This window comes from Micromonospora sp. PTRAS2, assembly GCF_054052245.1.
The window spans coordinates 282331-337932 of record NZ_JBSWBU010000001.1 but is presented as its reverse complement, the minus strand read 5'-3'; the positions used below and the strand labels follow the sequence as shown (position 1 = coordinate 337932).

56 protein-coding genes (1 of these 56 only partly in view) are annotated in these 55602 nt (G+C 73.9%); 35 read left to right on the top strand and 21 right to left on the bottom strand.

What is annotated here, in order from left to right; genetic code table 11:
• Together ACVMYR_RS01620 and ACVMYR_RS01615 are read left to right on the top strand one after the other, a co-directional pair.
• Positions 1-1454, top strand: the 3' portion of a protein-coding gene (locus ACVMYR_RS01620) for an Eco57I restriction-modification methylase domain-containing protein (RefSeq protein ID WP_457120936.1). It extends 277 nt beyond the left edge of the window; the window shows 1454 of its 1731 coding nt (coding positions 278-1731); its start codon lies beyond the left edge, outside the window; its stop codon occupies positions 1452-1454.
• Positions 1420-2139: a PaeR7I family type II restriction endonuclease gene (locus ACVMYR_RS01615; RefSeq protein ID WP_457120935.1), complete on the top strand. Its 720-nt coding sequence runs from the start codon at positions 1420-1422 to the stop codon at positions 2137-2139. Before ACVMYR_RS01620 ends, ACVMYR_RS01615 begins: the two co-directional genes overlap by 35 nt.
• Positions 2140-2229: 90 nt before the next feature.
• Here ACVMYR_RS01615 and ACVMYR_RS01610 read toward each other — a convergent pair whose 3' ends face one another.
• Positions 2230-3909: a DNA repair helicase XPB gene (locus tag ACVMYR_RS01610; RefSeq protein WP_077935768.1), complete on the bottom strand. Its 1680-nt coding sequence runs from the start codon at positions 3907-3909 to the stop codon at positions 2230-2232.
• 175 nt (positions 3910-4084) lie between these two features.
• Here ACVMYR_RS01610 and ACVMYR_RS01605 point away from each other — a divergent pair, with 175 nt between their 5' ends.
• Together ACVMYR_RS01605 and ACVMYR_RS01600 are read left to right on the top strand one after the other, a co-directional pair.
• A complete protein-coding gene (locus ACVMYR_RS01605; protein WP_457120934.1) occupies positions 4085-4960 on the top strand; it encodes a L,D-transpeptidase family protein in 876 nt (291 codons plus the stop codon).
• The gene (locus ACVMYR_RS01600) at positions 4957-5175 is read left to right on the top strand and encodes a hypothetical protein (RefSeq protein WP_077935770.1); all 219 of its coding nucleotides are present in this window, start codon (positions 4957-4959) and stop codon (positions 5173-5175) included. The genes ACVMYR_RS01605 and ACVMYR_RS01600 overlap by 4 nt, the downstream gene beginning before the upstream one ends.
• A 42-nt stretch (positions 5176-5217) precedes the next feature.
• Here the strand turns inward: ACVMYR_RS01600 and ACVMYR_RS01595 are convergent, their stop codons facing one another.
• On the bottom strand, positions 5218-7674 hold the full coding sequence (locus tag ACVMYR_RS01595) for a helicase-associated domain-containing protein (protein WP_457120933.1): 2457 nt from the start codon (positions 7672-7674) through the stop codon (positions 5218-5220).
• Between the two features lie 82 nt (positions 7675-7756).
• Between ACVMYR_RS01595 and ACVMYR_RS01590 the strand changes: the two genes are divergently transcribed.
• Together ACVMYR_RS01590 and ACVMYR_RS01585 are read left to right on the top strand one after the other, a co-directional pair.
• Positions 7757-8380: an HAD family hydrolase gene (locus ACVMYR_RS01590; protein WP_387106228.1), complete on the top strand. Its 624-nt coding sequence runs from the start codon at positions 7757-7759 to the stop codon at positions 8378-8380.
• A 28-nt stretch (positions 8381-8408) separates the two neighbouring features.
• Positions 8409-8795 (top strand): cold-shock protein, encoded by a 387-nt coding sequence (locus tag ACVMYR_RS01585; RefSeq protein WP_007074225.1) that lies wholly within the window; start codon positions 8409-8411, stop codon positions 8793-8795.
• Here ACVMYR_RS01585 and ACVMYR_RS01580 read toward each other — a convergent pair.
• A complete protein-coding gene (locus ACVMYR_RS01580; RefSeq protein WP_457120932.1) occupies positions 8756-9670 on the bottom strand; it encodes a 1,4-dihydroxy-6-naphthoate synthase in 915 nt (304 codons plus the stop codon). The genes ACVMYR_RS01585 and ACVMYR_RS01580 overlap by 40 nt on opposite strands.
• Before the next feature lie 665 nt (positions 9671-10335).
• On the opposite strand from ACVMYR_RS01580, the gene ACVMYR_RS01575 reads away from it, so the two are divergent.
• Positions 10336-11265 (top strand): GNAT family N-acetyltransferase, encoded by a 930-nt coding sequence (locus ACVMYR_RS01575; protein WP_457120931.1) that lies wholly within the window; start codon positions 10336-10338, stop codon positions 11263-11265.
• On the opposite strand, the gene ACVMYR_RS01570 is transcribed toward ACVMYR_RS01575, so the two are convergent.
• Together ACVMYR_RS01570 and ACVMYR_RS01565 are read right to left on the bottom strand one after the other, a co-directional pair.
• A complete protein-coding gene (locus ACVMYR_RS01570; protein WP_457120930.1) occupies positions 11262-12014 on the bottom strand; it encodes a futalosine hydrolase in 753 nt (250 codons plus the stop codon). The two genes, ACVMYR_RS01575 and ACVMYR_RS01570, sit on opposite strands and share 4 nt — an antisense overlap.
• Positions 12015-12028: 14 nt before the next feature.
• Positions 12029-13717, bottom strand: coding sequence for an MFS transporter (locus tag ACVMYR_RS01565; RefSeq protein WP_457120929.1), 1689 nt, complete (start codon positions 13715-13717; stop codon positions 12029-12031).
• A gap of 89 nt (positions 13718-13806) precedes the next feature.
• On the opposite strand from ACVMYR_RS01565, the gene ACVMYR_RS01560 reads away from it, so the two are divergent.
• Positions 13807-14646, top strand: coding sequence for a DUF3027 domain-containing protein (locus ACVMYR_RS01560; protein WP_077935779.1), 840 nt, complete (start codon positions 13807-13809; stop codon positions 14644-14646).
• 10 nt (positions 14647-14656) lie between these two features.
• On the opposite strand, the gene ACVMYR_RS01555 is transcribed toward ACVMYR_RS01560, so the two are convergent.
• Positions 14657-14935, bottom strand: coding sequence for a DUF2530 domain-containing protein (locus tag ACVMYR_RS01555; protein WP_077935780.1), 279 nt, complete (start codon positions 14933-14935; stop codon positions 14657-14659).
• Between the two features lie 89 nt (positions 14936-15024).
• On the opposite strand from ACVMYR_RS01555, the gene ACVMYR_RS01550 reads away from it, so the two are divergent.
• From ACVMYR_RS01550 to ACVMYR_RS01530, 5 genes are all read left to right on the top strand, one after another.
• Complete coding sequence (locus ACVMYR_RS01550; RefSeq protein WP_077935796.1) at positions 15025-16503, top strand: NCS2 family permease; 1479 nt, start codon at positions 15025-15027, stop codon at positions 16501-16503.
• 122 nt (positions 16504-16625) lie between these two features.
• Positions 16626-17075 (top strand): MarR family winged helix-turn-helix transcriptional regulator, encoded by a 450-nt coding sequence (locus ACVMYR_RS01545; RefSeq protein WP_176734295.1) that lies wholly within the window; start codon positions 16626-16628, stop codon positions 17073-17075.
• Between the two features lie 85 nt (positions 17076-17160).
• Positions 17161-18474 (top strand): MFS transporter, encoded by a 1314-nt coding sequence (locus ACVMYR_RS01540; RefSeq protein ID WP_353899764.1) that lies wholly within the window; start codon positions 17161-17163, stop codon positions 18472-18474.
• 59 nt (positions 18475-18533) lie between these two features.
• Complete coding sequence (locus tag ACVMYR_RS01535; RefSeq protein WP_043961557.1) at positions 18534-19043, top strand: hypothetical protein; 510 nt, start codon at positions 18534-18536, stop codon at positions 19041-19043.
• A gap of 47 nt (positions 19044-19090) precedes the next feature.
• Complete coding sequence (locus ACVMYR_RS01530) at positions 19091-19702, top strand: 2'-5' RNA ligase family protein (protein ID WP_457121282.1); 612 nt, start codon at positions 19091-19093, stop codon at positions 19700-19702.
• A 274-nt stretch (positions 19703-19976) separates the two neighbouring features.
• Here ACVMYR_RS01530 and ACVMYR_RS01525 read toward each other — a convergent pair whose 3' ends face one another.
• The 4 genes from ACVMYR_RS01525 to ACVMYR_RS01510 all read right to left on the bottom strand — a co-directional run bounded on the left by ACVMYR_RS01525 (position 19977) and on the right by ACVMYR_RS01510 (position 24968).
• Entirely contained in the window at positions 19977-20963 is a 987-nt protein-coding gene (locus ACVMYR_RS01525; RefSeq protein ID WP_043961558.1) for an aldo/keto reductase, read from the bottom strand.
• A gap of 90 nt (positions 20964-21053) precedes the next feature.
• On the bottom strand, positions 21054-22142 hold the full coding sequence (sepH, locus tag ACVMYR_RS01520) for a septation protein SepH (RefSeq protein ID WP_077935783.1): 1089 nt from the start codon (positions 22140-22142) through the stop codon (positions 21054-21056).
• Positions 22143-22328: 186 nt separating this feature from the next.
• Positions 22329-23456, bottom strand: a complete 1128-nt coding sequence (gene serC / locus ACVMYR_RS01515) for a phosphoserine transaminase (RefSeq protein WP_043961560.1) — start codon at positions 23454-23456, stop codon at positions 22329-22331.
• Between the two features lie 405 nt (positions 23457-23861).
• A complete protein-coding gene (locus ACVMYR_RS01510; RefSeq protein WP_077935784.1) occupies positions 23862-24968 on the bottom strand; it encodes a citrate synthase 2 in 1107 nt (368 codons plus the stop codon).
• 279 nt (positions 24969-25247) lie between these two features.
• Between ACVMYR_RS01510 and pdxH the strand changes: the two genes are divergently transcribed.
• From pdxH to ACVMYR_RS01470, 8 genes are all read left to right on the top strand, one after another.
• On the top strand, positions 25248-25898 hold the full coding sequence (gene pdxH, locus ACVMYR_RS01505) for a pyridoxamine 5'-phosphate oxidase (protein WP_198956426.1): 651 nt from the start codon (positions 25248-25250) through the stop codon (positions 25896-25898).
• Positions 25895-27202 carry an MFS transporter gene (locus tag ACVMYR_RS01500; protein ID WP_431891777.1) on the top strand — a complete coding sequence of 436 codons (1308 nt, stop codon included), beginning with the start codon at positions 25895-25897 and terminating at the stop codon, positions 27200-27202. Before pdxH ends, ACVMYR_RS01500 begins: the two co-directional genes overlap by 4 nt.
• 104 nt (positions 27203-27306) lie before the next feature.
• On the top strand, positions 27307-28239 hold the full coding sequence (locus tag ACVMYR_RS01495) for an aldose 1-epimerase family protein (RefSeq protein ID WP_077935787.1): 933 nt from the start codon (positions 27307-27309) through the stop codon (positions 28237-28239).
• 17 nt (positions 28240-28256) lie between these two features.
• On the top strand, positions 28257-28859 hold the full coding sequence (locus ACVMYR_RS01490) for a nitroreductase family protein (protein WP_043961564.1): 603 nt from the start codon (positions 28257-28259) through the stop codon (positions 28857-28859).
• 238 nt (positions 28860-29097) lie between these two features.
• The gene (locus tag ACVMYR_RS01485) at positions 29098-29403 is read left to right on the top strand and encodes a type II toxin-antitoxin system VapB family antitoxin (protein WP_043961565.1); all 306 of its coding nucleotides are present in this window, start codon (positions 29098-29100) and stop codon (positions 29401-29403) included.
• Between the two features lie 31 nt (positions 29404-29434).
• Positions 29435-30595, top strand: a complete 1161-nt coding sequence (locus tag ACVMYR_RS01480) for an acyl-CoA dehydrogenase family protein (protein WP_457120928.1) — start codon at positions 29435-29437, stop codon at positions 30593-30595.
• An 86-nt stretch (positions 30596-30681) separates the two neighbouring features.
• On the top strand, positions 30682-31428 hold the full coding sequence (locus tag ACVMYR_RS01475) for a Scr1 family TA system antitoxin-like transcriptional regulator (protein WP_457121281.1): 747 nt from the start codon (positions 30682-30684) through the stop codon (positions 31426-31428).
• Positions 31416-31610 (top strand): DUF397 domain-containing protein, encoded by a 195-nt coding sequence (locus tag ACVMYR_RS01470; RefSeq protein ID WP_457120927.1) that lies wholly within the window; start codon positions 31416-31418, stop codon positions 31608-31610. Before ACVMYR_RS01475 ends, ACVMYR_RS01470 begins: the two co-directional genes overlap by 13 nt.
• A gap of 76 nt (positions 31611-31686) precedes the next feature.
• Here the strand turns inward: ACVMYR_RS01470 and ACVMYR_RS01465 are convergent, their stop codons facing one another.
• Positions 31687-32073, bottom strand: a complete 387-nt coding sequence (locus tag ACVMYR_RS01465; RefSeq protein ID WP_457120926.1) for a winged helix-turn-helix transcriptional regulator — start codon at positions 32071-32073, stop codon at positions 31687-31689.
• A gap of 79 nt (positions 32074-32152) precedes the next feature.
• On the opposite strand from ACVMYR_RS01465, the gene ACVMYR_RS01460 reads away from it, so the two are divergent.
• A complete protein-coding gene (locus ACVMYR_RS01460; RefSeq protein ID WP_396788852.1) occupies positions 32153-32563 on the top strand; it encodes a RidA family protein in 411 nt (136 codons plus the stop codon).
• 149 nt (positions 32564-32712) lie between these two features.
• Here ACVMYR_RS01460 and ACVMYR_RS01455 read toward each other — a convergent pair whose 3' ends face one another.
• The 3 genes from ACVMYR_RS01455 to ACVMYR_RS01445 form a co-directional block, all read right to left on the bottom strand.
• Positions 32713-32925: a helix-turn-helix transcriptional regulator gene (locus ACVMYR_RS01455; protein ID WP_077935793.1), complete on the bottom strand. Its 213-nt coding sequence runs from the start codon at positions 32923-32925 to the stop codon at positions 32713-32715.
• Between the two features lie 4 nt (positions 32926-32929).
• A complete protein-coding gene (locus tag ACVMYR_RS01450; protein WP_077935794.1) occupies positions 32930-33313 on the bottom strand; it encodes a hypothetical protein in 384 nt (127 codons plus the stop codon).
• 127 nt (positions 33314-33440) lie between these two features.
• The gene (locus tag ACVMYR_RS01445) at positions 33441-33983 is read right to left on the bottom strand and encodes a DapH/DapD/GlmU-related protein (protein ID WP_457120925.1); all 543 of its coding nucleotides are present in this window, start codon (positions 33981-33983) and stop codon (positions 33441-33443) included.
• Between the two features lie 96 nt (positions 33984-34079).
• On the opposite strand from ACVMYR_RS01445, the gene ACVMYR_RS01440 reads away from it, so the two are divergent.
• Complete coding sequence (locus ACVMYR_RS01440; RefSeq protein WP_077935800.1) at positions 34080-34766, top strand: DUF4230 domain-containing protein; 687 nt, start codon at positions 34080-34082, stop codon at positions 34764-34766.
• Positions 34767-34860: 94 nt separating this feature from the next.
• On the opposite strand, the gene ACVMYR_RS01435 is transcribed toward ACVMYR_RS01440, so the two are convergent.
• Positions 34861-35067 carry a PspC domain-containing protein gene (locus ACVMYR_RS01435; protein ID WP_074475233.1) on the bottom strand — a complete coding sequence of 69 codons (207 nt, stop codon included), beginning with the start codon at positions 35065-35067 and terminating at the stop codon, positions 34861-34863.
• A gap of 216 nt (positions 35068-35283) precedes the next feature.
• Between ACVMYR_RS01435 and ACVMYR_RS01430 the strand changes: the two genes are divergently transcribed.
• The 7 genes from ACVMYR_RS01430 to ACVMYR_RS01400 all read left to right on the top strand — a co-directional run bounded on the left by ACVMYR_RS01430 (position 35284) and on the right by ACVMYR_RS01400 (position 45247).
• A complete protein-coding gene (locus ACVMYR_RS01430; protein ID WP_457120924.1) occupies positions 35284-36654 on the top strand; it encodes an L-serine ammonia-lyase in 1371 nt (456 codons plus the stop codon).
• 19 nt (positions 36655-36673) lie between these two features.
• Entirely contained in the window at positions 36674-37528 is an 855-nt protein-coding gene (locus ACVMYR_RS01425; RefSeq protein WP_396788856.1) for an ABC transporter permease, read from the top strand.
• Positions 37528-38292 carry an ABC transporter ATP-binding protein gene (locus ACVMYR_RS01420; RefSeq protein WP_396788857.1) on the top strand — a complete coding sequence of 255 codons (765 nt, stop codon included), beginning with the start codon at positions 37528-37530 and terminating at the stop codon, positions 38290-38292. The genes ACVMYR_RS01425 and ACVMYR_RS01420 overlap by 1 nt, the downstream gene beginning before the upstream one ends.
• On the top strand, positions 38289-40370 hold the full coding sequence (locus tag ACVMYR_RS01415) for a DUF5941 domain-containing protein (protein WP_457120923.1): 2082 nt from the start codon (positions 38289-38291) through the stop codon (positions 40368-40370). The genes ACVMYR_RS01420 and ACVMYR_RS01415 overlap by 4 nt, the downstream gene beginning before the upstream one ends.
• 16 nt (positions 40371-40386) lie before the next feature.
• Positions 40387-42582: a bifunctional glycosyltransferase/CDP-glycerol:glycerophosphate glycerophosphotransferase gene (locus ACVMYR_RS01410; RefSeq protein WP_457120922.1), complete on the top strand. Its 2196-nt coding sequence runs from the start codon at positions 40387-40389 to the stop codon at positions 42580-42582.
• A 120-nt stretch (positions 42583-42702) separates the two neighbouring features.
• The gene (locus ACVMYR_RS01405; protein ID WP_457120921.1) at positions 42703-44019 is read left to right on the top strand and encodes an ABC transporter ATP-binding protein; all 1317 of its coding nucleotides are present in this window, start codon (positions 42703-42705) and stop codon (positions 44017-44019) included.
• A 112-nt stretch (positions 44020-44131) separates the two neighbouring features.
• Entirely contained in the window at positions 44132-45247 is a 1116-nt protein-coding gene (locus ACVMYR_RS01400; RefSeq protein ID WP_457120920.1) for a hypothetical protein, read from the top strand.
• A gap of 28 nt (positions 45248-45275) precedes the next feature.
• Here ACVMYR_RS01400 and ACVMYR_RS01395 read toward each other — a convergent pair whose 3' ends face one another.
• Positions 45276-45617 carry a hypothetical protein gene (locus ACVMYR_RS01395; RefSeq protein WP_043961577.1) on the bottom strand — a complete coding sequence of 114 codons (342 nt, stop codon included), beginning with the start codon at positions 45615-45617 and terminating at the stop codon, positions 45276-45278.
• Positions 45618-45827: 210 nt separating this feature from the next.
• On the opposite strand from ACVMYR_RS01395, the gene ACVMYR_RS01390 reads away from it, so the two are divergent.
• Positions 45828-46631: a helix-turn-helix domain-containing protein gene (locus ACVMYR_RS01390; protein WP_457120919.1), complete on the top strand. Its 804-nt coding sequence runs from the start codon at positions 45828-45830 to the stop codon at positions 46629-46631.
• Positions 46622-46810 (top strand): DUF397 domain-containing protein, encoded by a 189-nt coding sequence (locus tag ACVMYR_RS01385; protein ID WP_077935810.1) that lies wholly within the window; start codon positions 46622-46624, stop codon positions 46808-46810. Before ACVMYR_RS01390 ends, ACVMYR_RS01385 begins: the two co-directional genes overlap by 10 nt.
• 46 nt (positions 46811-46856) lie before the next feature.
• Here ACVMYR_RS01385 and ACVMYR_RS01380 read toward each other — a convergent pair whose 3' ends face one another.
• Both ACVMYR_RS01380 and ACVMYR_RS01375 read right to left on the bottom strand, forming a co-directional pair.
• A complete protein-coding gene (locus tag ACVMYR_RS01380; RefSeq protein ID WP_457120918.1) occupies positions 46857-49973 on the bottom strand; it encodes a M48 family metalloprotease in 3117 nt (1038 codons plus the stop codon).
• Complete coding sequence (locus tag ACVMYR_RS01375) at positions 49970-50617, bottom strand: hypothetical protein (protein WP_457120917.1); 648 nt, start codon at positions 50615-50617, stop codon at positions 49970-49972. Before ACVMYR_RS01375 ends, ACVMYR_RS01380 begins: the two co-directional genes overlap by 4 nt.
• Before the next feature lie 124 nt (positions 50618-50741).
• Here ACVMYR_RS01375 and ACVMYR_RS01370 point away from each other — a divergent pair, with 124 nt between their 5' ends.
• The 3 genes from ACVMYR_RS01370 to ACVMYR_RS01360 all read left to right on the top strand — a co-directional run bounded on the left by ACVMYR_RS01370 (position 50742) and on the right by ACVMYR_RS01360 (position 54489).
• Positions 50742-51209: a DUF4442 domain-containing protein gene (locus ACVMYR_RS01370; RefSeq protein WP_431891811.1), complete on the top strand. Its 468-nt coding sequence runs from the start codon at positions 50742-50744 to the stop codon at positions 51207-51209.
• Positions 51210-51367: 158 nt separating this feature from the next.
• On the top strand, positions 51368-52120 hold the full coding sequence (locus tag ACVMYR_RS01365; RefSeq protein ID WP_457120916.1) for a beta-phosphoglucomutase family hydrolase: 753 nt from the start codon (positions 51368-51370) through the stop codon (positions 52118-52120).
• Positions 52117-54489, top strand: coding sequence for a glycoside hydrolase family 65 protein (locus ACVMYR_RS01360; RefSeq protein WP_077935815.1), 2373 nt, complete (start codon positions 52117-52119; stop codon positions 54487-54489). The genes ACVMYR_RS01365 and ACVMYR_RS01360 overlap by 4 nt, the downstream gene beginning before the upstream one ends.
• 62 nt (positions 54490-54551) lie before the next feature.
• Here the strand turns inward: ACVMYR_RS01360 and ACVMYR_RS01355 are convergent, their stop codons facing one another.
• From ACVMYR_RS01355 to ACVMYR_RS01345, 3 genes are all read right to left on the bottom strand, one after another.
• Positions 54552-54734, bottom strand: a complete 183-nt coding sequence (locus ACVMYR_RS01355; protein ID WP_043961585.1) for a hypothetical protein — start codon at positions 54732-54734, stop codon at positions 54552-54554.
• 130 nt (positions 54735-54864) lie between these two features.
• The gene (trxA, locus tag ACVMYR_RS01350) at positions 54865-55221 is read right to left on the bottom strand and encodes a thioredoxin (protein ID WP_457120915.1); all 357 of its coding nucleotides are present in this window, start codon (positions 55219-55221) and stop codon (positions 54865-54867) included.
• A complete protein-coding gene (locus tag ACVMYR_RS01345; protein WP_043961587.1) occupies positions 55191-55583 on the bottom strand; it encodes a MerR family transcriptional regulator in 393 nt (130 codons plus the stop codon). The genes trxA and ACVMYR_RS01345 overlap by 31 nt, the downstream gene beginning before the upstream one ends.
• Between the last annotated feature and the right edge of the window lie 19 nt (positions 55584-55602).

Here is a 55602-nt window from a genome sequence, read left to right as displayed (position 1 = left end):
AGCGGGCGGTACGGGCCTTCGACCTGTTGGCCGTGAACGTGGCGGCCAGCAGGCGGCTGGTGCGGGACGTGCTGGTCGATGGGGGGTGGTCGCTTCCCGACGCACGCGAGGTGGCAACGGCGTGGGTGCGGCAGGCGGACTACCTGCTGGACCCACACGTCCCGGAAGCCGTGGACTTCGTCGTGGGTAATCCGCCTTACGTCCGGCTGGAGGACGTGCCGGCGGATCGGATGCTCGCCTATCGCGCCGCCTGTCCGACCATGACGGGCCGGTCCGATCTTTACGTCGGCTTCTACGAGCGTGGGCTGCGCTGCCTCGCGCCGGGTGGTGTCCTCGCCTTCATCTGCGCCGATCGCTGGATGCGCAACCAGTATGGCCGGCAACTGCGGGAGCTCATCGCTGCCGGCTACAGCGTCGACGCCACCGTGACCATGCACGACGTCGACGCGTTCGAGGAGCAGGTGTCAGCCTATCCGGCCGTCACGGTGCTACGTCGCGCTGAACAGGGTGCCGCCGTGGTCGTGGACACTCGGCGGGGATTCGGGTCGCAGGACGCGCCGGAGCTGGTGGAGGCGATCTGTTCTGCCGAGCCCAGGGGGGGCGTCAATGGTCATTTCGAGGTCGCTCGACTCCCTCACTGGTTTGCCGGTGGTGACTCCTGGCCAGCGGGGTCGCCGGCCCGGCTAGCCATGATCGAGGCGCTGAACGATCGTTTCCCTCCACTGGAGGACCCGGGCACCGGCACCCGGGTCGGTATCGGCGTGGCGACGGGCGCCGACAGCGTCTTCATCACCACGGACGCCGACGTCGAGCCGCGTCGGCTGTTGCCGCTGTCGATGGTCAAGGACACGACATCGGGAAAGCACTGTTGGTCCGGCCACTATCTCGTCAACCCGTGGGACGCCGACGGCCAGCTCGTGAACCTGGAAGCTCTGCCGCGCCTGCGCGCGTACTACCAGCGCCACGCGGCGGCGCTCAAGCGCCGGCACGTCGCTGGAAAGCGCCCCGCGCACTGGTACCGAACCATTGACAAGGTTGACCATTCCCTGGTCGACCGCCCGAAGCTGCTCTTTCCGGACATGAAGACCGCGATTCATCCCGTCTTGGACGAGGGTGGCTTCTATCCGCATCACAATCTGTACTACATCGTTTCGGACGCCTGGGACCTGCGAGTCCTTGGCGGACTGCTGCTCTCCGGTGTCGCGCAGGCCTTTGTGGAGGCTTATGCCGTTAGGATGCGGGGCGGCACCCTTCGATTCCAAGCCCAGTACCTGCGTCGGATCCGTGTCCCGAGGCCCGAGACGATCTCGGCCACCGACCGTGCTGCGCTCGCCGCCGCCTTCGACGCGCGTGACCTGCGTGCGGCGACGGAGGTTGCCCTGCGGGTGTATGGGATCGAGGATTCTGGAGACGTGATCGGTGGATCAGCGCGCGTTCGAGGAAGCAGTTCGTAGCTCCTGGGCAGTTCGCGAGGCCCAGGCCGCTAAGAAATTGCTGTCTGGCAGGGCCGACACCGGAGGGCGGGGTGCGGTCACTGGCGGAGCGCATCTCGACGCGCTGACGGAGTACCTCGCGACGGTGTTCCGCGACGCGGGATTTCCGCCCGCCGCCGTGCGATGCAGGTCCGGGCTCGAACTGCCTGGCTATTTCCGGCCGGCCAAGAAATGGGACCTCGTCGTGCTACACGAGGGTGAGTTGGTCGCAGCGATCGAGCTCAAGTCGCAGGTTGCCCCGTCGTTCACGAACAACTTCAACAACCGGAGCGAGGAGGCGATCGGCAGCGCCTTCGATCTGCGACAGGCATACGACCACGGCCTCCTCGGTCGGCTGAGGCCGTGGCTCGGCTACCTCGTGCTTGTGGAAGAGACGTCCCGCTCCACCAACAAGGGCAGCCCTCGGAGCGGCAGTTTTCCGGTCGATCCCGTGTTCGCCGGCACGTCCATCCTCGATCGTTACGTACTCCTCTGCAAGCGCCTGCGGAGCGCCGGCCTGTACGACGCCACCTGCCTGGTCACTTCGTCCCGGGAGCCAGACGCCCCCATCCGGCAGCCAGACCCGGAGATCGGCTATGCCGCCTTCGTCAGCGCAATCATGGCTCGGATCGAGGAAGTCGGCGTCCTGCAGCCGAAGCGCAACTGAGCGGCCCAGCACGCCTGGTGTCGGCGAGGTGGCGGTATCCGGCCGCCGGGATACCGCCACCTCGCCGACATGGAGTCGATCAGGCGGGCGTCAGTCGACGCTGGGCAGCGGCGGGCCCAGGACGTCGTCGGCGTCCACGATCGTGTACGCGTAGCCCTGCTCCGCCAGGAAGCGCTGCCGGTGCGCCGCGTACTCGGTGTCGATCGTGTCCCGGGAGACGACCGTGTAGAAGTGCGCCTGCCGCCCGTCGGCCTTCGGCCGCAGCACCCGACCCAGCCGCTGCGCCTCCTCCTGCCGCGACCCGAACGTGCCCGACACCTGGATCGCCACCGCCGCCTCCGGCAGGTCGATCGAGAAGTTGCCGACCTTCGAGATCACCAGCGTGCGCACCTCGCCCGACCGGAACGCGTCGAACAGCCGCTCCCGCTCCTTGTTCGTGGTGGACCCCTGCACGATCGGCGCGTCCAGGTATTCGCCGAGCTGGTGCAGCTGGTCGATGTACCCGCCGATGACGAGCACCTGCTCGTCCGGGTGCCGGTCGACCAGCGCCCGCACCACCGGCAGCTTCGTGCGGGCGGTCGCCGCCATCCGGTAGCGCTCCTCCGCCTCCGCCGTCGCGTACGACATCCGCTCGGCGTCGGTGAGGGTCACCCGCACCTCGGTGCACTGCGCCGGGGCGATCCAGCCCTGCTGCTCGATGTCCTTCCACGGCGCGTCGTACCGCTTGGGGCCGATCAGGCTGAACACGTCGCCCTCCCGGCCGTCCTCGCGGACCAGGGTCGCGGTGAGGCCCAGGCGGCGGCGGGCCTGGAGGTCCGCCGTGAACCGGAAGATCGGCGCGGGCAGCAGGTGCACCTCGTCGTAGACGACCAGGCCCCAGTCGCGCGCTCCGAACAGGTCCAGGTGGGTGAACGCGCCGCCGCGCCGCGAGGTGAGCACCTGGTACGTGGCGATGGTGACCGGCCGGATCTCCTTGCGCTCACCCGAATATTCGCCGATCTCCTCCTCCGTCAGCGAGGTGCGGGCGATCAGCTCCCGCTTCCACTGCCGGCCGGCGACCGTGTTGGTGACCAGGATCAGGGTGGTGGCCTTCGCCTCGGCCATGGCCGCCGCCCCGACGAGGGTCTTGCCGGCGCCGCAGGGCAGCACCACCACGCCGGACCCGCCGGCCCAGAACGCCTCCACGGCCTCCCGCTGGTACGAGCGCAGCGTGAACGGCTTACCGCCGTCCTTGCCGCCCTCGGCCAGCTCGATGGGGTGCGCCTCGCCGTCGACGTACCCGGCGAGGTCCTCCGCCGGCCAACCCAGCTTCAGCAGCGCCTGCTTGAGCCGACCCCGCTCCGACGGGTGCACCGCGATCGTGTCGTCGTCGAGCTTCGCGCCGAGCATCCCGGCCAGCTTCTTGCTCTTGGCGACCTCGATCAGCACCAACCGGTCCAGGGCGCGCAGCACCAGGCCGTGCGCCGGGTCGTTGGCGAGCTGGAGCCGACCGTACCGGTCCATCGTCTCGGCCACGTCGACCAGCAGCGCGTGTGGCACCGGGTAGCGGCTGTACTTCAGCAGCGCGTCCACCACGGCCTCGGCGTCGTGCCCGGCGGCGCGGGCGTTCCACAGGCCCAGCGGGGTCAGCCGGTACGTGTGCACGTGCTCCGGCGAGCGTTCCAGCTCGGCGAACGGGGCGATCGCCATCCGGCAGGACTGGGCGTCGGGGTGGTCGATCTCCAGCAGCAGCGTCTTGTCCGACTGCACGATCAGTGGTCCACCGCTCACGCCGGCGTCCTCTCTTTGGCCTGGTCAACGGGCCCCCGCCGGGCGGCTACCCACCCCGGGCCGACCAACCAGTGTTGCACGAAGCCCGAATGGGGCCGAAAATTCGGACACCAGGTGCAACCATTCCGGTACGTCCGGCGTCTAGGCAGTGGGACGACCGACCCGGGGAGGCCTCATGAGACAGGTTCGCTTCAGCGCCCGGGTCGTCGCCCTGGCCGTGGTCACGCTGGTCGGCGTCGGTGCGTGCACGCCCGAACGCCAGGCCGACCCGGGTGGCCGTGGAGGAGGGCTCGCCCAGGCCGGCTCGGCGGAACGGGAAACGGGGGCGGGCGGTTCGTCCGGCTCCGACCAGCGGACCCGGCCGGAACCGAAACCCACCCGCACGAAGGCCAAGCCGAAGCCGAAGCCCACCCCGACGAAGGCGAAGCCCAAGCCCGCGCCGGAGCCGACGCCGGCCGGATGCCCGCTGGGCGAGCACCAGCGCGAGGTGGAGACCTACCTCGCCCGGCTGGGCGGCTTCGGGCGGATGACCGTCGACGGCCGCCAGTCCGCCGCCGACTGCGCCGTCATCAAGAAGTTCCAGCAGCGGTACGACATCCGCCCCGCCGCCGGCCGCGCCGGCCCCACCACGTACGACGTGGCGAAGCGCCTCGCCACCACCGACACGAAGCGCTGCAAGGCCGCCTCCTCCGGCACCACGTTCTGCATCGACCTGACCCGCCAGACCACGTGGGCGCTGCGCGGCGGCAAGGTGGTGTGGGGCCCGACGGTGACCCGCACCGGCATGAAGGGCTACGCCACCCCCGCCGGCACGTTCACCATCAACTACCGCAACATCAAGGAGTGGTCCGACCCGTACGAGGTGTGGCTGCCCTACTGGCAGCACTTCACCCAGGGCATGGGCTACCACCAGACCACCACCTACCTGCACGACAAGTCGATCGGCTCGCACGGCTGCGTCAACCTCCTCCCCGCCGACGCCCTCCGCGCCTGGGAGCTGGGCAAGGTCGGCAGCCGGGTCGTCCTCTTCGGCCGCCGGCCCGGCACGTGACCGCCGACGACGAACCCGCGCCGGCCGGCGAGGTCTCGGCGGCGACGCTGCTCGCGTACGCGACCGCCGCCGTGCTCCTCGTCGGCTGGTTCCTCTATGGCTGGCTCGTCCAGCGGCAGGGCTTCGTCGCCTCCGTCGGCGAGTCCGCCGGGGCCGGGTTCGCCCTGCTGCTGGCCGTCTCCGTGGTCGGCACCGTGCGCCGCAGCCGCCGCTGACGCCCCCGTCGACGGCGACGCCCGACCCGGCGGCCGGGCGGCTCAGGAGCCCTCCAGCACCGCCGCGGTGATCCGGTGCAGCGCGAACGTGTGCAGCATCTCCGTGCGCTCGTCCTCGGCGCGCAGGTAGCCCGCCCCGATCGACACCGGCCGGACCAGCCGCGACGCGGTCGCCCCGTGCGCGTCGACGTAACCCACCCAGACCAGCGCCTTGTCCCGCACCGCCTGCTGCAGCACCGCCAGGGCGTCGGAGTGACCGTGCACCGGGGCCGGGCCGGTGCGCGCCGCCGTGCCGCGTACCACCGCCGGGGCCCGCCGGGCCGCCCGCGCCGCCGCCTCGCCCCGCCGGATCTGCTCCACCACCCCGAGCAGCCGGGGCAGGGCCAGTTTCGGCGACGCCAACGGGTCCACCGTCCGGCCCACCGGGGCCCGCCCCGGGGCCCGCCGGGTCCTCGGCCGCGACAGCACCGCCGCCCCCGACGCGTCCTCGGGCACCGGGGCGTACCCGGCGTCGCGCAACGCCAACAGCATCCGGTTCACCTGGTACGGGGTGACCAGCACCGTCGGGGCCAGCCGCCGGAACGCCAGCGCCTCCAGCCGCCGGTCGGCGAGCACCTCCGCCAGCAGCGCCTCGTCGTCGCTGCGCACGTACCCCCCGGCGGAGCCGACCCGCAGCCCGCCGTGCTTGCGCGCGACGTCGTCCACCAGGTACGTCAGCCCCTGCGGCACCGGCGTGCGGGACCGGCGGCGGAACAGGTCGTGCAGGTCGTCGGCCGAGTAACCGGCGTCCAGGGCCCGGCGCACGCTGGCCGTGGTGACCCGGTGCACGCTCGCCCCGCCCGCCGACTCGTGCTCGGCCACCACCTCCAGCTCGCCGGCGAGCGCCGGGTCGGGCGGGCCGGGCACCACCACCGTCAGGTCGGCCTGCACCAGGAAGTGGTCGACCGGCGCGGGCAGCAGCCCGTCCAGCGCCCGCACGGCGGTGGACGCGTCCTCGGCGTCGGCGCGCAACCCCAGCGGGTCGTCCCCGCCCCGCTCGTCGGCCTCGGCCACGTCGGCCAGCAGCAGCCGCCCGTACGAGGTGAGCGCCCCCAGCCCCGTCACGCCCAGCCGCGCCGCCTCGACCAGGGCCTCCCGGTGCGCGGCCTCCCGGCCCCGACTACGCCGGGGCGCCCGCCAGTCGAGCAGCTCCAGCACCTCCTCCGGGGTGGGCGCGATGGCCGGCTCCAGGTCGGCCAGCACCGCCAGCACGGCCCGGCGGGCGGCGGGCGCCCCGGCCCGTTCCGCCTCGGGCGAGAGCGCGCCGATCGGGCGGTCCCTGTCGTCGCGCTGCCCGACGAGGCCCACCTGGCGGGTCATCAGCAGCCACGCCCGGGCCAGCTGCTCCCAGCGCCGGGCCAGCGACATGGCCCGCCACACCTCGTACCCGCCGCTGGGCAGGACCTGCTGGTCGGCGCCGTACCGGGTGGTCGTCGCCCCGGACAGCTCCAGCTCGCCGGCCAGCCCCGCCGCGTACGCCACCTCCAGCAGCAGGGCGGTCGTCGCCTCGTCCAGGGCGAGGGCCTTCGCCAGCCGGCGCAGGTCACGCACCCCGATCCCGCCGGAGCGCAGCACGGGAGCCGGCTCGGCGGAGAGCAGCTCCAGCAGCGCCTCGGTGTGGCGTACCACCTCCATGGTCTGCCCGGCCCCGGCCGAGTCGACGGCCTTCGCCTCGCGCGCGACGGCGGCCACCGGCGGTGGGCTGGTGCGCAGCGGCCCGAGGGGGCCGCTGTCGCGGCGCAGCAGTAGGCCGACCTCGCGGGGCAGCTCCACCGTGCCGGCGGACACCGCCACCAGCAGCCGGCTGTCGACCAGCCAGCGCACCGGCGAACCGGTGGGCGCGCCGCCGTTGGTCGGGTCCGGCGGGACGGTGTCCTCCGCCCCGAGCGGCGGGGCCTGGAGCGCGCCCGGGGGCACGCTGCCCACCGGCGGGCCGGCGGCGAGCCGGTCCAGGATCGCCCGCGCCGACGGGGGCGCGGCCAGCAGCGTGCGGCGCAGCTTCGCCGGGTCCGCGCAGAGGGCCGCCGTGCGCGCGTCCAGCTCCGTCGCGGGTCGGCCCAGCCCCGCCGGGTACGGGGCGACCTCGTCGACGCCGTCGACCACGCGCAGGGCGTGCTCGGGCCCGTACAGCAGGAACAGCGCCCGCAGCTTGTGCACCGCGCCCCGGATGGTGGCCGGGGCGGGCGGGCGCGGGCCGGCGGTGGCCATGGCGAGGACGGCCTCGGTGGAGGTGGTGCCGTCGTCCGGGTCCCGGGTGAGCCGGGCGGCGTCGAGGATCTGGAGGGTGAACTGGTCCAGCCCGTCCAGTGCCCGGGCCACCGACACCCGGGACTGGGCCCGGACGGCGAGGGCGGACACGTCGGCGGGCACGGGCACGACGAGGTCCGGCCGCAGCTGGAGCAGGGCGGCCAGGGACTCGTCGGGCAGCGTCCGCAGGTGGTCGGCGAGTGAGGTCGTCATCGTCGTTCCACGCTAGCCCGGGACGGGGCCCGCGCGCCCCTCGGACGTCCGGCTGGACCCGCCGGCCGGGTAGGTTCTCGGCATGCCCCCGCTCACCGTCGGTTTCGACCTCGACATGACCCTCGTCGACTCGCGTCCCGGCATCGCCGCGGCGTACCGGGCGCTGACGGCGCGCACCGGCGTGCCCGTGGACGCCGACGCGGCGGTGTCCCGGCTCGGTCCGCCGCTGCGGGTGGAGATCGCCCGCTGGTTCCCGCCCGAGCAGGTCGAGTCGGCCGTCGAGGCGTACCGCGAGCTGTATCCGGCGTACGCGATCACCCCGACCCTGCCGATGCCCGGCGCGGTCGAGGCCATCGAGGCCGTGCACGCCCACGGCGGCCGGGTCGTGGTCGTCACCTCGAAGCTGGGCCGGCTGGCCCGGCTGCACCTGGACCACCTCGGGCTGGCCGTCGACGAGCTGGCCGGCGACCTGTTCGCCGAGGAGAAGGCGACGGCGCTGCGCGCGCACGGCGCGACCCTGTACGTCGGCGACCACACCGCCGACATGGTCGCCGCCGGGGCGGCGGGTGTGCCGGGCGTGGCGGTCGCCACGGGCCCCTGCTCGGCCGACGAGCTGCGCTCGGCCGGGGCCAGCCTGGTCCTGGCCGACCTCACCGGATTCCCGGCGGCGCTCGCCACCATGATCCGGCTAGCCTTGGAGCAGTAGACGTCTCAAGTGAAGCAGGGGTTCTCAGGTGCCGACGGGTCGAGTGAAGTGGTATGACGCGGCCAAGGGATACGGGTTCGTCACCAGCGACGAGGGTGGCGACGTGTTCCTGCCGAAGGGCGCGCTGCCGGCGGGTGTCACCGACCTCAAGGGTGGTCAGCGGGTCGACTTCAGCGTGGTGGACAGCCGCCGGGGCGCCCAGGCGATGGGGGTCAAGCTGCTGGAGGCCCCGCCGTCGGTGGCGGAGCTGCGCCGCCGGCCGGCGGAGGAGCTGCACGGCCTCGTGGAAGACATGATCAAGGTGCTGGAGGCGAAGGTCCAGCCGGACCTGCGGCGGGGGCGGTTCCCCGACAAGAAGACGGCGCAGAAGATCGCTCAGCTGGTCCACGCGGTGGCGCGCGAGCTGGAGGTCTGAGGGCCGGCGGCCCGGGGCACGAGCCCGGCGTCGGCGGCCCGGCCCAGCAGCGCCTCCACGGCGGCGAACCCCGCGTCCCCCAGGTCCGCGGTGAACTCGTTGACGTAGAGGGCGATGTGCCGGTCCACCACGTCGGGCTCCATCTCCTGCGCGTGGGAGAGCACGTACGGCCGGCTGGCCTCCGGGTCGGCCCACGCCTGGCGTACGGACTCGCGGATCCAGCCGGCCGCCTCGACCGGGTCGACCGCACCCCGGCGGGCCAGGATCGCGCCGAGCGGGATCGGCAGCCCCGTGTCGCCCTCCCACCACTCACCGAGGTCGACCAGGGCGGTCAGCCCGTGCCGCTGGTAGGTGAAGCGGGCCTCGTGGATCACCAGCCCGGCGTCGTACCGGCCGGCCGCCACCGCCGGCATGATCTCGTGGAACGGGACCACCTCGATCCGCGCCGGCGGGCGCTCGGCCGACCAGAGCCGGAACAGCAGGTACGCCGTGGTGCGGTCCCCGGGCACCGCCACCGTCGCCCCGCTCAGGTCGGCGCTGTCGGGCTGCGCGTTGCCGACCCGTGCAGTGCCGGTCTGCCCGTCGCCGGCCTGCCCGCTGATGGCCCGGTCGGGGCGGGTCAGCACCAGCGGCCCGCAGCCCCGGCCGAGCGCGCCCCCGCAGGGCAGCAGGTGGTAGTCGTCCAGCAGCCACGGCAGCGCCGCGTAGCTCACCTTCACCAGGTCGAACGCGCCCCGCTCGGCGGCGGTGTTCGTGACGTCCACGTCCGCGTAGGTCACCTCGACCGGCGGCGCGCCGGGCACCCGGCCGTGCACCAGGGCGTCGAAGACGAACGTGTCATTGGGGCAGGGCGAGATCGCCAGGGTGAGCGCCACGCCCCCACCGTATCCCCGCCCCCCTTCTGGCCCGCCACCCGCTCGGCGCGGGCGCCTGCCGTGCGGCGGCGGTCCTGCCGTGCGGCGACGGTGCCGGCGGACCCCGGGTACTTCTTCCGCCGGCTAGAGAGCTGATGTCGTGGATGACTCAGCGAACAGGCCGGCCCCGAACAGGCTGGTCCCCGGGCGGGCTGTTGCCGGGCAGGCTGGTCTCGGGCAGGTTGGTCCGGGCAGGCTGGCCCAGGCAGGCTGGTCCCGGGCAGCCGGTCCGGGAAGGGCGGTTCCCGACATGCCGGGAATCGTCCTGCCGGCCTCCTTCGCTGCGCGCCGCCTTCCGGCCTTCCGGCCGCGTCGCCTCGCCTCGCGCTGTCTTGCGACCCCGCCGTGCCGCCTCGCCTCGCGCTGTCTTGCGACCCCGCCACGCCGCCTCGCCTCGTGCTGTCTCCTGGGCCCGCCGTGCCGCCTCGCCTCGCGCCGCTCCCTGGCCTGTGCCTGGCAGGTGGCTCCGGTGTCGTGCTCCAGTCCCTGATGTCGTAGGTGACTCAGCTCCCTAGTGAGCGGCACGCAGGTATCGGTCCTCAACAGCGAGTGGAGTTATCCACAGGTTGTCCACAGCCTGGCGGGGGTTGTTGATGACCGGCGGGGGTGGGCAACAGCATTGAGGCATGGCAGAGACAGCGGACCGGGTCGATCTGGGCGGATCGCTTCGGGCATTGCGTCGCCGCGCGGACCTGAGCCAGCGTGAGCTGGCGGACCTCGCCGGGGTGCCACAGGCGACGTTGGCGCGGATCGAGTCGGGCCGCTCCGGGGACGTCCGGTTCCGGACGGTCGAGCGGCTGGTGCGGGCGGCCGGCGGGCGGGTGGCGATCGGGATACCCGGCGATCAGCCCGGTGACCAGCCCGGCGACCACACCTGCGACCAGCCCGGCGACGACCGGGTGCCGGAGGTGGTGCCGGTGCCCGGGGTGCCGCACGACGGGCTGCGGGACGAGGCGGGGCGGCGGTACCCGGCGCACCTGGACGCCTGGGAGGTGCATGGCCCGAAGGACTGGCCGGGTGCCTGGTGGGCGGGGTGGTGGAACCTTCCGCCGCAGCACTGGCCGCGGCGGTTGCCCGCGGCGACGTACGAGCTGAGCCGCGAGCGTCGGGACCGCCGTCGGTGGGGCGAGCGGATCCGCCGCGAGGTGACCGTGCGCCGGGTCACCGACGACGGGCTGCCCGGGACGTGCTGGCGGTTCGTGGCGGAGTTGCCCGACGGCCGCCTGGTCGGTGAGCTGCGCGCCCACGAGCGCGACCCCCGGTTGCTGTACGGCGACCTGATCGACGCCGGTGAGCGGGAGATCGTGCTGGACGGCGTGCTGGTGGCCGGGCCGTGCCGGCTGCTGGGGATCGGGCGGCGGCTGGTGGCGGCGTTGACTGCGGAGATGGAGCGGGCCGGGGTCCGGGTCGCCCACGCCGTCGCGGACTTCGGCGGTGTCGACCTGCTGCTCGCCTGTGGATACCGGATCGAGGGGCGGGGGCACTACGCGATGCGCCTCGACCGTGCGTGGCTCGGTGCTGCGCTGCTCCCTGGCCCAGCGCCGCTCCAGCCCTAGCCCAGCGCCGCCGCGGCCGCCGTGAGGGCGGCGAACGCCTCGCGCATCCGCCACGCGCTGCGGTCCCGGGGGCCGATCGGGTTGGAGACGGTGCGCAGCTCGGCGAAGGGCACGCCGGCCTGGGCGGCGGCGACCGCCACGCCGTACCCCTCCATGGCCTCGGCCACCGCGTCGGGGTGCCGGTCGGCGAGCGCGGCGGTGCCGGCGGCGGTGCCGGTGACCGTGCTGACGGTGAGCACCGCGCCGACCGTCGCCGCCGGCAGGGCCGCGCGCAGGGCGGCCAGCAGGCCCGGGTCGGCGGGCACGGCGGTGCCGGCGCCGAGCAGCTCGGGGGGCATGCCGAGCTGGTCCACCGGGATGAAGCCCGTCGGCGACTCGGCACCGAGGTCGGCGGCGACGCTGCGGCTCGCCAGCACCGTCGCGCCCACGGCCGCCCGGCCGACGAAGCCACCGGCGATGCCCGCGCTGACCACGGCCCGGTACGGGCGGCCGGCGGCCTCCGCGAGCGCCAGCAGCCGGGCGGTGGCCGCCCCGGCGACGGCCGGACCCACCCCCACGGGCACCACGGTCACCCCGGCGGCGGCCGGCGAGGTCCCGGCCGGCGCAGCCGCGGGCGGGGTGGTCCCGGGCGAAGCGGCGGAAAGGCCGGCGCGGATCGCCTCGGCCTCGGCCGGCACCGCCGTCACCACGAGCAGGCCGGCCTCGCCGAGCCGGCCGGTCCCGCCGATCCGGACGGTCGGGCCGGTCACGCCCGTCCCGCCGGTCACGCGAGGGGCCCCCGGGGCTCCCGGCGGGCCTCGTCGTCGGCCGCGCCCGCTCCGCCGGCGCCGGCGACCGCGGAGGACGGCCGGTAGACGTGGTAGCCGGGCGGGGCGGAGGAGGCGGGTGCGGGCGAGGTGGGGGCGATGTCCGTCACCGGGTCGTGGTCGGTCACCGGGTCGTGCATCACCGGTTCGGGTGTCACCGGTCCGTGCGCCGTCGGGTCGTCGGCTGCAGGGCGGTCCCCAGGAGCCGGCTTCCCGGCGGGATCCCCGACCGGCTCGTCGGCCAGCTCGTCGTCGCCGAGCGGACGGCCGAGCAGCCGCTGGTCGCGGAGCTTGCCGGCGACGTACGCGCCCCGGGCGGCGGCGAGCACGCCCACGCCGGCGGCCACGGCGATGCCCAGCCGGCCGTCGAACGGGACCAGGCCGAGCGCGCCGCCGGCCACGAAGGCGAGCATCAGCGCCGTCTCCGAGTGGGCGAACGAGCTGGCCCGCAGCCGCTCCGGGATGCGTTCCTGGATGGAGGCGTCGACCGCGAGCTTCGCCACGCCGCTGGCCAGCGTGGCGACCAGGCAGAGCAGGGCCACCATCGGCAGCGAGAACTGGATCGTGGCGAGAACGGCCGTGCCGGCCACGATGATCGTGCTGCTGGACTGGATCGCGGTGGGGCGGTGGATGCGCAGCCGGGTGCCGACCGCGGTGGCCAGGAAGCTGCCGACCGCCAGCGCACCGCCGACGAGGCCGAGCGCCATCTCCGCGCTCAGCTCGCGCCCGAAGAAGTCGGTGGTCAGGTCGCCCTTCTTCAGCGCGAAGGCGAGGAAGAGCAGCAGGAAGCCGTAGACGACGCGGAGCAGCGCCGCGCCGATCAGGCTGGCGATGACGAGGCGGCCGGACGGGCGGCCACGCCCCAGCGGGCGGTCCCCGGCGGCCCGCCGGCCCAGGGAGCGCAGCGGGCGGGGCACCCGCTCGGGCGGCTCGGAGTCGGCCCGGGGCGGCAGCCGCAACGCGATCACCATGCCGACCAGGAAGAGCACCGAGGCGACCCGCAGCGGCCACTGCGGCCCGAACCAGAACGCGGCCAGCCCGAGCGGGACGACGAGGGCGCCGGCCACCGTGCCGTAGACGCTGGCCCGCGCGCCGACCTGGGACAGGCCGAGCCCCTCGGGCAGCAGCCGGGGCACGGCCGCCGAGCGGGCCACGCCGTACGCCCGGGAGAGCGCGAGCACCCCGAAGGCCGCCGGGTAGAGGCCGAAGCCGTGCATGTAGTCGGAGATCAGCCAGGCCAGGAAGGCCCGGCCGAGCATGGTGGCGGCGAGCGCGTACCGCCGGCCGTGCCGGAAGTGGTCCAACAGCGGGCCGACCACCGGCGCGAGCATCGCGAACGGCACCATCGTGACCAGCAGGTAGAGCGCGACCTTGCTGCGCGCCTCGCCGAGGGGGACGTTGAAGAAGATCGTCCCGGCGAGGCCGATCGCGATCAGCGTGTCTCCCGCGCAGGAGAGGGCGTGCAGGTCGAACAGGCGCACCATGCCGACCTCGCCGCCCGCGCCCCGGGCCCGGGCCGAGCCGGCCTGGCGGGTCATCCAGCGCCCGCCGCGGGCGGAGCCGCGCAGCACGAGGCGGACGGCCCGGATGCCGGTGCCGACGGTCCGCCCCAGCATGGACCGATCGGAGCGGGAGAACAACGGCATGTGCACCATCCTCGCCCATGCCCCCCACCTCCGCGCCAGCACCGCCGGAGAACGACCTTGCGGGGAGTGCCTGTCGGTCTTCGGCACCCATGGGGAACAATGGTCGGGTGACCAGGCCCGCCTCCGCACGTGCCGCCCGCCTCGACCAGGTCTGCGCCGCCGCCGTCGAGGTGGCCCGCGACGCCATCACCGAGGTGGAGCCCTCCGACGTCGGCGACCACCTCCAGGCCGTCGCCGAGGGGGACCGGGTCGTCACCCACTACTTCGAGTGCCGGCTGTCCGGCTACCGGGGCTGGCGGTGGGCGGTCACCGTGACCCGGGTGCCGCGCAGCCGCAAGGTCACCGTCTGCGAGACGGTCCTGCTGCCGGGCTCGGACGCGCTGCTCGCGCCGGGCTGGCTGCCCTGGCAGGAGCGGCTCAAGCCGGGCGACCTGGGCCCGGGTGACCTCCTGCCGACCCCGCCCGACGACGAGCGGCTCGCCCCGGGGTACGTCCTGTCCGACGACCCGGCGGTGGAGGAGACCGCCTGGGAGCTGGGCCTCGGTCGGCCGCGGGTGCTGTCCCGGGAGGGGCGCAGCGAGGCCGCGCAGCGCTGGTACGACGGCGACCACGGCCCGTCGGCGCCGATCTCCACCGCCGCCCCGGCCGCCGCCCGCTGCGGCACGTGCGGCTTCTACCTGCCGCTGGCCGGCGCGCTGCGGCAGGCGTTCGGGGCGTGCGGCAACTTCTACGCCCCCGACGACGGTCGGGTGGTGAGCGCCGACCACGGCTGCGGCGCGCACTCGGAGACGCTGGTCGAGACGCCCGAGAGCCCGGTCGACGAGCTGCCCACGGTCTACGACGACAGCGCCGTCGAGGCGATGTCGGTGAGCCGGGCCCCGGGCTCGGTGGAGGCGGCGGAGCCGGGCGAGCCGTACGGCCACCCGTGACCCGGCGGGCTCAGCTTCGGGTGTCGGCGGGCTGACCGGCCCGCGCGGCGGCGCGGCGGCGACGCCGGTTGGCGTCGTGACGCATCATCACGGCGAGACCGGGGAAGCCCCAGAGGAAACCGGCCAGGCAGATCCAGAGCCAGTCCTGGTGGCCGTGCTCGGTCAGCCAGCCACGGAAGAAGAGCAGCAGCACCAGGCCGGCGACCGCCCAGGCGACCAGCCCGGCGACCGCGAACGGCACCATCGGCGGGTCGAGCGGCTCGGGCCGCGGCGGTTGCTCCTGTCGCACGGGGGCAAGCGTACGCGATCAACTTTCCCAGTTGGCGTGTGATCTGCGACGATGCGCGCGACAGACGGATGATCACCTGCGAGGACCAGATGGCCATTGCGCCGCCGGACAACGGCACTCCACCCGATCCCGCTCACCCCCGCAACGCCTTCGACCGCTTCTTCGAGATCACCGCGCGCGGCTCGACACCGGGCCGGGAGGTGCGGGGCGGCCTGGCGACGTTCTTCACGATGGCGTACATCGTGGTGCTCAACCCGCTGATCATCGGCAGCGCCGTCGACGGCGACGGCAAGAAGCTGGCGATCCCGGCGCTGGCCGCCGCGACGGCGCTCGTCGCGGGCCTGATGACGATCCTGATGGGGGTGGTCGGCCGGTTCCCGATGGCGCTGGCCGCCGGCCTGGGCGTGAACGCGCTGGTGGCGTACGAGATCGCCCCGCAGATGACCTGGGCCGACGCGATGGGCCTGGTGGTGATCGAGGGTGTGCTCATCGCGATCCTGGTGCTCACCGGCCTGCGTACGGCGGTGTTCCGCTCGGTGCCCACACAGCTCAAGACCGCGATCGGCGTCGGCATCGGCCTCTTCCTGACGATCATCGGCCTGGTCGACGCCGGCTTCGTCCGGCGGGTGCCGGACGCGGCGAACACGACGGTCCCGGTGGGGCTGGGCATCGGCGGCAAGATCGTGAGCTGGCCGATGCTGGTCTTCGTGGTGGGCCTGCTGGTCACGATCGTGCTGGTGGTGCGCCGGGTGCGCGGCGCGATCCTGATCGGCATCCTCGCCTCGACCGTGCTGGCGATCGTGGTGGAGGCCGTGGCGAACGTGGGCCCGTCCTTCGTCAACGGCAAGCCCAACCCCAAGGGCTGGTCGCTGAACGTGCCGGAGCTGCCGAAGACGGTCGTGGACGTGCCCGACCTGTCGCTGCTGGGCAACTTCAACGTGCTGGACTCGTGGACCCGGGTCGGTTGGCTGGTGCCGCTGATGTTCGTCTTCACGCTGCTGATCACGGACTTCTTCGACACGATGGGCACGATGGTCGCGATCGGCCAGGAGGGGGACATGCTCGACGAGCGGGGCACCCCGCCGCGGGCCAAGGAGATCCTGCTGGTCGACTCGATCGCCGCGGCTGCGGGTGGCGCGGCGAGCGTCTCCAGCAACACGTCGTACATCGAGAGCGCCGCCGGTGTCGCGGAGGGCGCCCGCACGGGCGTGGCCAACCTGGTCACGGGCGCGTTGTTCCTGCTGGCGATGTTCCTCGCGCCGCTGGCGGTGGTGGTGCCGTTCGAGGCGGCGTCGACGGCGCTGGTGGTGGTCGGCTTCCTGATGATGACGGCGGTGCGGACGATCGACTGGACCGACTACGAGATCGCGATCCCGGCGTTCCTCACGATCACCCTGATGCCGTTCACGTACTCGATCTCCAACGGCATCGGCGCGGGCGTCATCTCGTACGTGATCGTGAAGCTGGCGAAGGGGAAGGCCCGCGAGGTCCACCCCCTGCTGTATGCGGTGGCGGCGCTGTTCGTCCTGTACTTCCTGCGCGGGCCGATCGAGTCGGTCGTACTCTGACGCCCCATGTTCCCGGGGGTCGGGGTGCCGGACCGGTACCCCGGCTTCCGGGGCGCACACCCCCTGGTGAGCATGGTCATAACGGCTGTCGTTAGCCAGGCTCATTAGTTAGGCTAACTATCGTGACGGAGCGGACGGTGACGGCGAGACGCGTGCCACCGGCGCAGCTGGCTCCCCAGTTGCGTGATGCGATCACCCGGCTCAACCGGCGGGTCCGACAGGCCCGACCGGTCGGCGACCTGACGGTCACCCAGCTCTCCGCGCTCACCAGCCTCGTGCTGGCGGGCGCGCTGACGCCCCGGGAACTGGCCGACGTCGAACGGGTGCAACCGCCGACGATGACCAAGATCGTCGCGAAGCTGGAGGAACGCGGCCTCGTGGGCCGCACCCCCCACCCGACCGACGGCCGGCAGGTCATCCTCTCGGCGACCGAGGGCGGCCGGGCCGTGCTCGACCAGTTCGAGCGGGCCCGCAACGAGTGGCTGGCCAGCCGGCTGGCCGAGCTGCCCGAGACCGACCGGGAGACCCTGCAACGGGCTGCCGAGATCCTGCAGCAGCTCGCCCGCGCCTGACGCGCCGCGCCCACCGGGGCGCGCCGCCGCCTGGTCCGCGCCGTCCGCCGTCGATGAGGCGTACGAGCGAGGAGGCGCATCCAGGGTGCAGGCGAAGCTGAGCACGATGTTCCAGTCACTGCAGGTCCGCAACTACCGGCTCTTCGCGTCCGGGCAGCTGATCAAACTGATCGGCGTCTGGATGATGTTCATCGCCCAGGACTGGCTCGTCCTCGAACTCTCCGACGACTCCGCCACCGCCCTCGGCGTGGTCACCGCCCTCCAGTTCACCCCCGTGCTGCTGCTCACCCTGCTCTCCGGGCGGCTCGCCGACCGGTACGACAAGCGCCTGCTGCTCTTCGTCGCGAACGCGTTCTGGACGGTGCTGTCGTTCGGGATGAGCCTGCTGGTGCTCACCGGGCTTGTCCAGCTCTGGCACGTCTTCGTCTTCGCCGCCCTGCTCGGCGTCGCCAACGCGGTGGAGACGCCCGTGCGGCAGGCGTTCGTCTCCGAACTCGTCGGCACGTCGCTGCTGCCCAACGCGCTGTCGCTCAACGCGGCCGTGTTCAACTCGGCCCGCATCGTCGGCCCCGCCGTCGCCGGCCTGGCCATCGCCGCCGTCGACGTCGGCCCGGTCTTCCTGTTCACCGCGCTCAGCTCGCTCGGCCCGCTGGCCACCGTGGTCCGGATGCGCCCCGCCGAGCTGCACCGCAAGGACCTCCTCCCCGTCGCCGAGCGGGACTCCGCCCGGGTCGTCGACGGCCTGCGCTACGTCGCCCGCCGCCCCGACCTGCTGCTGCCGATGGCCGTGATGTCGGTGATCGGGATGAGCCTGTTCAACTTCCAGCTCACCCTCGCCGCCCTGGCCAAGACCGTGTTCAAGACGGGTGCCGCCTCGTTCGGCCTGTTCAGCACGGCGCTGGCCGTCGGCGCGCTCGTCGGGGCGCTGGCCGGCACCGGGCGGCGCAGCCGCCCCTCGGTGTGGCTGGTGCTCGGCGCGGCGGTCGGGTGCGCCGTCTTCGGCACCCTGGTCGGGCTCGCCCCGGCGTACTGGATGGTGGTGGCGTTGCTGCTGCCCGCCGGGTTCTTCATGGTCTTCTTCGCCCAGTCGGCCAACCAGCGGGTGCAGCTCGGCACCGACGCCGCGTTCCGGGGCCGGGTCATGGCGCTGTGGGTGCTGGTGTTCCTCGGCACCAACCCGGTCGGCGCGCCGATCATCGGCTGGGTGGCCGAGCGGTTCGGCGCCGGGGCGAGCATCTGGATCGGCGGGCTGATCTCGCTGGCCACCGCCCTGCTGGCGCTCGCCTGGCAGTTGCGCCGCTCGGGGGCCCGGCTGCGCCTGCGGGTGCTCCCGTCCCCCCGCTTCTACGTGGTGGAGCGGGGAGCGGGGAGAGGCCCCCTGCTGACGCCAAGCAATTGAGTTTGGTGAATGTCAATAAACCGGTGGCGGTGAGGCTCGCGGGAGCATAGCGTCGATACGTGGAGGTAGGCCGAGCGATGCTCCTTGCCCTGGCGTTCGTCGCTGTCGCGAGTCTTCCGGTCGCCTTTGCGCTGGTGTTCTGCGCCGACGAGATCATCGACCGGGTCGCCTGCGGCTACGCCGAGTGGCGCGAACGACGCCGGGAACGCCGCACCATCGCCCGGCTGGACCGGGCCGTCGACGCCGAGGGGCTGACCCGAGGCATCGACCTCACCGAGTTCGACCGGGAGGACCGCCGGTCCCTCCAGCAGATCGCCGCCGACCTGCACCGGTTCGCCGGGCACCGGGTCAACCCGGGCGGCCGGGCGGTGATCTGGCACGCCGCCGTCGTCGACGCGTACGACGAGCACCTCAGGGCCGCCTGCCGCTGCCTGGGGCTCCCCGAGCACCTGGGCGAGCTGGAGGGCGTCGACCGGCAGATCGAGCGGGTCCGGGTCGAGGGGATGCTGCACGCGGCCGGTCTCACCCTGCCCGCCGCGCGGCCCCGACACCGCCAGCGGCACCGCTGACCCCCGCCGAGCCCCCGTTGACCGGCACCGTCGTGCCCGCCGCCGGGATGCGGCTCTTCGTCGCGGTCTTCCCGCCACCCGAGGCCGTCGCCGACCTGAGCGCCGAGGTGGCCCGGCTCCGGGTCGGCCGTGCGGCGGCGGCCGGCACCAACGTACGGCTCGCCGATCCGGCGCGGGCGCACCTCACCGTCGCCTTCCTCGGCCAGGTCGACGCGGGCCGCCTCGTCGACGTCGAGAGCGCCCTCGGCATCGCCGCCGAGGCGTTCCGCACCCGCGATCTGCCGGCGGCCGAACGACCGGCGGGCGGCCGGACCGGGCCGTCCGTGCTGCGGCTCGGCGGCGGGGGCAGCTTCGGCCGGGGCCGGTTCACGGTCCTCTGGGTGGACGTGTGCGGCGACGTCGAGGCGTTGCGGGCCCTGGCCCGGCTGGTCCGGTCGGGGCTGCGCCGGGGCCGGCTGCCGTACGACGAGAAGCCGTTCACCCCGCACCTCACCATCGCCCGCCCCGGCGACCGGATCGACCGCGCCGAGGTGGCCGCCGACCGGGAGGCCCTGCACGACTACCTGGGTCCGCCGTGGCCGGCCGCCGAGCTGGTGCTGGTCCGCAGCCACCAGGGCCCGCAGCCGACGTACGACCGGGTGGCCGCCTGGCCGATCTGACCGGGACCGGCGGCCGGGTCGGGCCGGGTCGGGCCCAGGTCGGGTCGGGCCGGTCGGGCCGGGTGGTGGCCCGGTCGGGCCCGTGGGGCCGGGGCCGGGCCGGTGGGGCCCGCCATGTCGGCGACATGGCGGTATCCCCAAGGCGGGAAGCCGCCATGTCGCCGACATGGCGCCGCGCCGCCCGGCGGGGCGTCGCCCAGCGTCGGCGCGTGCCCAGCGCCGAGCGCGCCCGGCGGGGCGCCCAGCGCCGAGCGCGCCCGGCGACCGGGCGCGCCTACCAGGCCCACGCCTCCGGGCCCGGGCCGCCCTTGCCCACCGGCGGGAACAGCTCGTCGAGCCGGGCCAGCGCCGCCTCGTCGAGGCGGACGTCCAGCGCGCCCAGCGACCGGTCGAGCTGGTCGATGGTGCGCGGGCCGATGATCGGGGCCGTCACCCCGGGCCGGGAGAGCAGCCAGCCGAGCGCCACGTCCGCCGGGTCGTGGCCGAGGTCGGCGCAGAACTTCTCGTACGCCTCGATGGTCGGCCGGTGCTCGGCCAGGCCCTCGGCGGCGCGGCCTGCGGCGCTGCGGGCGGCCCCGCCCTCGGCCATCTTGCGCAGCGCCCCCGACAGCAGCCCGCCGTGCAGCGGTGACCAGGGGATGATGCCGAGGCCGTAGTGCTGGGCGGCCGGCACCACCTCCAGCTCGACGGCCCGGGTCAGCAGGTTGTAGATGGACTGTTCGGAGACGAGGCCGAGGAAGTTGCGCCGCTGCGCTGCCGCCTGTGCCTGCCCGATGTGCCAACCGGCGAAGTTGGACGATCCGACGTAGACGACCTTGCCCTGGGCGACCAGGGTCTCCATCGCCTGCCAGATCTCCTCCCACGGGGTGGCCCGGGAGACGTGGTGCATCTGGTAGAGGTCGATGACGTCGGTCTGGAGCCGGCGCAGCGAATCCTCGCAGGCCCGGATGATGTGCCGGGCGGAGAGCCCCTGCTCGTTGGGCCAGTCGCCCATCTTGCCGTAGACCTTGGTGGCCAGCACCACCTTCTCCCGCCGGCCGCCGCCCTGGGCGAACCAGCGGCCGATGATCTGCTCGGTGATGCCCTCGCCGGTCTGCCAGCCGTAGATGTTGGCGGTGTCGAAGAAGTTGATGCCGTGCTCGAGCGCCCGGTCCATGACGGCGTAGCTGTCCGGCTCGCTGGTCTGCGGACCGAAGTTCATCGTGCCGAGGCAGAGCCGGCTCACCGACAGACCGGTGCGTCCCAGATTCGTGTACTCCATACGACCCACCCTGCCACGGCGGGATGCCGACTGCCTGCCGCCGCAGGGCGGTGCGCGGGGAACGCGTGCCGCCCGGCGCAGGCGGGTGGGTCAGGAGGACTCGCGGGCCGCCGGGCCGCTGCCGAACAGCACGTCGTCCCAGCTCGGCAGGCGCTTGCGCGGCTTGCCGGAGGCGTCGGTGGACTCGCCGCCGGAGGCCGCCGCGGCAGCGCCCGTGCGGCGGGGCCGGAGCACCGCCAGCGACGGCACGGCCGGGACCTCCTTGGGCGCGTCCGAGTCGTCGTCGAACGCCGAGCCCTGGCCGCCGCCGAGCAGGGCCGCCGCCCCGCCGCCGACCGGCCGCTGCCGGGGCGCGTCCGACCCGGCCAGCGCCGCCGGCGTACGCGGCTCCAGGCCGCGACCGGACGTCGAGCCGAGCGGCCGGTCCAGGGAGGCGAGCAGGGCGTCCCGCCCGGCGCGGATCGGGTCGCGCCCCGGGCGGCTGTGGTCGCCGGCCGCCGAGGGCAGCCCGTGCCCGCCCCGGCTCGGCTCGCCGCGCGAGGGGCCGGGCAGCGCGTGGCCGCCGCGCTCGGGTGCCGGCTCCTGGCCGAGGATCGGCGTGGGGCGCTCGGCGCAGAGGTATTGCGCCATGTCGTCGTGCGGGACGACGTGCTGCCGGGTCTTGTCCAGATCCCAGACCGCCTGCGCGGTGGCCTTGCCCGACGGCCAGGTGGCGATGATCCGCCAGGTGCCGTCGTCGCGGCGGTAGGCGTCCCAGGAGATCTTCTCGGTGTCGATCCCGTGCTGGGCCAGCCGGCCGTTGACGACCTCGGCCAGGGGGGTCGGCTTCTCGGCGCCCTTGAGGCGGGTGCGCCGGGCGTGCTGGGCGAGCATCGCCCGCTCCTGGAGCACCGGGCCCGCGTAGCGCAGCACGCGGTCGACCGGGACGCCCGCGATGCGGGCCACGTCCTCGGCGGACTCGCCGGAACGGATCTTGGCCTGGATGTCGCGCGGGGACAGCGACGGCAGGGGGTGGTCGGTGGTGTTCGGCACCACGGCGAGCGGGGGCGCGCCCGGCTCGGCGTGCAGGGCGCCGGCGATGCGCTCGTCGATGGGCAGGGCGAGCAGCCGCCCGACCTCGTCGGCGAGCACCAGAGCCTGGCCGTCCTCGGAGAGGGCGACGAAGCGTACTGGGCGCATGAGCGTTGCCTCCGTCCCGCTTCGCTGGCCGCACGCCACGGGTCGGCCACCCGGGCGTCCCGCACCACGGTACGCCCATCCGCAACCCGGTGGGGGATGCGACACCCGCATGTCGCGGATGAGCTGCGAAGATGATCACACTGGGTGGCCGGCGGCGGTGCGGCGGCCACCCAGTGTGACGTTGCCTCAGAGCCGCTCGACCACGTAGTCGATCGAGGCGGTCAGCGCCTCCACGTCGGACGGCTCGACGGCCGGGTAGAGCGCGATGCGCAGCTGGTTGCGGCCCAGCTTCCGGTAGGGCTCGGTGTCGACGATGCCGTTGGCCCGCAGCGCCTTGGCGATCGCCGCCGCGTCCACCCCGTCGGCGAAGTCGATGGTGGCGACCACGTTGGAGCGCAGCGCCGGGTCGGTGACGAACGGGGTCGCCACGGCGGAGCGCTCGGCCCAGCCGTACACGATGCCGGCGCTCTCGGCCGTGCGCTTGGCCGCCCAGGCCAGGCCGCCCTGCTCGTTCATCCAGTCGGTCTGCTCGGCGGCCAGGAAGATGGTGGCCAGCGCCGGGGTGTTGTAGGTCTGCTCCAGCCGCGAGTTGTCGATCGCGGTGACCAGGTCGAGGAACGCCGGGATGTAGCGGCCCGACGCCTTGATCTCGGCGGCCCGGTCCAGGGCGGCCGGCGACATCAGGGCCAGCCAGAGGCCGCCGTCGGAGGCGAAGCACTTCTGCGGGGCGAAGTAGTAGACGTCGGTCTCGGCGACGTCCACCGCCAGGCCGCCGGCCGCCGAGGTCGCGTCGACCAGCAGCAGCGAGCCCTCGTCGGCCCCGGCGACCCGGTTGATCGGCACCGCGACGCCGGTGGAGGTCTCGTTCTGCGGCAGCCCGTACGCGTCGACGCCGGCCTCGGCGACCAGCGCCGGGGCGCTGCCCGGCTCGGCCTTGCGCACGGTGGGCTCGCCGAGGAACGGGGCGTCCTTGACCGACTTGACGAACTTCGCGCCGAACTCGCCGAAGCTGGCGAACTGCGCCCGGTCGCGGATCAGGCCGAACGTCGCGACCTCCCAGAAGGCGGTGGTGCCGCCGTTGCCGAGGATCACCTCGTAGCCCTCGGGGAGGGAGTAGAACTCGGCGATGCCTCGCCGCAGCCGGGCGACCTGGTCGCGGACGGTCTTCTGCCGGTGCGAGGTGCCCAGGAAGCCCGTCGCCGCGTCGGCGAGGGCGGAGACGGCCGCCGGACGGACCTTGGACGGCCCGCAGCCGAACCGCCCGTCGGCGGGCTTGATGTCGTCGGGAATCCGGATGGTCGGTGCGTCAGCCACGGTTGTCGAGATCCTTCCGCGTGGGCGGGGCCCGGTCACAGGTGGTGGTCGGGCGCGGAGGACGGACGCGTGCGTGGGGCGCACGGGCGGCCGGATCCGAGCCCGGTGCGGCGGCACTGCCGAGCCCCCATCCTCGCACCCGGGGCGGCCCGGACACCCGAGGGTCCCGCCGCCGGAGCTGAGGCGTATGACACATCCGCCCGGTTACGTCGCCACCCCACCCCCGGTTACGCGGGGCCGGGCGGACCTTCTGGTACGCGGAGGGGCCCCGCCGAACCGGCGGGGCCCCTTCCGTCGTCGCGTCGACGGGTGGATCGGACGGGCGTCGCGCACCCAGGTGGTGGGTGTTAACAGGGGGCCCCTGCTATGCAGAAAGCGTTAACAGGGTGCCCTTCCTTGCACTGCTCATACGCCGTGCGGGATGGCGTCCCAGCCCTCGACCTGCTGCGGCTTGCGGCTGCCCGGCCCGACGTAGCGGGCCGACGGGCGGACCAGCCGCTGGAGCTTCTTCTGCTCCAGGATGTGCGCGCTCCAGCCGCCCATCCGGGCGCAGGTGAACATCGAGGTGAACATGTGCGCGGGCACCTCGGCGAAGTCGAGCACGACGGCCGACCAGAACTCGACGTTCGTGGCGAGCACCCGGTCGGGGCGGCGGGCCTGCAGCTCGGCCAGGGCCGCCTTCTCCAGCGCCTCGGCGATCTCGAAGCGCGGCGCGCCCAGCTCCTTGGCGGTGCGGCGCAGCACGCGGGCGCGCGGGTCCTCGGCCCGGTAGACCCGGTGGCCGAAGCCCATCAGCCGCTCGCCCCGGTCGAGGACGCCCTTGACGTACCCCTCGGCGTCGCCGCTGCGCTCGACGGCCTCCAGCATGCTGAGCACCCGCGACGGCGCGCCGCCGTGCAGGGGGCCGGAGAGCGCGCCGATGCCGGAGGAGATGCAGGCGGCGGCGTCGGCGCCGGTGGAGGCGACGATCCGGGCGGTGAAGGTGGAGGCGTTCAGGCCGTGCTCGGCGGCCGAGATGAAGTAGGCGTCGACGGCCTTCACGTGGCGGGGGTCGGGCTCGCCGCGCCAGCGCTTCATGAAGCGCTCGACGATCGTCTCCGCCTTGTCGATCTCCTTCTGCGGCACGGCCGGCAGACCCAGGCCGCGCGCGGACTGGGCGACGAAGGAGAGCGCGGTGACCGACACCCGGGCGAGGTCCTCGCGGGCCTGGGAGTCGGAGATGTCGAGGAGCTGGCTGAGCCCCCAGTACGGGGCGAGCATCGCGACGGCGGACTGCACGTCGACCCGGATGTCGCCGGAGTGCACGGGCACCGGGAACGGCTCCGCCGGCGGCAGGCCGGGGCCGAACCGGCCGTCGACCAGCAGCGCCCAGACGTTGCCGAAGGAGACCTGACCGATCAGATCCTCGATGTCCACGCCGCGGTAGCGCAGGGCACCGCCCTCGCGGTCGGGCTCGGCGATCTCGGTCTCGAAGGCTACGACGCCCTCCAGGCCCGGTTTGAAGTCGGCCATTCTTACTCCTGGATCTGCTCGATGCGCCCGCCTGGGCTCATCCGGCCCGGCCGGCCGAGCGCCTTAGGCGACCCTCAGGGACGTGTTCGTGACATCTTGCCTGGTGGGTAACCGGCTGCGCGACCCGCGACGACTGTGCTGCACGCGACATCCCCGCCGGTGGACAAAGGTGCGGGGTCGATGAGACTGGGCGGTAGGGGCTGGCCAGCGTCGCCGAGGGTGACGGGGCCACCGAAGGGGAGGGTAGCTGTGACGGGTGACACACCCGGCCCGGCCGGCATGCGTAACGAGTACGCCGCCGACCTGGGCCTTTCCGAGGCTGATCTGGCCGCCGACTGGCACGCCCAGTTCGCCCGCTGGTTCGCCGACGCGGTGGCGTCCGGCCTGCCCGAGCCGAACGCGATGGTGCTCGGCACCGCCGACGCCGCCGGCCGCCCCAGCGGGCGCACCGTCCTGCTCAAGGGGTACGACCCGCAGGGCTTCGTCCTGTTCACCAACCACGGCTCGCGCAAGGGCACCGAGGCGCTGGCCAACCCGTACGCCAGCCTGGTCTTCCCCTGGTTTCCCAGCCAGCGGCAGGTGGTGGTCGCCGGGCGGATCGAGCCCGTCGACCGGGCCGAGACCGAGGCGTACTTCGCCAGCCGGCCGCGCGGCTCGCAGCTCGGCGCGTGGGCCAGCGAGCAGTCGCGGGTGATTCCGGACCGGGCCGCGCTGGACGCCGGCTACCGGGCGGTGGCCGAGCGGTTCGCCGACGTGGACCCGGTGCCCGCGCCCCCGCACTGGGGCGGCCTGCGGGTGCGCCCCGAGACGGTGGAGTTCTGGCAGGGCCGGGCCAGCCGGCTGCACGACCGGCTGCGGTTCCGCCGCACCGCGCCCGACCCGGGGCCGGCCGACGACGGCCGGTGGGTGGTGGAGCGGCTCGCCCCGTGACCGCCGTCAAGGAGACCCGGCCGCGCGGGGCGCGTCGCTGGGCGATCGACCTGCGCCCGCTGCGGGTGCCCGTCTACCGCCGGATCTGGGTCGGCAACAGCGTCGCGATGCTCGGCTTCCAGTTCACGGCCGTGGCCGTGCCGGTGGAGATGTTCGCGCTGACCCGGGACTCGTTCTGGGTCGGGCTGCTCGGCGTGGCCGCGTTCCTGCCGCTGCTGGTCTTCGGGCTGTGGGGCGGCGCGGTCGCCGACGCCCGGGACCGGCGCGCGGTGCTGCTGGTCAGCCAGGCGGTGCTGTGGGCGTCGATGGTGGGGCTGCTGGCCCAGGCCGTGTTCCGGGTGGGCAGCCCGGTGCTGCTGCTGGTCCTGGTGGCGTTGCAGTCGGTCGGGTTCGCGGTCAGCGGAGCGGCCCGCACCGCGAGCATCCCCCGGCTCGTCCCGGCCGAGCTGGTCCCGGCCGCGAGCACCCTGAACTTCACCACCCACACCGCCGCGTCCGTGCTGGGGCCGCTGCTGGCCGGGCTGATCTTCGCGGCCTGGGAGGTCGGGGTCGCGCTGCCCATCGCGTACGGCGTGGACACGGTCTTCTTCACGGCGGCGGTCTGGGCGACGCTGCGGATGCCGGCGCTGCCGCCGGAGCCGGACCCCGACGGCGACGGCTCGCCCCGCCGGGCCGGGCTGGCCAGCGTCGTCGACGGGCTGCGCTACCTGGCCACCACGCCGGTGCTGCTGCTCTCCTTCGCCATCGACCTCATCGCGATGGTGCTGGCGATGCCCCGGGCGCTGTTCCCCGAGATCGCCGAGGAACGCTTCGGCGGCGGCGCGGCCGTCGGCTGGCTGTTCAGCGCCATCGCCATCGGGTCGATGCTCGGTGGGCTCACGTCCGGCTGGATCGGTCGGCTCCACCGGCAGGGGGTGGCGCTGGTGTGCGCCGTCGTCGGCTGGGGGCTGGCCATCGCCGCCGCCGGGCTGGCCCGCCAGCTCTGGCTGGTGGTCGGGCTGCTCGCCGTGGCCGGCGCGGCCGACCTGGTCAGCGCCGTGCTGCGGCAGACGATGCTGCTGGTGCACGCGCCGGACCGGATGCGGGGCCGGCTCCAGGGCGTCAACACGGTGGTGGTGGCGGGCGGGCCCCGCCTCGGCGACCTGCGGGCGGGCACGATGGCCGCCGGTTTCGGCACCGGCGTCGCCTGGGTCGGTGGCGGCCTCGCCGCGGCGGTGCTCGCGCTGCTGCTGGCGGCCGTCTTCCCGGCCCTGGTGCGCTACCGGGCGGCCACGTCGGAGGCGCCGTCCGAGGCGCGCGGCTGACCGTCCGGCCGCCGGTGACGGGCAGACACCGGCGGCCGGGCGGGGTGCGCGCGGTGACGGACCGCGCACCCCGTGCGCAGAGGTGACCGACTAAGGTCACCGGCATGCAGAACGCCGCACCCCGCCCGCCGTCAGGCACCCAGTGGACCATTTCCGCCGCCGGCCACGAGGCCGTGCTCGTCGAGGTCGGCGGCGGCCTGCGGACGTACCGGCACGACGGCGTCGACTACGTCGACGGGTTCGCCGCCGACGAGCTCTGCCCCGGCGGGGCCGGGCAGGTGCTGGCCCCCTGGCCGAACCGGATCCGCGACGGCCAGTACGCCTTCGGCGGCCGGGAGTTCCAGCTCACGCTGACCGAGCCGAGCCGGGGCGCGGCCCTGCACGGCCTGGTCAACTGGGTGCCGTGGCACCTCGTCGAGCAGTCCGACGACGCCGTGACCCTCGGCTACGACCTGCCCGCGCAGCCGGGCTACCCGTGGGCGCTGCGGCTGCGCAACCGATACTCGGTAGGCCCGGACGGCCTGCGCATCGACCACGAGGCCACCAACGTCAGCGGGGAGCCCTGCCCGTTCGGCTTCTCGATGCACCCCTACCTGCAACTGCCCGGGGTGGCGGTGGACGACCTCGCCCTGCGGGTGCCGGCGAAGCTGCGGGTGCAGGTGGACGGTCGGCTGCTGCCGGTCGGGGCGACCCCGGTGGCTGGCACCGAGTACGACTACACCAGCCCTCGGCGGATCGGCCACGCGGTGCTCGACACGGCGTTCGGCGACGTGGTCCGCGACGCCGACGGCGGCTCCTCGGTGACCCTGGCCGCCCCGGACGACGCGGCGGCCGTCACCGTCTGGGCGGACCGCGAGTTCGGCTGGTGGCAGGTCTTCTCCGGGGACACCCTGACCGGCGAGCGGCACCGCCGCTCGGTGGCGATCGAGCCGATGACCTGCCCGCCGGACGCGTACCGCTCGGGCAAGGACGTGATCACTCTGGAGCCGGGCGACACCTGGCGGGGCACCATGGGCATCCGGCCCGGGGCCCGGTAGCAGGGGGAGCAGGCGGCGTGGAGTTCGCCGAGGTGCTCCGGCGACGCCGGATGGTGCGCAACTACGACCCGGACCGCCCCGTCCCGCCGGAGGTGGTGCAGCGGCTGCTCGACCACGCCGTACGGGCCCCGTCGGCCGGGTTCGCTCAGGGCTGGGGGTTCCTGGTGCTGGAGGAGCCGGCGGACCGGGAACGCTTCTGGGCGGCGACCACCCCGGACGGCGGCGGGCGCGAGCGGTGGCTGGCCGGGATGCGTCGGGCCCCGCTGATCGTCGTGCCGCACGCCAACCGCTCGGCGTACCTCGACCGGTACGCCGAGCCGGACAAGGGCTGGACGGACCGCGCGCAGGAGCGCTGGCCGGTGCCGTACTGGTATGTCGACACCGGCTTCGCCGCCCTGCTGATGCTGCTCACCGCCGTGGACGAGGGGCTGGGCGCGTGTTTCTTCGGCATCCCGCCGCAGCGCACGCAGGCGTACCGGGAGGCGTTCGGGGTGCCGGCGGAGTACGACCCGGTCGGGGCGCTCACCGTCGGCTACCGGGCACCGGACCACCGGTCGCCGTCGCTGCGGCGGGGGCGTCGCCCGGTCGACGAGGTGGTCCGGCGGGGACGCTGGAGCTGACGCCGGGGGGCGTCGGCGGCCCGGCCCGCCGTCGGAGGGAAGGTGTCGGCGGTCCGGCCCGGCGTCGCCGGGCGGGGTTGACCAACAGCGGTCGCGAAAGCGACATGAGGGAGTAAAACGCGGTGTGGCGGGGGCGGCTACGCTGGCACGGTCATCGGTGCCGTGCCGCGCGGTGCCACGCCGCGATCCGACCCGGCGCGGTGGGTCGGAACGGTGAGGGGGAGGGGAGCGTGCCGTCGTGATCTTCAGAGCGGTCCGGGACGGGCGTCCCTATCCGGAGCACAACCTGACGCTCAAGCAGTGGGCGGAGATCCCGCCGCGTCCGCTGCGGCTGGACCAGTTGATCACCACCAAGCGTGAGCTGGCGTTGGACAAGCTGCTCGCCGAGGACTCCACCTTCTACGGGGACCTGTTCCCGCACGTGGTGCAGTGGAACAGCGGGCTCTACCTGGAGGACGGGCTGCACCGCGCGCTGCGCGCCGCGCTCCAGCAGCGCAACCAGATCCACGCCCGGGTGCTGGTGCTGGCCGGTCAGCACGAGTGACCCGCTCCTGAGGCTTCGTTAGGGTGGCGGGATGACTCCTGTCGACCTGCTGGACCTGGACTCCCTCCTCGACGACGAGGAACGCCAGATCCGGTCCGTCGTGCGCCGGCTGGTTGACGACCGGGTCCGGCCGCACGTCGCCGACTGGTACGAGCGGGGCCACGTCCCGGCCCGCGAGCTGGCCCGGGAGTTCGGCCGGCTCGGCCTCCTCGGCATGCACCTGACGGGGTACGGCTGCGCCGGCTCCACCGCCGTCGCGTACGGGCTGGCCTGCCTGGAGCTGGAGGCCGGCGACTCCGGCGTGCGGTCCCTGGTCTCGGTGCAGGGTTCGCTGGCCATGTACGCGATCTGGCGCTACGGCAGCGAGGAGCAGAAGCAGCGCTGGCTGCCCGCCATGGCGACCGGCGAGGCGATCGGCTGCTTCGGGCTGACCGAGCCCGACCACGGCTCCGACCCGGCGTCGATGGCCACCCGGGCCCGCCGCGACGGCGACGACTGGCTGCTGCACGGCGGCAAGATGTGGATCACCAACGCGCCGGTCGCCGACGTCGCCGTGATCTGGGCCCGCGCCGAGGAGGGGGTGCGCGGGTTCGCCGTACCCCTGGACGCGCCCGGGGTGTCGGTGCGCGAGATCCGGCGCAAGATGTCGCTGCGCGCCTCCCTCACCGGCGAGATCGCGCTCGACGACGTCCGGCTCCCGGCGGACGCGCTGCTGCCCGGCGCGGCCGGGCTGAAGGCCCCGCTGAGCTGCCTCACCGAGGCCCGGCACGGCATCGTCTGGGGCGCGCTCGGTGCGGCCCGCGACTGCCTGGAGACCACCCTGGCGTACGCGGGCACGCGCACCCAGTTCGGCCGGCCGCTCGCCGGCTTCCAGCTCACCCAGGCCAAGCTCGCCGACATGGCCGTCGAGTGGCAGAAGGGCTTCCTGCTGGCGCTGCACCTGGGCCGGCTCGCCGACGCCGGGAGGCTGCGCCCCGAGCAGGTCAGCGTCGGCAAGCTGAACAACGTGCGGGAGGCGCTGGCCATCGCCCGGCAGTGCCGGACGATCCTCGGTGCGAACGGCGTCTCCGGGGAATATCCGATCATGCGGCACGCCAACAACCTGGAGAGCGTGCTCACCTACGAGGGCACCTCCGAGATCCACCAGCTCGTCATCGGGCAGCGGCTGACGGGGCTCAACGCCTTCGCCTGACCTTCTGGTTGCGGAGCGAACACGTTGCGTTGCACTATGTCTCCCTGGCGTGCGGGATGTCGCGTAATGCTGCGGGAGGGTGCGTGATGCACAAGGGTGTGCAGGTGGCGATGGTGGAGTCTGGGCACACGGCGGAGAGCCTTGCGGCCGAGATAGGCGTGGACCCGAAGACGGCGGCCCGCTGGGCGAGCCAAGGACGGATTCCGCAGACCAGGCACCGTGCCAAGGTCGCGCAACTTCTCGGCAGGGACGTGCTGGAGTTGTGGCCGGACGTTCTGCGCCGGAAGGAACCGGCGTGGTTCCGCCCGTGGACCGAGATCGAACGCGAGGCCACCGGCCTGCGATGGTATGAATCCGCCGTTCTGCCAGGGCTCCTCCAGACGGAGGCATACGCTCGGGCGGTTCTCTCCAGCGGCCCACTGTGCGCCGAGGCGGACGACCACGTCGAGTCTCGTCTCCGACGGCAGGTTGCGGTCTTCGACCGCCCTTGCCCTCCGATGGCCGTCTTCGTGATCGACCAGGCGACGCTGCTCCGCGGCCATCCCGACGTGATGGACGATCAGCTCGACCACCTCGTGGCCATGGCGCAGCGTCCCAACGTCATGGTGCATGTGCTGCCGTTGAGCGCCGGCCTGCACGCGGGGCAGGCGGGACCGTTCATCATCGCGACGACGCCCGACGGTGAGGACGTCGGTTACCTCGACGATCAGGCGGCCGGTCGTGTAACCAGAGACGTTGCTCCACTCTGGGCGGTCTGGGATACCGTCAGGTCAGTCTCGTTGCCGCGAGACCAGACCATCGATTTGCTGAGGGCGAGAGCATGGATGATCTGATCGGCGCGCGGTGGCGGAAGTCCACCCGCAGCAGCTCCAACGGCGGCGCGTGCGTCGAGGTCGCCGACAACATTCCGGGCGTCGTCGGCGTACGCGACTCGAAGGACCCGACCGGGCCTGCGCTCGCGTTCGGGCCGGTCGCGTGGCGAGCGTTCGTCGCGCACGTGCCCGAGCGGGCCTGAGCCGCCACAGGCGTGACGCGCCCGTCCCGTACCCGGGGCGGGCGTTTGCCGTCGGGCTGCGGGACCTCGTCCGCCGTCACGACGCGGCGGGTTCTGCCTCGTCGTAGGCCCGGCGGGCCGCCTCGATGGCGCCCAGGTGATGGTCGGCCCAGTCGAGGAGGGCGTCGACCGGCGACCGGAGGGTCTTGCCCAGCGGCGTGATCCGGTATTCGACGGCGACCGGCCGCGACGAGAGGACGCGTCGCTCGACGATGCCGTTGCGTTCGAGCCGGCGCAGGGTCGCGCTCAGCGACTTCTGGGAGACGGCCGGGATCGCCTGGCGCAGCTCGTTGAACCGCGAGGGTCGTTCGCAGAGGGTGTTGAGCACCTCCAGCGACCACTTGTCGAGGACCTGGTCCAGGAGTTCGCGGTGCGCCGGGGTGACGTCGAGGCGTTCCGCCGTGCCGGGGTCGGTAGCTGCCATGACACCTAGTCTCGTTGAAGTTTCCGCTAAGCACCAGGTATCAAGGAGATACCAAGGTTGGTTCGAGGAAGGAAACGTGATGGGTGTCCAGCTCTTCTCCCCCCAGGGCATGATGCAGCCCGTCCCCTACCACCACGTCGCGGTCGCGTCGGGGTCGCGCCACGTCCACGTGGCGGGCCAGATCGGCCGCGACGAGGCGGGGCGGCCGGTCGCGTCCGGTGACCTCCGGGGGCAGGTTGCCCAGGCGCTCCGCAACACGGCCCACGGTCTTGCCGGTGCCGGCGCGGGCTTCTCGGACGTCGTCCGCCTGACGTTCTACGTCACGAACTGGGCGCCGGAGCGGATCGGCGACTTCATGGCCGGCGTCGACGACGTCGCGGGGGAACTCGGCCTGCCGCAGCCCCTGCCCCCGGCGTCGCTCATCGGTGTCGACTACCTCTTCGAGCCCGACGTCGAGGTCGAGGTCGAGGCGACGGCGATCCTGGACTGACTGCGCGGCTGCCCTGACTGGCTCGATGCCGTTGGCGGTCCTCGAATCTTGGAAGATTCCGGCCCCCGGAGGGGCCGTCGGCTTCCAAGATCTGCTGGCCGGGCGGGGCGCTGCGGCGCACGGTGGGCGGTGACGGGCGCGGGCTGGGTTCACCTGCCCGGGGGCGGGGCGTCGTCGGGGAAGAATATCTCCTCGATGGGCTGCGCGAACAGCGCCGCGAGGGCGAAGGCCAACGGCAGTGACGGGTCGTAGCGCCCTGTTTCGATCGCGTTGATGGTCTGCCGGGCGACGCCGACTCGTTCGGCGAGGTCGGCCTGCGACCAGTCGCGCTCGGCTCGTAGGACCTTGAGTCGGTTCCGCACGTCGTTACCGGAACCTGCGGGAGACGAACCCGGACGACAGGCCCCACAGCATGACCATCGCCGGGCCGATCCAGATCGCGCTGAGCCGGGGAAGCCCGGCGTTCTCCAGGAACCCGTAGCAGAAGCTGATCAGTGCGCTGGCGCCGAACGCGATCGCCAACGCCTCAAGCTGGATGCGGCGCTGCAACTCGTCGATGTCGCGCAGGTAGCGGACGAAGGCGATCACGAGCCCGACGGCCGGCAGGACCGGCAGCGGCGCGATGACGTAGCGCAGCAGGCTGTCGTCGGGCAGGGCGCGCAGGCCGATCAGGGTGCCCACCAGGACGCCGACGTAGGCCGCCATGGCGGCGGTGAGGTTGCGCGCGTAGCGCTTGATGGGGGTGCTCATGACGTGAAATATCAAGCACGTGCGACTTCATGTCAAGGGTGCTTGTCATTAAGTCGCGTGGGCTTGTCTCACACTTCGTCGTCGAGCACGGTCCCGTGGTCGGGGCGGGCGCAGCCGGGAAGGGGCGTCACCACTGGCGACGCGGGGTCGCCTTCGCGCCGGTGACCAGGGTTGCCGGCGGTACGTCGTCGGCCACGACCGCACCGGCGGCGACCACGGCGTCCCGGCCGATGCTGACGCCGGGCAGGATCGTGGCGCCCGCGCCGATCCACACGTTCTCCGCCACGTCGATGGGCGCGCCGGTGAGATACAGCCGCCGTTCCCCGGGGTCGACGGGGTGGCCGCTGGTGATGAAGGTGACCTTCGGGCCGACCATCACCCGCTCGGCGAGCCGGATGCCGGCGTAGTCGAGGAACGTGCAGTTCTGGTTGATGAACACCCGCTCGGCGAGGTCGAGGTTGAGGCCGTGGTCCGTGTAGAAGGGCGGATAGATCGTGACCCGCGCCGGCAGCGGCCTGCCGAGGATCTGCGCGAACAGCTCCGCCTTGCCCGCCTCGTCCTCGAAGGGCAGCACGTTCAGGCGGGAGGTCAGCTCGGTGACCCGCAGGACCCGGGCGGCCATGGCCTGGAACTCGGCGCTGTGGATCCGCATGAGACGACCGCTGGGCACGCCACGAACCATACGCCTCGGTGCCGTTGGCGGGCGGGTGTCGCATGGGGGCCGTAACGTCATCCGCAGACGATGTTCGATCGAGGATGGTGAGCGATGTCCCACGACGGTGAGGTCGACCGGCCCGCCCCCAAGGGCCCCTCCGGGCCCGCCCGGGGGTTGCTCGTGGTGCTCGGCGCGGCGGCGGTGGCCGTGGTCGTGCTGCTCGGCGCGCAGGCCACCAACGTGTTCCCCGACTTCCGCAACCCCTTCGCCAAGGAGCAGACCGACCGCAGCCAACCACCGCTGCTCAAGTCGATCCAGGATCTCAGCCGCTACGTCGCGGCCGAGGGCAACTTCCAGGTCGTGGTCGACCTGCAGAACGACCGCGACAACGTGCCGGAGTTCCTGCTCAACCAGCGCACCCTCTTCGTCGGGGCGGGCAGCGTGGAGGCGTACGTCGACTTCACCAAGATCGGTGAGGGGGCGGTGGTCGTCTCGCCCGACGGCAAGTCCGTCGAGGTGAAGCTGCCCGCGCCGCAGCTCGGCCAGACCAACCTCGACATGGAGAAGAGCTATGTGGTGACGGAGCAGCGCGGCCTGCTCAACCGGATCAACGACCTGGTCAAGGGCGACCCGAACCGCCAGCAGCAGGTCTACAAGCTGGCCGAGGACCGGATCACGGCAGCCGCCCGCGACAGCGGCCTGACCGACCGGGCGCAGGAGAACACCAACAAGATGCTGGAGGGCCTGCTGCGCTCCCTCGGCTACGAGAAGGTGACCGTCACCTACGTCGCGCCCTGACCCGCCAGCGCGCAGAGCCGCGCGAACACCAGCGCGCACAGCGAACGAACGCCCGCCCCGGGGGGAGCCGGGGCGGGCGTTCGCGTGCGGCGGGTCAGTAGCGGGCGGTGGCGTAGCGGTCCTCGTTCGGCATGAGCACCCACAGCACCAGGTAGACGATCACCTGGGTGCCGGGCAGCAGCAGCGACAGCAGGAACAGCAGCCGGACCAGGTTGGCGGACGTGTTGAACCGGCGGGCCAGGCCGACGCAGACGCCGGCGAGCATGCGCCCCTCGCGGGGCCGGACCAGTTTGCGACTCATCGTCGTACTCCCACTCTGCGGCGTGCCCGCCGCCTCTGACTCAACGGTAGGAACCGCCGTTGCACCCGCCCTCCGTCGCGAGGGGGATCCCGGTACCCCTGACCCGTAGGTGCTTACCCGGGCGGGCCCGCCCCGACGCGCCGAGCAGGGAAGCGGGCGGCGGGTAGGCTCGCCCGTCGGGTCCGTACAAGGGCGTACGACGGCGAGGAAGTGCACATGATCAGCGTTTTCGACCTCTTCAGCGTGGGCATCGGCCCGTCCAGCTCGCACACGGTGGGACCGATGCGGGCGGCCCGCACCTTCGTGACCGGGCTTAAGGCCGACGGCCTGCTCGCCGACGTCGTCCGGGTGCGCGCCGAGCTGTTCGGCTCGCTGGGCGCCACCGGTCACGGCCACGGCAGCGGCCCGGCCGTGCTGCTCGGGCTGGAGGGCGAGGCCCCGGAGACCGTCGACACCGACACCGTCGCTCCCCGGGTGGCCGCGATCCGCGCCGGGCGGCGGCTGACCCTGCTCGGCGCGCAGGAGGTCGACTTCGACCCGGACCGGGACCTGGTGCTGCACCGCCGCCGGTCGCTGCCGTACCACCCGAACGGGATGACCTTCGCTGCGTACGACGGGGGCGGGGCGCTCCTGCGCGAGCGGACGTACTACTCCGTCGGCGGTGGGTTCGTGGTCGACGAGGCGGCGGCCGGGGCGGACCGGATCGTGCCCGACACCACCCGCGTGCGGTTTCCGTTCGGCACCGGGGCGGAGCTGCTGGCGGTCAGCGCCGGCAACGGGCTGTCGATCAGCGAGGTGATGCTCGCCAACGAGCTGGCCCGCCGCACCGAGGGCGAGGTGCGGGCCGGGTTGCTGGACATCTGGCGGGTGATGCGGGAGTGCGTCGAGAACGGGTGCGCCCGCGACGGCGTACTCCCCGGGGGGTTGAAGGTGCGGCGGCGGGCGGCGGAGCTGCGGCGCGGCCTGGAGGCGGACGCCGCGAGCGCCGACCCGCTGCGGGTGATGGACTGGGTGACCCTGTTCGCGCTCGCGGTCAACGAGGAGAACGCGGCCGGCGGGCGGGTGGTGACCGCGCCGACCAACGGCGCGGCCGGCATCATCCCGGCGGTGCTGCACTACTACACCCGGTTCGTGCCGGGGGCGGACGAGGCGGGCGTGGTCCGGTTCCTGCTGGCGGCCGGGGCGATCGGCGTGCTGTTCAAGGAGAACGCGTCGATCTCCGGGGCCGAGGTGGGCTGCCAGGGCGAGGTCGGCTCGGCGTGCTCGATGGCCGCCGCCGGGCTGGCCGAGGCGCTCGGCGGCACCCCGGAGCAGGTGGAGAACGCGGCCGAGATCGGCATGGAGCACAACCTGGGGCTGACCTGTGACCCGGTCGGGGGCCTGGTGCAGATCCCCTGCATCGAGCGGAACGCGGTGGCTAGCATCAAGGCGATCACTGCGGCCCGGCTGGCGCTGCGCGGCGACGGGGTGCACCACGTCTCGCTGGACAAGGTGATCAAGACGATGCGCGAGACGGGCGCCGACATGAAGGTCAAGTACAAGGAGACGGCGCGGGGCGGCCTGGCCGTCAACGTGATCGAGTGTTGAGCGGGCGAGGAGGCGGGCGGTGACGTCTGGCGTCCGGGCGGCCGGCCCGCAGGGGCCCGCCGCCCGCCTGTGGGCGCACCGCAACTCGCTGCGCATCCTCGTCCGCCGCGACCTCGCGGTGAAATACCAGCAGTCGGTGCTGGGCTACTTCTGGTCGCTGATCGAGCCGCTGGGCATGGGCGCGATCTACTGGTTCGTCTTCGGGGTGCTCTATTCCGGCGACACGAGCCGGCACCTGGGGCAGGCCGCCGGGTCGTACCCGCTGTTCCTGATCACCGGCATCTTCGCCTGGATGTGGACCAGCTCGGCGCTGAGCGAGGCGACCAACGCGCTCACCGGCCAGGCCCGGCTGATCACCACGATGAACGTGCCGCGCCAGGTGTTCCCCATCGGCCGGATCACCGGCCGGTTCGCCGAGTACGCCGCCGGCCTGCCGATCCTGGCCGCCATCGCCGTCGCGTACGCGGTGCGCGGCGAGGTGCACCCGGGCTGGTCGGTGCTCGCCCTGCCGCTGGCCGTGGCCGTGCAGGCGGTGCTGCTGGTCGGGCTGGCGCTGCTGCTGTCGGCGCTGAACGTGTTGATGCGCGACATCGAGCGGTTCATGCGGCTGGTGATCCGGGTGCTGTTCTACGCCACCCCGATCATCTACCCCCTGAGCCTCGTGCAGGAGTCGACGCTGCCGGGGTGGGTGAAGACCGCGTACGAGCTGAACCCGCTGGTCGGCATCTTCCAGCTGCACCACGCCGTGTGGTATCCGGACCAGTTCCCCGACGCCCGGCTGCTCGTCACCACGGTCGTGGTGAGCGTGCTCGTGCTGGTGGCCGGCTGGTGGGCGTTCCGGCGGCTCGAACCCGCCGTGCTCAAGGAGCTGTGATGACCGCCGATCCGATCATCGAGGCGGACGGGCTCGGCATCCGGTTCGTCCGCAACCGGCGGCGGCAGCTGCGGCTGCGCGAGTTCTTCATCCGCCCCGGCGGCCGGGGCACCGACGGCCGGTCCGCCGACGACGGGCGGTTCTGGCCGCTGCGGGACGTGTCGTTCCGCGTCGCGCCCGGCGAGACGCTCGGGGTGGTGGGCCGCAACGGCACCGGCAAGAGCACCCTGCTGCGGCTGATCGCCGGGGTGCTCATCCCCGACGAGGGGAGCATCCGGGTGCGCGGCGACGTGGCCCCGCTGCTGGAGCTCTCGGCTGGCTTCTCCAACGACCTGACCGGGCGGGAGAACCTCTACCTCGTCGGCGGCCTGCACGGCCTGTCGGCGCGTTACCTGCGGAAACACTTTCATGAGATCGTCTCCTTCGCCGGCGAGCAGGTGGAACGGGCCATCGACACGGCGGTGCGGCACTACTCGTCGGGGATGAAGGTCCGCCTCGGCTTCGCGATCATCTCCCACCTGCCGCACCCGATCCTGCTCATGGACGAGGTGACGGCGGTCGGGGACGCGGAGTTCCGCGAGAAGTGCTATGCGACGATCGAGAGATTGCTTCGGGAGGGACGCACACTCGTGCTGGTGTCACACAACGAAAAGGATCTGACCCGGTTCTGCCGTCGGGGGCTCTACCTCGACGCCGGGCGGCTGACCGTCGACGGGACGATCGCCGAGGCGCTCGACGCGTACCACGCCGCGGTCGCGCGGTGACCGTCGCGATCGTGCTCGCCGCCGGAACGCCGGCCGCGGGCCAGCCGACAGCGGCCGGGGACACGCTCGGGGACACCCTCGCCGACCGGCTCGCCGAGCAGTGGCACCGGGCCGGGGTGACCCACGTGCGGCGCGCCGCGAACCTGACCGAGCTGGCGACGCTTGTCGACGCCGCGACCGGGCCGGTGATCGTCAGCGGGACGGACCTGGTGGCGCACACCGCCGTACTGCGGCACCTGGCCACCAGCCCGGTGGGCCCGACGGTGGCCCTGGTGCTGACCGACCCGCCGGCCCCCGGCCAGGCCGTGGTGCGCGAGGAGCGCGGCCAGGTCGTCGACGCCGGCCCGGACGGGCGGCTCGACGGCGGGCAGACCGGGGTGTTCGGCGGCGCGCTGCGGGTGGGCCGCGACGACCTGCCCGCGCTGGCCGCCGCCGCCCGCGCCGCCGTCGCGGGCACGCCGATTGCGGGCATGCCGATCGCCGACACGCCGATCGCCGGCACCGACCCGGCCGCCGTCGCGGGCACGCCGCCGGCCGCCGGGCCCGAGGCGGCCGGGTCCGCCGTGGACCGGCTGTTCACCGGCCTCACCGCGCTGGGCACGCTGACGTTCGCCCATCGGGTACGCCTGCTCGTCGCCCACCGGGTCGCCGACCCGGCCGGGCTGGCCGCCGCCGAGGCCGCCGTCGCCGCCGTCGACGAGGACCGGGCCGAGCTGCGGCTGTCGGTGAAGGAGAAGGACGACTTCTTCACCACGTTCTTCGTCAGCACCTGGTCGCCGTACGTGACGAAGGTGTCGGCGAAGCTCGGCCTGACGCCGACCGGGGTCACCGCGATCTCGGTGCTCTTCGCGGCCGTCGCGGCGGTGCTGTTCGGCGTCGGCGGCCGGCCGGCGCTGGTCACCGGCGCGGTGCTGCTCTACCTCGGCTTCATGCTGGACTGCGTCGACGGGCAGCTCGCCCGCTACACCCGGCACTTCAGCGCGTGGGGCGGCTGGCTGGACACGATGGCCGACCGGGCCAAGGAATACCTGGTCTACGCCGGCCTCGGCTATGGCGCGACGGCTGCCGGGTTCCGCTACGGCTGGGCGCTGGCCGTGGCCGCGATGACGTTGCAGACCGTCCGGCACATGACCGACACGTGGTACGGGGTGCTGCACGACGAGGCCGCGCGCCGGCCGAAGGCCGTCGGCGGGGGCGGCGGCGGGATCGGCGACCGGCTGAACGCCGCGTCGACCCGGGTGCAGGCCGACACGGGTTCGTTGTCGTACTGGCTCAAGCGCACGGTGGTGTTCCCGATCGGGGAGCGGTGGGCGCTGATCGCGCTGACGGTGGCGCTGTTCGGGCCGCTGGTCAGCCTCGTCGCCGTGCTGACCTGGGGGGTGTTGGCGTTCGCGTACACGGGTGCGCTGCGCACGCTGCGGGCCCGCTGGATGTGGGTGCCGGTGCTGGACACGGTCGACGCGACCCTGCATCGCGACGACGGGCCGATCGCGGCCCGGTTCCCGGTGCTGCGGCCGATGGGCCCGCTGACCCTGGCGGTGCTCGGGGCGCTCGGCCCGGCGGCGCTGCTGGTCGCGGCGGGGCTGCGGGTGCGTGCCGGCGACGAGGCGGGCGGGCTGGCCTGGGCGGTGCCGGTGGCGCTGCTGGTGCTGCTGGTCGCCGCGCTCGGGGCGGGGGCGGCGCACAACGGCCCGCTGGACTGGCTGGTGCCGGCGGCGCTGCGGGCCGGCGAATACCTGTTCGCCATCGCCGCCGGCGTGGTCGGCGGGGCCCCCGCGTGGGTGGTCTTCGGGTACGTCTTCGTGCTCACCCTGCACCACTACGACCTGACCGCCCGGCTGGAGAAGCGGCAGGCGGCCCCGCCGCTGCACGGTGCCACGCTGGGCTGGGAGGGGCGCTCGGCGGTGCTCGCGGTAGCGGCTTTCGCCGGTTTCGCGGGGATTGCCATGGCTACACTCGGTGCGTACCTGCTCGTGGTTTTCGTCGGGAGCGTGGTCCTGGCCTGGGTCGTCCTGCCCGCCCGCGCCCGGCGGGGCGTGGGGGTCCCGGCGGGCGGCGAGGTCCGCCAGCCGGGCTGACGTGAGGGGCCGGCCGATGACGCTGATCAGCTTCGTCGTACCGGCCTACCGGGTGCAGGCGTATCTGAGCGAGTGCCTCGACTCGATCCTCGGCCAGCCGTTCGACGACGTCGAGGTCATCGGCGTCGACGACCACTCGCCGGACGGCAGCGGCGACATCCTCGCCGACTACGCGGCCCGGGACCACCGGGTGCACGCCGTCCGGCTCGACGACAACGTCGGCCTCGGTCCGGCCCGCAACGTCGGGCTGGACCGGGCCGGCGGCGAGTACGTCTGGTTCGTCGACGGCGACGACTGGCTCGCCCCGGACTGCCTCGCCGAGGTGGCCGCCCGGCTGCGCCGGACCCGCCCCGACGTGCTGCTCGTCGACCACGTGCGGGTGCGCTGGGACGGGCGGGCCACCCGCAGCGCGCTGGCCGACGTCCTCCCCACCCCGCCCGGCGAGGAGACGTTCCGGCTGGCCGAGCGGCCGGAAACGCTGCGGCTGCTGCACACCGCCTGGAACAAGCTGGTGCGGCGGGAGTTCCTCGTCGACCTCGGGCTGCGCTTCGAGCCCGGCTGGTACGAGGACGTCGCGTTCAGCTACCCGCTGCTGCTGGCCGCCGAGCGGATCGGGGTGCTCGACCGGGTCTGCCTCAACTACCGGCAGCGCCGGGCCGGGGCGATCACCCGCACCCGGGGCGACCGGCACTTCGAGGTCTTCGTCCAGTGGCACCGGGTGTTCCGGTGGATGGACGGGCGGACGCCGCCGGTCGACGGCCTGCGGCCGGCGGTCTTCGAGCGGATGATCTGGCACTACCTGACCGTGCTCGGCAACGGCGAGCGGATCGCCCCCGAGCTGCGGTCGGCCTTCTTCGACCGGATCACCGCCGACCACGCCCGCTGGCTGCCGCCCGGCGGCTACCCGGCCCCGCCCGGCGTGGAGGGGCTCAAGCACCGGCTGGTCGCCGCCGGCCGGTGGCGGACGTTCAGCGCGCTGCGGGCCGCCAACCAGGCCCGGGAGGTCGCCGGGCGGCAGGTCCGCCGGGGCAGGCCCGTTGCCCGCCGGGCCGCCCGGCTGGGCCGCGACGCGGTGCTGCGCGAGTACTACCTGGCGGAGCTGCGCCGGCCGCTCGACCCGCACCTCGCCGTCTACGCCGCCTACTGGTTCCGGGGGTACGCCTGCAACCCGGCCGCGATCTACGAGGCGGCCCGCCGGCTGGCCCCGCAGGTGCGCGGGGTGTGGATCGTCCGGCGGGACCGGGTCGCGTCCCTGCCGCCCGGGGTGGAGTACGTCGTCGCCGGCACCCGCGAGTACCACCGCGTGCTGGCGCGGGCGACGTGGCTGGTCAACAACGTGAACTTCCCCGACTTCGTGCGCAAGCGCCCCGGGTCGGTGCACGTGCAGACCCACCACGGCACCCCCGTGAAGGTGATGGGGCTGGACCAGCAGCGGTACCCGGTCGGCGCGGTCGGGATGGACTTCGCGAAGCTGCTGCGCCGGGTGGACCGCTGGGACTACAGCGTCTCGGCGAACAGCTTCTCCACGCAGATGTGGGAGCGGGCGTACCCGGCCGCGTACACCACGCTGGAGGTGGGCTACCCGCGCAACGACCGGCTGGTCACCGCCACCGACACCGAGGTGCGCGAGGTGCGCGCCCGGCTCGGCCTCGCCGCGGGCGACCGGGTCGTGTTGTACGCCCCGACGCACCGCGAGCACCTGCCCGGCTACCGGCCGCCGTTCGACCCGGAGCTGCTGCGCGACGCGCTCGGCCCGGCCGGGGTGCTGCTGATGCGCAGCCACTACTTCGCCGACCGGGACCGGCGGCGGCCGGTCCCCGGTTCCGGGGCGGCCCCCGGCCCCGCGCGGGTGCGCGACGTCAGCGGGCACGACCGGGTGGAGGACCTCTACCTCGCCGCCGACGTGCTGGTCACCGACTACTCGTCGGCGATGTTCGACTACGCCGTGCTGGACCGGCCGATCGTGGTCTACGCGCCGGACTGGGAGGCGTACCGGCTGGCCCGGGGCGTCTACCTCGACCTGCTCGCCGAGCCCCCCGGCGCGGTGACCACCAGCTTCCCCGGCCTGCTGGACCTGTTCCGCTCCGGCGCGGTCGACGCCGAGCCCGCCACGGCGGCCCGCCGCCGGTTCCGGGAGCGGTTCTGTGCCCTGGAGGACGGGCATGCCGCCGAGCGGGTCGTCCGGCGGGTGTTCCTGGGGGAAGTCGGCTGAACCGCAGGTTCATGTAATAGGTCTGTCACGAGCCGAACATGGCACGTTTACCCGATGTGCGGCGTCCATGATCCTGGTCACATTCATTCGGGGTTCAACCGAGGGGCTGGGGAGGAGACGGTGACAACCGTCGCGCTCAAGGATGTGACCAAGGTATTTCAGGACGGCACAGTAGCCGTCGACAAAATAAATCTGGACGTGAACGACGGGGAGTTCATGGTCCTGCTCGGCCCGTCGGGTTGTGGGAAGTCGACGGTGCTGCGGATGATCGCGGGCCTGGAGGACCCGACCGCCGGCGCGGTGCTGCTCGACGGCGAGCTGGCCAACGACCTGCCGCCCCGGGACCGGAAGATCGCCATGGTCTTCCAGGACTTCGCCCTCTACCCGCACATGACGGTGGGCGACAACATCGGCTTCCCCCTGCGGCTGGCCGGGGTGGACCCGTCGCCGCGCGGGGAACGGGTCGCCGACGTGGCCAGCGCGCTGGGCATCGGCGACGTGCTGGGCCGCAAGCCCAGCCAGCTCTCGGGCGGGCAGCGCCAGCGGGTCGCCATGGGCCGGGCCATCGTCCGCCGGCCGGGCCTGTTCCTGATGGACGAGCCCCTGTCGAACCTCGACAGCGGCCTGCGGGCGGAACTGCGCGCGGAGATCTCCGCCCTCACCCGCGAGCTGGGCGTCACCACCATCTACGTCACCCACGACCAGGCCGAGGCGCTCACCATGGCCGACCGGGTGGCGATCATGCGCAAGGGTGTCCTCCAGGACGTCGGCACCCCCACCCAGGTGTACGGGCGGCCGGCGACCCTCTACGTCGCCGCGTTCCTCGGCAGCCCGAGGATGAACCTGCTGGAGGCGTCGGTCTACGTCCACCTCGACCGGTACGTCGCGCTGAACCTCGGCGAGCAGTCGCTCTACCTGCCGTGGGACGACATCCGCAGCCGGGCCGTCGCGCACTACCACGGCGAGCGGATCGTGGTCGGGATGCGGGCCGAGGCGCTCACCCCGGTCGCGCCGGACACCCCCGGGCACGTCCTGCAGGGCCGGATCCGCTACCTGGAGCACCACGGCCACGAGTCGCTGGCGTTCCTCGACATCGGGGCCACCGCGATCGTGGTCGACGAGATGGGCAACCGCGCCGAGGAGACCAGCGGCGGCCAGCGCGGGCTGCGCCGGTTCGGGCAGGTCATGCAGCGGCTCACCGGGCGCTCCGGTGACGCCGAGGAGGCCCCCGCCGGGTCGGCCCGGAGCGGCGGCGGCAACCGCACCAGCGTGCTCAACGACCCGGGCCGGCACCACCGCCGCCCCGCCGAGCTGGCGGTGCGGCTCGCCCCGTACCCGGCGGTCAGCGCCGGGCACCCGCTGGCCATCTCCGTACGCATGGACGCCCTGCACTTCTTCGACGAGCGCGGCGACCGGATCGACGTGGGCTGGCGCTGAGCGGCCCGTTCCGATCCGCTCCGGCGCGGAGCGGGGTGGCGGGCGGGGCGGGCGGTGCCCTACGGTCAGCGGACCTCGTCCACTGAGCACAGTGTGAGAAAGGGGTCAGCCCGTGTCGGGTGACCGTCCGAGCCCGCTCGTCATCGAGCGCATCCTGCGCGACCGGCAGGGCATCTGGCAGCAGATCGTGGCCGACCGCGACCTCAACGGCCTCACGCTGCGCATGCTGGCCAGCTCCGGCGTCGCACTGGCCTGCTACGGGGCGGTGCTGGGGGCGTTCCACAGCGTGCTGATGGCGCTGACGTCGGCGGTCAAGCTGCCACTGCTGTTCCTGGTCACCCTCGCCATCTGCCTGCCCACGCTCTACCTGTTCAACCTCGTGTTCGGGGCCCGGCTGTCGGTGCGGCAGTCGCTGGCGCTGGTGATGGTGGCGATCACCGTCACCTCGATGCTGGCCGTGGCGTTCGCGCCGATCAGCCTGTTCTTCCTGATCACCGCCCCGGACTACGGCTTCTTCAAGCTGCTCAACGTCGCGATCCTGACGCTGAGCGCGGTGGTCGGGCTGCGCTTCCTGACCGGCGGGATGCAGGTGCTCAACGCCCACGGCCTGCTCGCCCCGGCGGCGGCTCCTTCCGTCGCTGCCCCGGCCGGCGTCCCGGCTGCCCCGGCCCTTGTCCCGGCCGCGCCGGCTCTGGCGGTGCCGGCTGTTCAGGTGACGCCGCAGGCCGTCGGTCAGCCCGCCGCCGAGCCGATGGCGGTCGGCGCGAACGGCGCGAGCGCCGCGACCCCGGCGGTCCCGGCCACTCCGGCAGTTCCCGCCGCCCCGGCCACTCCGGCAGTTCCCGCCGGCCCGGCTGCCGCCGCCCCGGCGAACGGGGCCGGCGAGCCCGCCGCGCCCGTACCCGTCGCGGTCGGCGTCCCGCCGCAGCAGATGGTGGCCGGGCAGCACCTGGTGCCGGCCGGGCCGGGCCTGCTCCCGCCCGGGTATCCGGCGCAGCAGCACCGGCAGTGGCCGTACCCGGCGGCCCGCCCCGGACCGGACGCGCAGCGCCCGGCCAGCATGACCCTGCTGTACGTGTGGATCCTGCTCTTCGGCTTCGTCGGCACCCAGCTCGCCTGGACGCTGCGCCCGTTCTTCGGCAGCCCCGGCGAGGGGTTCGCGCTGTTCCGCAGCATCGAGGGCAACTTCTACGCCGAGATCATCCGCACCCTCGGCAACCTCTTCTGACGCCCGTCCGCGCCACCGGTGGCCCCGGTCATGGGGGGTCGGGGGTGGGTGGGCGGCGGCGGTACGGGCCCCAGGCGACGAAGCGGGCGTACAGGTCGGCGGGGGCGGGGCCGTCGTCGGGGTTGAGCCGGTACAGGTCCCGGGCCGCCTCGTAGAACATCCCGCACAGGTAGATCGACAGGCCGATCGCGTTGCCCGCGTAGTCCGCCTTGAGCAGCAACCGCGCCTCGGCGCACGGCCACGGCTGCCCGCACGCCCGGCAGCACCACAGTGGGCGCAGCGGGGTGTGCGGCGTGGCGTGCGGCGGGTACGCCCGGGGGCGGTCCGCCGCCGGCCCGTCACCGGGCTGCGGGAGCTGGTGGCTGATCACGTACGTCTCCTTTTCTCGCCGGGAGGGGCCCGCCCCGCCGGGGGAATGGCGGGGCGGGCCCGTGCGGTCGCGCCGCGTTCCCGGGGGTGGAAGCGGCAGCGGCCCCGCTGTGTGACAGTCTGCTGATCGCGGTACTACTCTCAGAAGTCTTTCCGCTCCCACCAGCCCGGCCGTCCGGATCGGCCGGGGCGTGCGTGCAGAGGTGTGCAGATGAGCCATCGGATCCCCATGTTGGAGCTGTTCGCCGGCGAGCTGCGCCGCCTGCGGACGGGCGCGGGCCTGTCGCAGGAGGCCCTCGGCGAGCGGGTCAACTACTCGGCGTCGCTCGTGGCGGCGGTCGAGCAGTGCCGCCGCCCGCCCCGGGAGGAATTCACCCAGCGGTGCGACGACACGCTGGGCGGCGAGGGGCTGCTGGTGCGCATCCGGGACACGCTGGTGCGGGAGAGCCTCATGCCGTGGTTCCGCGAGTGGGTGACCATCGAGCAGGAGGCCACCACGCTGCGCAGCTTCCAGCCGCTGGTCGTGCCGGGCCTGCTGCAGACCGAGGGGTACGCCCGCGCGCTCTACGAGGGCGCGGCCCAGCTCGTCGGCGAGGCGATCGAACCGCCCCTCGCCGCGCGGCTGGCCCGGCAGGCGGTGCTCGACCGGCCTGCCCCGCCGCAGCTCGTGGCCGTGCTCGATTACACCGTGCTGGAACGCCCCGTCGGCGGGCCCGCCGTGATGCGCGAGCAGCTGCGGCACCTGGTCGAGATGGGCCGCCGCCCCCGGGTGCACCTGCACCTGGTGCCGCGCGGCACCGGCGCGTACCCGGGGCTCAACGGCGCGTTCGTGCTCGCCACCCTGCCCGAGGCGAACGACGTCGGTTACCTGGACAACCAGTTGCAGGGCACCATCGTGGAGCGCACAGTGGACATACACTCGCTGCGGCAGGTGTGGGAGTCCGTGCGGGCGGAGGCGCTGCCGCACGGTGCCACGCTCACGGCGATCACGGAGGCGGCAGAGGCATGGACCTGACCGGCGCGACCTGGCGCAAGAGCTCCCGCAGCAGCGGCAACCAGGGCGACTGCGTGGAGGTGGCCGACAACCTGCCGGGGGCGGTCGCGGTGCGCGACAGCAAGGACCGGCGGGGCCCGGTGCTGGTGTTCGCCCCGGCGAGCTGGGCGGCGTTCGTCGCCCACGCGAAGCACCGCTGAGGCACGCGCACCGCTGAGCCGCCGCCGCCCGCCAGGGGCGTTCGGGTCAGGGCCGGTCGAGGGCGCGCGCGACGGCGGTCAGCGCGTCGGCGACGAGCCGCTCGTCCAGGGGCCGCGACACCGAGGTCACGGTGAGCGTGACGAGGTTGTGGCCCACCCGGACCATGACGAACGCGCTGCTGCCGGTGATCTCGTTGACCCCGCTGCCGACCGAGAGCCCATAGTCGACGCGCCAGGACTGCTCGCCGACCGCCGGCGCCGGCCGGGCGCGCACCGCGAACCGCACGGGCGGGCCGTCGTCGTTGCTGCCGGTGAACCGCCGGCACGCGGCGCGGTCGGCCTCCGCGGCGGCGAACACGGAGGCGGGCACCGGCTCGGCGTACGAGGCGACGGTCACCTTCGCCGTGGTCGACGCGATGCCGACCTGGCCCGGCGGCGTGGAGTAGCGCGCCTCGGCGGCTGCCCGCTCGCCGGGCTTCAGCCCGTCGAGGTAGGCGTCCCGGGCCAGCGGGCGGCAGGCGGCCGGCTCGATCCGGGACTCGGTGGCCGGCCCGGCCTCCTCGGAGACCCACGACCTGGGCAGCGCCGACCGGACCGCCCGCGCGACCTTCCGGGCCTCGGTGCCGGTGAGCAAACGACCGGCTTCGGCGGAGGTGCCGACGGTCGGTGGCCCCGTGCGCGCCGGATCCGTGGTCGTCGTCGGAGCGGCGGGGATCGTCCCGCCCGCGCCGGGCCCCGGCGAACCGGCCGGCGCGGCGGTGCCGGTGCCGGTGCCGTCCGGCGGAGCCGACGGGAGGGCGGCGGGCAGCGGCACCGGCGCGTAGCTGCCGGGCACTCCCGGGCCGAGGACGACCCCGGCCAGCAGGCCGATGACCAGCCCGGTCGCCGGCACGACCAGCCGCCCCGGCAGCGCTGGGCGGTCGGGCGGCTCCGGAACCCGGCCGGGCGGCACGGCGCGGGCCGGGCGCAGCAGCAGGACGGCCGACGTGAGCGCCGCCAGGAACAGCAGCCAGACCAGGGGCGTCCCGACGGCGAGTCGCAGGGCCAGGGCGTCGGCCGAGCGTCCGGTCACGGCCGAGTGCGCGTACTGGAGGAAGCCGGCCAGAACCGTCGCGGACCCGGCGGCGAGCAGCCCACGGGCGAGGGCCCGCGGGCCCGGCCTCGTCGCGGTCGCGAGCAGGACGACCCAGCCGGTCAGGGCGCAGAGCAGCCACCGCGCCTGCGCCGCGCGGAGCGCCTCGTCGATGGTCGCGGGCGGATCGAGTTGGGTACGCAGGATCGCGGCGGTGCCGCCGACGAGCGCGGCGAGCGCGACCACCTGCGCCTCCATCGACCCGGCAACCCGGCGCAGTGCACCCGGTCCGGTGGGGAGCAACCGCGCTGCGAGCAGCGCCAGCAGCGCGAGCGCGGCCGGCCAGCCGGCTTTCGGCAGCGAGTAGACCAGCCAGGCCCGGAACGCTTCCGGGAGGTCCGTGTGCAACACCGCAGCGAGTAAGGGCAGCGGCCACAGCAGGACCGCCGTGGCGGCGATCGCCACGAGGTGCCCGGCGAGCCGCCCCGCAGCCCGTGCCGGGCCTGCCGCGGGCCTCGGCCCGACCAGCACGGTCGCGAGGGCCACGCAGAGGCCGGCCGCGCCCGCGCCCAGCGCTGCGGAAGCGGCGGCGAACAGCAGGCCGTCCGCCGTCCCCGGCGTCAGGAACAGTCCGTTGGCCCCGGGCAGGGGGAGCATCGCCGTGCCGAACGCGGCCACGAACAGGCCGGTCGCCGTGCCCGCGACCGGCCGCCACCACGTGGCCGGCACTCCGGTCCGCCGGGCCGACTCCGCGCGGCGGAGCAGCGACGGCAGGAGCCCGCCGACGAGCAGCGCGGCACCGACCCAGGCGGCAACCCCCGCAGGCAGCCAGCCCTGCGCCGCGTAGTGCATTTCCCGGGTGACGTTCGCGGCGGCGGCCATCGCCACGACGGTCACCGCGCCGACGGCCAGCCCCTGCACCAGGTCACCGTCGCGCACGCCGTACGGACGCCGCAGCGCCCGGACCCGGTCCAGCGGCCGGGGATGGTGGGCGAACGGGCGGCGCAGCGCGGCGGCCACCGGGTTGCCACCCGGTGCGGTCCGGGCAACGGCGTCGGTCAGCAGCGTGGCCAGCGCGTCCGCCTGGCCGGCCCGGGCCGCGTGCCGGTCCGCCTCCCGCTCACGCATCCGGAGCAGGCTGGCCGCCAGGAGCGCGACCAGGCCCGCCAGGAGCAGGACCGTGAGCAGCGAGCCACCCAGGAGGGCGACCGTTGCTCCGGGGTCGACCTGCGGCGGCCCGTCGCCGAGTGGGAACATCAGCCGGTTGGAGGCGACCTCCACGAGTACGCCGGCGGCGATCGCGGGCACGGGCAACCAGACGAGTCCCCGTACGGCGGCCACCCAGGTCACGTCGCGGGCCCGCACGTGGGCGAGCTCGTGCTGCACGACCGGGTCGAACCGGGCCGGGTCGCGGTACGCCACGGCCACCCCCGCCGGGAGCACGACGAGCGGCCGCCGGCCGACGACCCCGATGGTGAACGCCTGCCGGACCGGCGGGCCGGCGATGAGCAGGCGTGGCCGATTGCGGCCGGTCAGCCCGTTGTCGTCGCAGAGCACGGCGAACCGGTCGGCCGCCCCCGGCACGGCGAACCGGCCCCGGTGCCGGCGCAGCCGCCACTGGTCGACCGCCGGCACCAGCAGCAGCAACAGGGCCGCGCCGGCCAGCACCACGCCCACCGCCCCGAGCATGACCAACCCACGTTCTCGGGCCGGACCGGCCATGCAGTCGGTGAACCCGGGCGGGACGGGATTTGTGGCGGTCGCCCCGTATGCCAGCTCGCACTCGGCGAAGGCGGCTGCCCAGGGCAGGCTCCACGCCCGGTTGGCGAGGAAGAGCAGGTCACCCGCCCTGATCCCGACGGCGACCAGCGCCGCGACGACGAGCAGGTACAGCCAGCCCAGCCGGTACGGCGTGCCGCCGTCGCCGTCGTGACCGGGCGTCGTCGTGTCGCGGTCGTCGGGTGGCGTCGTGTCGCGGCCCTGGGACGTCGTCGTCGGGTCGCGGTCCTCGGGTGGCGGGGGCTCGTCGCGGTCCTGGGGTGGCGGGGGCTGGTCGCGGCCCGCCTCGGGTGTGCCGGCCGGCCGGGTCACCGGTCGCCCGGTGCGGCCAGCGCGCCCACCAGGGCGTCGGCCAGCAGATCGGCCGCGTCCGCCGGCAGGCCCAGCGCGAGCGCGTGCCGGCGGCACGCCTGTTGGAGTGCGGCCACCTGGGGGCCGGTCAACCCGAGCCCGTCGGCCGGCCCGGTGTCTGCCCCCGGTGCCGTCGGTCCGGTGCCGGCTGCGGGTCCCGCCGATCCGGTGGCCGGTCCCTCCGGTCCGCTGGCGGCCTTCGCGGATTCGCCGGCCGGCCTCGTCGGTTCGGGCGCCTCCGTCGGTTCGGGCGCCTCCGTCGGTTCGAGCGCTTCCGTCGGCCCGGCCGTCGTCGCGTCCCGGCCGCGGCGTCGCAGCCACCTGGCCCGGAGCCCCGCGCCGGCCCCCGTCACGCCGAGCACGAGCACCTCGGTCACGGCGGCGGACGTGGCCTGGAGGAACAGCTCGCTGACGAGCGCGGTGTCGATGCCGAAGCCGACCGCGCTGCCCGGGGCCTCCTGCTGCCGGGCCCCCCTCGCGGCCTGTTCCCGCCAGCCGGCGGCCACCCCGTCGAACACCTCCAGCTCCTCCGGGGCGTAGCCGGTCACCGCGCGGCGCGCGGCGTCGACGACGAGGGCTGCGGCGCGCTGCTGTGCATCGATCACGCTCCCCATCGTGCCGCCGCCGCGCCAGCTTCCGACAGCGTCGGGTCAGGAACCGAACACTTCCACCCGCTGGCCCCCGCAGCCGACGCTTGAGCCGGAAGTTACTGCGGAGTAACGTGCGGGTATGACCATCGACTCGCGCCAGGTCGCCGCCGGCATGCTGGAGGCGGTGCCGTTCGCCCGCACGCTCGGCGTCGAATTCGTCGAGGTGGCCCCCGAGGCCGACGGCGGCGTGCGCGCCGTGGTCCGGCTGCCCGACTCGCCGGCCACCCACAACCACGTCGGCGGCCCGCACGCCGCAGCGATGTTCGCCCTCGGCGAGACCGCCTCCGGCGCGGTGGTGCTCGCCGCGTTCGGGCAGCTCCTCGACCGGGCGGTGCCGCTGGCGGTGCGGGCCGAGATCGCGTACGGGAAGGTGGCGATGGGTGCGGTGCTGGCCACCGCGCGGCTCGGCCGGCCGGCGCCCGAGGTGGTCGCGGAACTGGAGGCCGGCCGGCGGCCCGAGTTCCCGGTCGACGTCGAGATCGCCACCGAGGACGGCACGCCGACCTCGGCGATGACGGTCGTCTGGACGCTGCGCCCCCACCGCTGACCGGTGCCCTGACCCCCGCGCCCGCCGCGCCGCGCGCCGCCGCGCCTCGCGCCGCCTCGCGTGGTGAGAAGGGTGCCCTTCTATACCGTATGCGTTAACAGGGGGCCCTTCCTTCGCAAAGGGGTTTGGGGGGTTCCGGGGGTGGATAGATTCGTACCGTGCTGGGCCTGCCTGCTCACGTGACCGCGTGTCTCTTCGACCTGGACGGTGTGCTGACGCAGACCGCCCGGGTGCACAACGCCGCATGGACCGAGACGTTCGACGCGTTCCTGAAGCGTCGCGCGGCGGCCACCGGAGAGCCGTACCGGCCGTTCGACCCGGGGCCCGACTACAACCGGTACGTCGACGGCAAGCCCCGCGCCGACGGGGTGCGGTCGTTCCTCGCCTCCCGGGGCATCGTCCTGCCGGAGGGCTCGCCCGATGACCCGCCCGACGCGGACACCGTCAACGGCGTCGGCAACCGGAAGAACGCCGTCCTGCTCAAGCGCATCCACACCGACGGGGTCGAGGTCTACCCGGGCTCCGTGACGTACCTGCGGGCGGCGGCCGCCGCCGGCCTGCGCCGCGCCGTCGTCTCGGCCAGCGCCAACTGCCGCGACGTCGTCGCCGCCGCCGGGCTGGAGTCGCTGCTGGAGGCCCGGGTCGACGGGGTGGTCGCCCGCGAGCAGGGGCTGCGCGGCAAGCCGCACCCCGACACGTTCCTGGCCGGCGCGAAGCTGCTCGGCGTCGACCCCGCGCAGGCCGCCGTCTTCGAGGACGCCCTCGCCGGGGTGGCCGCCGGCCGGGCCGGCGGATTCGGGTACGTCGTGGGCGTCGACCGGGTGGGCCAGGCCGACGAGCTGCGCGCGCACGGGGCGGACGTCGTGGTGACCGACCTCGCCGACCTGGTGGACAGGAGGCCCGACGCATGATCCGGGAACGCGCCTATCCGGTGGAGCCCTGGCACATCCGCGAGACCCGGCTCGACATGGACGTCCTGGCCCAGTCCGAGTCGGTCTTCGCGCTCTCCAACGGGCACATCGGCCTGCGCGGCAACCTCGACGAGGGCGAGCCGCACGGCCTGCCCGGGACGTACCTGAACAGCTTCTACGAGCTGCGCCCCCTGCCGTACGCGGAGGCCGGGTTCGGCTTCCCCGAGTCCGGCCAGACCATCGTCAACGTCACCAACGGCAAGCTGATCCGGCTGCTCGTCGACGACGAGCCCCTCGACGTCCGGTACGGCGAACTCCTCGCCCACGAGCGGGTCCTCGACCTGCGCGCCGGCACCCTGCACCGGGAGCTGCACTGGCGCACCCCGGCCGGGCGCGAGGTCAAGGTGCGCAGCACGCGGCTGGTGTCGTTCACCCAGCGCTCCGTCGCCGCCATCAACTACGAGGTGGAGGCGGTCGACGGGCCCCTGCGGCTGATCCTCCAGTCGGAGCTGGTGGCCAACGAGTCCCTGCCGGCGCAAAGCCGCGACCCCCGGGTGGCGGCGGTGCTGGAGTCGCCGTTGCAGGCCGAGGAGGAACTGACCACCAACGACGGCGGGCTGCTCATCCACCGCACCAAGGTCAGCGGGCTGCGGGTGGCCGCCGCCATGGACCACGACGTGCACGCCCCGGAGCACACCACCGTCACCACCGAGGGGTACGAGGACTGGGTCCGCACCACCGTCGGCTGCGTGCTCAAGCCCGGCGAGAAGCTGCGGGTGGTCAAGTACCTGGCGTACGGCTGGTCGAGCCGCCGGTCGCTGCCGGCGCTGCGCGACCAGGTCGGCGCGGCCCTCGCCGCGGCCCGCCTCGACAGCTGGGACGGGCTGCGCCGGGAGCAGCGGGAATACCTCGACGAGTTCTGGGACGCCGCCGACGTCCGGGTCGAGGGCGACCCGGAGGTGCAGCAGGCGGTGCGGTTCGGGCTGTTCCACGTGCTCCAGGCCGGGGCGCGGGCCGAGCGCCGGCCGATCTCCGCGAAGGGCCTCACCGGCCCGGGGTACGACGGGCACGCGTTCTGGGACACCGAGATGTTCGTGCTGCCGGTGCTCACCTACACCCAGCCGGGCGCGGTGCGCGACGCCCTGTACTGGCGGTACTCCACCCTCGCGCAGGCGCAGGAGCGGGCCCGCACGCTGAACCTGGCCGGGGCGGCGTTCCCGTGGCGCACGATCGAGGGGCCGGAGTCGTCGGCGTACTGGCCGGCGGGGACGGCGGCGTTCCACATCGCCGCCGACGTGGCCGACGCGCTGCGCCGGTACGTGCTGGTCACCGGCGACGAGGGGCTGGAGCGGGAGATCGGCCTGGAGCTGCTGATCGAGACGGCCCGGCTGTGGCGTTCCCTCGGCCACCACGACCGGCAGGGCCGGTTCCACATCGACGGCGTGACCGGCCCCGACGAGTACACGGCCGTGAAGAACGACAACGTCTACACCAACCTGATGGCGCAACGGAACCTGCTCACCGCCGCCGAGTGCGCGATGCGGTTCCGGGACCAGGCGATCGACCTCGGGGTCACCGAGGAGGAGGCGGCGGCCTGGCGGGACGCGGCGAACGCGATGTGCGTCCCGTACGACGAGGGCGTCGAGGTGCACGAGCAGGTGGAGGGGTTCACCCGGCTCCAGGAGTGGGACTTCGAGCACACGCCCACCGAGAAGTACCCGCTGCTGCTGCACTACCCGTACTTCGACCTGTATCGCAAGCAGGTCATCAAGCAGGCCGACCTGGTGCTCGCCATGCACTGGCGGGGGGACGCGTTCACCGAGGAGCAGAAGCGGCGCAACTTCCTCTACTGCGAGCGGCGCACCGTGCGGGACTCGTCGCTGTCGGCCTGCACGCAGGCGGTGATCGCCGCCGAGGTCGGCTACCTGGAGCTGGCCCACCGGTACCTGCGCGAGGCCGCGCTGATGGACCTGCACGACCTCAACGAGAACACCCGCGACGGCGTGCACATGGCGTCCCTCGCCGGGGCGTGGATCGCCCTGGTCGCCGGGTTCGGCGGGCTGCGCGACCACGACGGGCTGCTGACGTTCGCGCCCCGGCTGCCGAGCCGGCTCGACCGGCTGGAGTTCTCGTTGCAGTGGCGGGGGCTGCGGCTGCGGGTCGACGTCCGGGCACACCAGACGACGTACGCGCTGCGTCACGGCTGCTCCGGCGACGGGGTGGAGCTGCGGCACCACGGCGAGAAGGTGCGGGTGACCTGCGCCGAGCCGGTCACCGTGCCGGTGCCGCCGCTCACGCCGCCGAGCACCGAGCCGGAGCAGCCGCCCGGCCGGGCACCCCTGCTCCACCTGCCGGAACACCTCGGCTGAGCCCGTCCGCCCGGCGGGCGTTCCCGGTCGGCCGGGGCGCTTCCCCGACCGACCGGGAGGGGTCAGAACTGCCGCCCGTTCGAGGGGCGACCGGCCGCGTCGTGCGGGGCGACGGCCCTCGGGTCGTCGGCGGTGCGGGCCTGCGCCGCCTCGTCCGCCCAGTCCCGGCTGCGCTCGGCGTCCCGTTCCCGCTGTTCGTCCCGCTCGGCGGTCTGCTGCTTGGACCTGTCCTGTCGTCGGGCCATGACGATCCTCGCGATCCGTCGGGGCGCGGCTGCGCCGGTGCTGCGGTCACCCCGGGCCTTCCCGCCCGGCCCGGCGGCAAACCGCAGCGGCGGCCGGCGGCATGGGGGTAGCGCCGGGCGGCTGGCCGGGTCAGGGCCGCCAGGGCTCCAGGTGCCGGGCGAAGCTCAGCCGCAGGTTGCTCTTGGGGCGGGCCCCGACAGTGGAGCCGACCACCTCCCCGTCGCGGAACACCAGCAGGGTCGGCATCGACATCACCTGGTACGCCCGGGTCGTCGCCGGGTTCTCGTCGGTGTTGAGCGTGACGATGCGCAACCGGTCGCCGAACTCCCCGGCCAGCTCGGCGAGGCTCCGGGAGACCGCCACGCACGGCGGGCACCACTCGGCCCAGAAGTCGACGACCACCGGCCGGTCGGCGGCGAGCACCGTCGTGGCGAACGAGGCGTCGGTGACGGCGGTCAGCGGGGTGGTTCCCGTTTCCTGAGGCATGTTTCCTCCCGGTACGCGATGGCCTGGGCGAGTTGGTCGTGCAGCTGTCGCCGCACCGCGCCGAGCCGGTCGAGGTAGGCGTCCACCTCGGCCAGCTTGCGACGCAGCACGGCCACCGAGTCCGGGCAGACGTCCCCGGAGGCGTGCCCGGCCCGGAGGCAGGCCACGAACGGCCGGATGTCGTCCAGGCCGAAGCCCACCGCGAGCAGGGCCCGGATCTCGTGTACGACGCGCAGCTCCGCCTCGTCGTAGACGCGGTAGCCGTTGGCGGAGCGGCGGGGCCGGACCAGCCCCTGCGACTCGTAGTACCGCAGGGTCCGGGTGCTCGTGCCGGCGCGTTCCGCAAGCTCACCGATCAGCATCCGACCTCCTTCACCCGCC

Coding starts and splice junctions, on each gene's coding strand:
- ACVMYR_RS01560 (WP_077935779.1), top strand. CDS start 13,807: ATGGGGAACAATGGTCGGGTGACCAGGCCCGCCTCCGCACGTGCCGCC.
- sepH (WP_077935783.1), bottom strand. CDS start 22,142: ATGCGCCCAGTACGCTTCGTCGCCCTCTCCGAGGACGGCCAGGCTCTG.
- ACVMYR_RS01595 (WP_457120933.1), bottom strand. CDS start 7,674: ATGACGACCTCACTCGCCGACCACCTGCGGACGCTGCCCGACGAGTCC.
- ACVMYR_RS01360 (WP_077935815.1), top strand. CDS start 52,117: ATGATCCGGGAACGCGCCTATCCGGTGGAGCCCTGGCACATCCGCGAG.
- ACVMYR_RS01510 (WP_077935784.1), bottom strand. CDS start 24,968: ATGGCCGACTTCAAACCGGGCCTGGAGGGCGTCGTAGCCTTCGAGACC.
- pdxH (WP_198956426.1), top strand. CDS start 25,248: ATGCGTAACGAGTACGCCGCCGACCTGGGCCTTTCCGAGGCTGATCTG.
- ACVMYR_RS01605 (WP_457120934.1), top strand. CDS start 4,085: ATGAGACAGGTTCGCTTCAGCGCCCGGGTCGTCGCCCTGGCCGTGGTC.
- ACVMYR_RS01440 (WP_077935800.1), top strand. CDS start 34,080: ATGTCCCACGACGGTGAGGTCGACCGGCCCGCCCCCAAGGGCCCCTCC.
- ACVMYR_RS01470 (WP_457120927.1), top strand. CDS start 31,416: ATGGATGATCTGATCGGCGCGCGGTGGCGGAAGTCCACCCGCAGCAGC.
- ACVMYR_RS01575 (WP_457120931.1), top strand. CDS start 10,336: ATGGCAGAGACAGCGGACCGGGTCGATCTGGGCGGATCGCTTCGGGCA.
- ACVMYR_RS01465 (WP_457120926.1), bottom strand. CDS start 32,073: ATGGCAGCTACCGACCCCGGCACGGCGGAACGCCTCGACGTCACCCCG.
- ACVMYR_RS01525 (WP_043961558.1), bottom strand. CDS start 20,963: ATGGAGTACACGAATCTGGGACGCACCGGTCTGTCGGTGAGCCGGCTC.
- ACVMYR_RS01410 (WP_457120922.1), top strand. CDS start 40,387: ATGACGCTGATCAGCTTCGTCGTACCGGCCTACCGGGTGCAGGCGTAT.
- ACVMYR_RS01435 (WP_074475233.1), bottom strand. CDS start 35,067: ATGAGTCGCAAACTGGTCCGGCCCCGCGAGGGGCGCATGCTCGCCGGC.
- trxA (WP_457120915.1), bottom strand. CDS start 55,221: ATGCCTCAGGAAACGGGAACCACCCCGCTGACCGCCGTCACCGACGCC.
- ACVMYR_RS01480 (WP_457120928.1), top strand. CDS start 29,435: ATGACTCCTGTCGACCTGCTGGACCTGGACTCCCTCCTCGACGACGAG.
- ACVMYR_RS01530 (WP_457121282.1), top strand. CDS start 19,091: ATGCGGCTCTTCGTCGCGGTCTTCCCGCCACCCGAGGCCGTCGCCGAC.
- ACVMYR_RS01430 (WP_457120924.1), top strand. CDS start 35,284: ATGATCAGCGTTTTCGACCTCTTCAGCGTGGGCATCGGCCCGTCCAGC.
- ACVMYR_RS01565 (WP_457120929.1), bottom strand. CDS start 13,717: ATGCCGTTGTTCTCCCGCTCCGATCGGTCCATGCTGGGGCGGACCGTC.
- ACVMYR_RS01390 (WP_457120919.1), top strand. CDS start 45,828: ATGAGCCATCGGATCCCCATGTTGGAGCTGTTCGCCGGCGAGCTGCGC.
- ACVMYR_RS01550 (WP_077935796.1), top strand. CDS start 15,025: ATGGCCATTGCGCCGCCGGACAACGGCACTCCACCCGATCCCGCTCAC.
- ACVMYR_RS01495 (WP_077935787.1), top strand. CDS start 27,307: ATGCAGAACGCCGCACCCCGCCCGCCGTCAGGCACCCAGTGGACCATT.
- ACVMYR_RS01355 (WP_043961585.1), bottom strand. CDS start 54,734: ATGGCCCGACGACAGGACAGGTCCAAGCAGCAGACCGCCGAGCGGGAC.
- ACVMYR_RS01420 (WP_396788857.1), top strand. CDS start 37,528: ATGACCGCCGATCCGATCATCGAGGCGGACGGGCTCGGCATCCGGTTC.
- ACVMYR_RS01385 (WP_077935810.1), top strand. CDS start 46,622: ATGGACCTGACCGGCGCGACCTGGCGCAAGAGCTCCCGCAGCAGCGGC.
- ACVMYR_RS01345 (WP_043961587.1), bottom strand. CDS start 55,583: ATGCTGATCGGTGAGCTTGCGGAACGCGCCGGCACGAGCACCCGGACC.
- ACVMYR_RS01370 (WP_431891811.1), top strand. CDS start 50,742: ATGACCATCGACTCGCGCCAGGTCGCCGCCGGCATGCTGGAGGCGGTG.
- ACVMYR_RS01460 (WP_396788852.1), top strand. CDS start 32,153: ATGGGTGTCCAGCTCTTCTCCCCCCAGGGCATGATGCAGCCCGTCCCC.
- ACVMYR_RS01590 (WP_387106228.1), top strand. CDS start 7,757: ATGCCCCCGCTCACCGTCGGTTTCGACCTCGACATGACCCTCGTCGAC.
- ACVMYR_RS01475 (WP_457121281.1), top strand. CDS start 30,682: ATGCACAAGGGTGTGCAGGTGGCGATGGTGGAGTCTGGGCACACGGCG.
- ACVMYR_RS01450 (WP_077935794.1), bottom strand. CDS start 33,313: ATGAGCACCCCCATCAAGCGCTACGCGCGCAACCTCACCGCCGCCATG.